This window comes from Streptomyces arenae, assembly GCF_022343545.1.
Taxonomy (GTDB): domain Bacteria; phylum Actinomycetota; class Actinomycetes; order Streptomycetales; family Streptomycetaceae; genus Streptomyces; species Streptomyces humi.
In genome coordinates this window covers 169,628-226,784 of record NZ_JAKQYH010000052.1, presented here as the reverse complement: position 1 = coordinate 226,784, position 57,157 = coordinate 169,628, and the positions used below count along the sequence as shown (strand labels likewise).

The 57,157-nt window shown below is 70.8% G+C and carries 51 protein-coding genes and 2 pseudogenes (2 of these 53 cut by a window edge); 32 read left to right on the top strand and 21 right to left on the bottom strand.

What is annotated here, in order from left to right:
* The 4 genes in view from MB828_RS23505 to MB828_RS23490 are tightly spaced (each overlapping or abutting the next) and all read right to left on the bottom strand, a layout consistent with a single transcriptional unit that may run on beyond the window.
* Window positions 1-160: the 5' end (the start) of a CoA transferase subunit B gene (locus tag MB828_RS23505; RefSeq protein WP_301649957.1), read on the bottom strand. It extends 482 nt beyond the left edge of the window; only the first 160 of its 642 coding nucleotides appear in the window; its start codon is at window positions 158-160; the stop codon falls past the left edge of the window.
* On the bottom strand, window positions 160-942 hold the full coding sequence (locus MB828_RS23500) for a CoA transferase subunit A (protein ID WP_301649956.1): 783 nt from the start codon (window positions 940-942) through the stop codon (window positions 160-162). Before MB828_RS23500 ends, MB828_RS23505 begins: the two co-directional genes overlap by 1 nt.
* Window positions 939-1,541, bottom strand: a complete 603-nt coding sequence (locus MB828_RS23495) for a carboxymuconolactone decarboxylase family protein (protein WP_301649955.1) — start codon at window positions 1,539-1,541, stop codon at window positions 939-941. Before MB828_RS23495 ends, MB828_RS23500 begins: the two co-directional genes overlap by 4 nt.
* Window positions 1,538-2,902, bottom strand: a complete 1,365-nt coding sequence (locus tag MB828_RS23490) for a hypothetical protein (RefSeq protein ID WP_301649954.1) — start codon at window positions 2,900-2,902, stop codon at window positions 1,538-1,540. The genes MB828_RS23495 and MB828_RS23490 overlap by 4 nt, the downstream gene beginning before the upstream one ends.
* 190 nt (window positions 2,903-3,092) lie before the next feature.
* On the opposite strand from MB828_RS23490, the gene MB828_RS23485 reads away from it, so the two are divergent.
* From MB828_RS23485 to MB828_RS23445, 9 genes are all read left to right on the top strand, one after another.
* Window positions 3,093-3,917 carry an SDR family NAD(P)-dependent oxidoreductase gene (locus MB828_RS23485; RefSeq protein ID WP_301649953.1) on the top strand — a complete coding sequence of 275 codons (825 nt, stop codon included), beginning with the start codon at window positions 3,093-3,095 and terminating at the stop codon, window positions 3,915-3,917.
* Complete coding sequence (locus MB828_RS23480; protein WP_301649952.1) at window positions 3,910-4,860, top strand: amidohydrolase family protein; 951 nt, start codon at window positions 3,910-3,912, stop codon at window positions 4,858-4,860. Before MB828_RS23485 ends, MB828_RS23480 begins: the two co-directional genes overlap by 8 nt.
* Complete coding sequence (locus tag MB828_RS23475; RefSeq protein ID WP_301649951.1) at window positions 4,857-6,230, top strand: FAD-binding oxidoreductase; 1,374 nt, start codon at window positions 4,857-4,859, stop codon at window positions 6,228-6,230. Before MB828_RS23480 ends, MB828_RS23475 begins: the two co-directional genes overlap by 4 nt.
* 133 nt (window positions 6,231-6,363) lie before the next feature.
* A complete protein-coding gene (locus MB828_RS23470; protein WP_301649950.1) occupies window positions 6,364-7,716 on the top strand; it encodes an FAD-binding oxidoreductase in 1,353 nt (450 codons plus the stop codon).
* Between the two features lie 116 nt (window positions 7,717-7,832).
* Window positions 7,833-8,840 carry an ABC transporter substrate-binding protein gene (locus tag MB828_RS23465; RefSeq protein WP_301649949.1) on the top strand — a complete coding sequence of 336 codons (1,008 nt, stop codon included), beginning with the start codon at window positions 7,833-7,835 and terminating at the stop codon, window positions 8,838-8,840.
* 24 nt (window positions 8,841-8,864) lie between these two features.
* On the top strand, window positions 8,865-9,707 hold the full coding sequence (locus MB828_RS23460; RefSeq protein ID WP_301649948.1) for an ABC transporter permease: 843 nt from the start codon (window positions 8,865-8,867) through the stop codon (window positions 9,705-9,707).
* 16 nt (window positions 9,708-9,723) lie between these two features.
* The gene (locus MB828_RS23455; RefSeq protein ID WP_301649947.1) at window positions 9,724-10,548 is read left to right on the top strand and encodes an ABC transporter permease; all 825 of its coding nucleotides are present in this window, start codon (window positions 9,724-9,726) and stop codon (window positions 10,546-10,548) included.
* The gene (locus tag MB828_RS23450; protein ID WP_301649946.1) at window positions 10,545-11,408 is read left to right on the top strand and encodes an ABC transporter ATP-binding protein; all 864 of its coding nucleotides are present in this window, start codon (window positions 10,545-10,547) and stop codon (window positions 11,406-11,408) included. The genes MB828_RS23455 and MB828_RS23450 overlap by 4 nt, the downstream gene beginning before the upstream one ends.
* A 3-nt stretch (window positions 11,409-11,411) precedes the next feature.
* Entirely contained in the window at window positions 11,412-11,816 is a 405-nt protein-coding gene (locus MB828_RS23445; RefSeq protein WP_301649945.1) for a VOC family protein, read from the top strand.
* A gap of 80 nt (window positions 11,817-11,896) precedes the next feature.
* Here MB828_RS23445 and MB828_RS23440 read toward each other — a convergent pair whose 3' ends face one another.
* On the bottom strand, window positions 11,897-12,676 hold the full coding sequence (locus tag MB828_RS23440) for an SDR family NAD(P)-dependent oxidoreductase (protein WP_301649944.1): 780 nt from the start codon (window positions 12,674-12,676) through the stop codon (window positions 11,897-11,899).
* 123 nt (window positions 12,677-12,799) lie between these two features.
* Complete coding sequence (locus tag MB828_RS23435; protein WP_301649943.1) at window positions 12,800-13,561, bottom strand: SDR family NAD(P)-dependent oxidoreductase; 762 nt, start codon at window positions 13,559-13,561, stop codon at window positions 12,800-12,802.
* A gap of 123 nt (window positions 13,562-13,684) precedes the next feature.
* Between MB828_RS23435 and MB828_RS23430 the strand changes: the two genes are divergently transcribed.
* Genes MB828_RS23430 through MB828_RS23410 form a run of 5 tightly spaced genes read left to right on the top strand, consistent with a single transcriptional unit; the run spans window position 13,685 to window position 18,586 of the window.
* Window positions 13,685-14,557, top strand: coding sequence for a fumarylacetoacetate hydrolase family protein (locus MB828_RS23430; protein WP_301649942.1), 873 nt, complete (start codon window positions 13,685-13,687; stop codon window positions 14,555-14,557).
* Between the two features lie 4 nt (window positions 14,558-14,561).
* Window positions 14,562-15,395, top strand: coding sequence for a fumarylacetoacetate hydrolase family protein (locus tag MB828_RS23425; protein ID WP_301649941.1), 834 nt, complete (start codon window positions 14,562-14,564; stop codon window positions 15,393-15,395).
* The gene (locus MB828_RS23420) at window positions 15,392-16,615 is read left to right on the top strand and encodes an amidohydrolase family protein (protein ID WP_301649940.1); all 1,224 of its coding nucleotides are present in this window, start codon (window positions 15,392-15,394) and stop codon (window positions 16,613-16,615) included. The genes MB828_RS23425 and MB828_RS23420 overlap by 4 nt, the downstream gene beginning before the upstream one ends.
* A complete protein-coding gene (locus MB828_RS23415; protein ID WP_301649939.1) occupies window positions 16,612-18,024 on the top strand; it encodes a carboxylesterase/lipase family protein in 1,413 nt (470 codons plus the stop codon). The genes MB828_RS23420 and MB828_RS23415 overlap by 4 nt, the downstream gene beginning before the upstream one ends.
* 34 nt (window positions 18,025-18,058) lie before the next feature.
* Window positions 18,059-18,586, top strand: a complete 528-nt coding sequence (locus MB828_RS23410; protein WP_301649938.1) for a carboxymuconolactone decarboxylase family protein — start codon at window positions 18,059-18,061, stop codon at window positions 18,584-18,586.
* A gap of 11 nt (window positions 18,587-18,597) precedes the next feature.
* On the opposite strand, the gene MB828_RS23405 is transcribed toward MB828_RS23410, so the two are convergent.
* Window positions 18,598-19,761, bottom strand: a complete 1,164-nt coding sequence (locus MB828_RS23405) for an FG-GAP repeat domain-containing protein (RefSeq protein ID WP_301649937.1) — start codon at window positions 19,759-19,761, stop codon at window positions 18,598-18,600.
* A gap of 205 nt (window positions 19,762-19,966) precedes the next feature.
* Here MB828_RS23405 and MB828_RS23400 point away from each other — a divergent pair, with 205 nt between their 5' ends.
* Entirely contained in the window at window positions 19,967-20,779 is an 813-nt protein-coding gene (locus tag MB828_RS23400) for an SDR family NAD(P)-dependent oxidoreductase (RefSeq protein ID WP_301649936.1), read from the top strand.
* 18 nt (window positions 20,780-20,797) lie between these two features.
* Here the strand turns inward: MB828_RS23400 and MB828_RS23395 are convergent, their stop codons facing one another.
* Window positions 20,798-21,538: a GntR family transcriptional regulator gene (locus tag MB828_RS23395; RefSeq protein WP_301649935.1), complete on the bottom strand. Its 741-nt coding sequence runs from the start codon at window positions 21,536-21,538 to the stop codon at window positions 20,798-20,800.
* A 230-nt stretch (window positions 21,539-21,768) separates the two neighbouring features.
* Between MB828_RS23395 and MB828_RS23390 the strand changes: the two genes are divergently transcribed.
* Window positions 21,769-22,725 carry an alpha/beta fold hydrolase gene (locus MB828_RS23390; protein ID WP_301649934.1) on the top strand — a complete coding sequence of 319 codons (957 nt, stop codon included), beginning with the start codon at window positions 21,769-21,771 and terminating at the stop codon, window positions 22,723-22,725.
* A gap of 80 nt (window positions 22,726-22,805) precedes the next feature.
* Here MB828_RS23390 and MB828_RS23385 read toward each other — a convergent pair whose 3' ends face one another.
* Window positions 22,806-24,827: a hypothetical protein gene (locus tag MB828_RS23385; RefSeq protein WP_301649933.1), complete on the bottom strand. Its 2,022-nt coding sequence runs from the start codon at window positions 24,825-24,827 to the stop codon at window positions 22,806-22,808.
* Between the two features lie 841 nt (window positions 24,828-25,668).
* Here MB828_RS23385 and MB828_RS23380 point away from each other — a divergent pair.
* Complete coding sequence (locus MB828_RS23380) at window positions 25,669-26,196, top strand: nuclear transport factor 2 family protein (RefSeq protein ID WP_301649932.1); 528 nt, start codon at window positions 25,669-25,671, stop codon at window positions 26,194-26,196.
* Window positions 26,197-26,422: 226 nt separating this feature from the next.
* Here the strand turns inward: MB828_RS23380 and MB828_RS23375 are convergent, their stop codons facing one another.
* Together MB828_RS23375 and MB828_RS23370 are read right to left on the bottom strand one after the other, a co-directional pair.
* Window positions 26,423-26,776: a hypothetical protein gene (locus MB828_RS23375; RefSeq protein WP_301649931.1), complete on the bottom strand. Its 354-nt coding sequence runs from the start codon at window positions 26,774-26,776 to the stop codon at window positions 26,423-26,425.
* 290 nt (window positions 26,777-27,066) lie between these two features.
* On the bottom strand, window positions 27,067-28,599 hold the full coding sequence (locus MB828_RS23370) for a hypothetical protein (RefSeq protein WP_301649930.1): 1,533 nt from the start codon (window positions 28,597-28,599) through the stop codon (window positions 27,067-27,069).
* A gap of 513 nt (window positions 28,600-29,112) precedes the next feature.
* Here MB828_RS23370 and MB828_RS23365 point away from each other — a divergent pair.
* The 6 genes from MB828_RS23365 to MB828_RS23340 all read left to right on the top strand — a co-directional run bounded on the left by MB828_RS23365 (window position 29,113) and on the right by MB828_RS23340 (window position 35,571).
* Window positions 29,113-30,177 carry a sugar ABC transporter substrate-binding protein gene (locus MB828_RS23365; RefSeq protein WP_301649929.1) on the top strand — a complete coding sequence of 355 codons (1,065 nt, stop codon included), beginning with the start codon at window positions 29,113-29,115 and terminating at the stop codon, window positions 30,175-30,177.
* Window positions 30,178-30,224: 47 nt separating this feature from the next.
* Window positions 30,225-31,790, top strand: a complete 1,566-nt coding sequence (locus MB828_RS23360; protein ID WP_301649928.1) for a sugar ABC transporter ATP-binding protein — start codon at window positions 30,225-30,227, stop codon at window positions 31,788-31,790.
* Window positions 31,783-32,823, top strand: coding sequence for an ABC transporter permease (locus MB828_RS23355; RefSeq protein WP_301649927.1), 1,041 nt, complete (start codon window positions 31,783-31,785; stop codon window positions 32,821-32,823). Before MB828_RS23360 ends, MB828_RS23355 begins: the two co-directional genes overlap by 8 nt.
* Before the next feature lie 92 nt (window positions 32,824-32,915).
* Window positions 32,916-34,241: an L-fuconate dehydratase gene (locus MB828_RS23350; protein ID WP_301649926.1), complete on the top strand. Its 1,326-nt coding sequence runs from the start codon at window positions 32,916-32,918 to the stop codon at window positions 34,239-34,241.
* Window positions 34,234-35,121: an amidohydrolase family protein gene (locus MB828_RS23345; protein ID WP_301649925.1), complete on the top strand. Its 888-nt coding sequence runs from the start codon at window positions 34,234-34,236 to the stop codon at window positions 35,119-35,121. Before MB828_RS23350 ends, MB828_RS23345 begins: the two co-directional genes overlap by 8 nt.
* 12 nt (window positions 35,122-35,133) lie before the next feature.
* Window positions 35,134-35,571 carry an RbsD/FucU family protein gene (locus MB828_RS23340; RefSeq protein WP_301649924.1) on the top strand — a complete coding sequence of 146 codons (438 nt, stop codon included), beginning with the start codon at window positions 35,134-35,136 and terminating at the stop codon, window positions 35,569-35,571.
* A gap of 13 nt (window positions 35,572-35,584) precedes the next feature.
* On the opposite strand, the gene MB828_RS23335 is transcribed toward MB828_RS23340, so the two are convergent.
* Window positions 35,585-36,796, bottom strand: coding sequence for an RNA-guided endonuclease InsQ/TnpB family protein (locus MB828_RS23335; protein WP_301649923.1), 1,212 nt, complete (start codon window positions 36,794-36,796; stop codon window positions 35,585-35,587).
* Window positions 36,797-36,958: 162 nt separating this feature from the next.
* Between MB828_RS23335 and MB828_RS23330 the strand changes: the two genes are divergently transcribed.
* Genes MB828_RS23330 through MB828_RS23305 form a run of 6 tightly spaced genes read left to right on the top strand, consistent with a single transcriptional unit; the run spans window position 36,959 to window position 42,164 of the window.
* Window positions 36,959-38,002: a zinc-dependent alcohol dehydrogenase gene (locus MB828_RS23330; RefSeq protein ID WP_301649922.1), complete on the top strand. Its 1,044-nt coding sequence runs from the start codon at window positions 36,959-36,961 to the stop codon at window positions 38,000-38,002.
* Complete coding sequence (locus MB828_RS23325) at window positions 37,999-38,760, top strand: SDR family oxidoreductase (protein WP_301649921.1); 762 nt, start codon at window positions 37,999-38,001, stop codon at window positions 38,758-38,760. Before MB828_RS23330 ends, MB828_RS23325 begins: the two co-directional genes overlap by 4 nt.
* The gene (locus MB828_RS23320) at window positions 38,757-39,386 is read left to right on the top strand and encodes a bifunctional 4-hydroxy-2-oxoglutarate aldolase/2-dehydro-3-deoxy-phosphogluconate aldolase (protein WP_301649920.1); all 630 of its coding nucleotides are present in this window, start codon (window positions 38,757-38,759) and stop codon (window positions 39,384-39,386) included. Before MB828_RS23325 ends, MB828_RS23320 begins: the two co-directional genes overlap by 4 nt.
* Window positions 39,383-40,420 (top strand): sugar kinase, encoded by a 1,038-nt coding sequence (locus MB828_RS23315; protein ID WP_301649919.1) that lies wholly within the window; start codon window positions 39,383-39,385, stop codon window positions 40,418-40,420. The genes MB828_RS23320 and MB828_RS23315 overlap by 4 nt, the downstream gene beginning before the upstream one ends.
* 23 nt (window positions 40,421-40,443) lie before the next feature.
* Window positions 40,444-41,454, top strand: a complete 1,011-nt coding sequence (locus MB828_RS23310) for an aldo/keto reductase (RefSeq protein ID WP_301649918.1) — start codon at window positions 40,444-40,446, stop codon at window positions 41,452-41,454.
* Complete coding sequence (locus tag MB828_RS23305; RefSeq protein WP_301649917.1) at window positions 41,445-42,164, top strand: FadR/GntR family transcriptional regulator; 720 nt, start codon at window positions 41,445-41,447, stop codon at window positions 42,162-42,164. The genes MB828_RS23310 and MB828_RS23305 overlap by 10 nt, the downstream gene beginning before the upstream one ends.
* Window positions 42,165-42,260: 96 nt before the next feature.
* Here the strand turns inward: MB828_RS23305 and MB828_RS23300 are convergent, their stop codons facing one another.
* Window positions 42,261-44,492 (bottom strand): alpha-L-fucosidase, encoded by a 2,232-nt coding sequence (locus MB828_RS23300; protein WP_301649916.1) that lies wholly within the window; start codon window positions 44,490-44,492, stop codon window positions 42,261-42,263.
* Window positions 44,493-44,871: 379 nt separating this feature from the next.
* On the opposite strand from MB828_RS23300, the gene MB828_RS23295 reads away from it, so the two are divergent.
* Window positions 44,872-45,573 (top strand): FadR/GntR family transcriptional regulator, encoded by a 702-nt coding sequence (locus MB828_RS23295; protein WP_133024434.1) that lies wholly within the window; start codon window positions 44,872-44,874, stop codon window positions 45,571-45,573.
* A gap of 88 nt (window positions 45,574-45,661) precedes the next feature.
* On the opposite strand, the pseudogene MB828_RS23290 reads toward MB828_RS23295, so the two are convergent.
* From MB828_RS23290 to MB828_RS23255, 8 genes and pseudogenes are all read right to left on the bottom strand, one after another.
* Window positions 45,662-46,591: pseudogene (locus MB828_RS23290) on the bottom strand (alpha/beta hydrolase family esterase); the annotation flags it as partial.
* Window positions 46,592-46,701: 110 nt separating this feature from the next.
* On the bottom strand, window positions 46,702-48,333 hold the full coding sequence (locus MB828_RS23285; protein ID WP_301649915.1) for a glycoside hydrolase family 27 protein: 1,632 nt from the start codon (window positions 48,331-48,333) through the stop codon (window positions 46,702-46,704).
* Between the two features lie 43 nt (window positions 48,334-48,376).
* Window positions 48,377-49,351 (bottom strand): annotated as a pseudogene (locus MB828_RS23280) (arabinofuranosidase catalytic domain-containing protein); the annotation flags it as partial.
* Between the two features lie 569 nt (window positions 49,352-49,920).
* Complete coding sequence (locus MB828_RS23275; protein ID WP_301649963.1) at window positions 49,921-51,321, bottom strand: arabinofuranosidase catalytic domain-containing protein; 1,401 nt, start codon at window positions 51,319-51,321, stop codon at window positions 49,921-49,923.
* A gap of 1,074 nt (window positions 51,322-52,395) precedes the next feature.
* A complete protein-coding gene (locus MB828_RS23270; RefSeq protein ID WP_301649913.1) occupies window positions 52,396-52,731 on the bottom strand; it encodes a TraR/DksA family transcriptional regulator in 336 nt (111 codons plus the stop codon).
* A gap of 109 nt (window positions 52,732-52,840) precedes the next feature.
* Window positions 52,841-53,911, bottom strand: a complete 1,071-nt coding sequence (locus MB828_RS23265) for an NADH:flavin oxidoreductase/NADH oxidase (RefSeq protein WP_301649912.1) — start codon at window positions 53,909-53,911, stop codon at window positions 52,841-52,843.
* Window positions 53,912-54,261: 350 nt separating this feature from the next.
* Window positions 54,262-54,555 (bottom strand): hypothetical protein, encoded by a 294-nt coding sequence (locus tag MB828_RS23260; RefSeq protein WP_301649911.1) that lies wholly within the window; start codon window positions 54,553-54,555, stop codon window positions 54,262-54,264.
* Window positions 54,556-54,648: 93 nt separating this feature from the next.
* Entirely contained in the window at window positions 54,649-55,416 is a 768-nt protein-coding gene (locus MB828_RS23255; RefSeq protein ID WP_301649910.1) for an SDR family NAD(P)-dependent oxidoreductase, read from the bottom strand.
* A 957-nt stretch (window positions 55,417-56,373) separates the two neighbouring features.
* On the opposite strand from MB828_RS23255, the gene MB828_RS23250 reads away from it, so the two are divergent.
* Window positions 56,374-56,616: a hypothetical protein gene (locus tag MB828_RS23250; RefSeq protein WP_301649909.1), complete on the top strand. Its 243-nt coding sequence runs from the start codon at window positions 56,374-56,376 to the stop codon at window positions 56,614-56,616.
* A gap of 161 nt (window positions 56,617-56,777) precedes the next feature.
* Window positions 56,778-57,157, top strand: partial view of a hypothetical protein gene (locus MB828_RS23245; RefSeq protein ID WP_301649908.1) — the 5' portion only. It continues 163 nt past the right edge of the window; only the first 380 of its 543 coding nucleotides appear in the window; its start codon is at window positions 56,778-56,780; its stop codon lies beyond the right edge, outside the window.

Below are 57,157 nucleotides of genomic sequence, written 5' to 3'. Positions count from 1 at the left end.
CGGTGCCGAGGATGCCGTTCTCGGAGTGCAGGGTGACGTGCACGTCCGGCGGCAGGTGGCCGGGAATCGTGGTGGGCAGGCCGATGCCCAGGTTGACGTAGGAGCCGTCGGTCAGCTCCAGCGCGGCACGGGCCGCCATCTGGTCACGGTTCCAGGCCATCAGTGTCGTACCGTCCCTTGTGTCGAAGACGCGGAGATAGTGCGGCGTTCGATCTTCTTGGCGGCCGCCTGCTCGGGGGTGAGGACGACGATCCGTTGCACGAACACGCCGGGCAGATGGACCTGGTCCGGTCCGAGGGCGCCGGGCTCGACCAGCTCCTCCACCTCGGCGATCGTGATCCGGCCGGCCATCGCTGCCAGCGGGTTGAAGTTGGCGGCGGCCTTGCGGAAGACCAGGTTGCCGTGGCGGTCCCCGCGCCAGGCGCGGACTAGTGCGAAATCGGTGGTGATGCCGTGCTCCAGGACGTACGTCCGGTCCGCGAAGGTCCGGCTCTCCTTCACCGGGGAGGCGACGGCGACCGAGCCGTCGGGGCCGTACCGCCAGGGCAGCCCGCCGTCGGCTACCTGGGTACCGACCCCGGCGGGGGTGTAGAACGCCGGTATGCCGCACCCTCCGGCGCGCAGCCGCTCCGCCAGGGTGCCCTGGGGGGTCAGCTCGACCTCCAGTTCCCCGGACAGGTACTGCCGGGCGAACTCCTTGTTCTCACCGACGTACGAGCCCGTCACCCGGGCGATGCGGCGGGCGGCGAGCAGGACGCCGAGTCCGGCGCCGTCCACACCGCAGTTGTTGGACACCACCGACAGCGCGGTGGCGCCCTGTTCGTACAGCGCGCCGATCACGACCTCCGGCACTCCGCTGAGGCCGAACCCACCGACGGCCAGTGACGACCCGTCGGTGATGTCGTGGACCGCCTCGACGGCGGTCGCGCAGACCTTGTTCACGGCTGGGGCTCCTTGTTCGGTGCGGGGACGCCGAAGAGGCGCAGCTGGAGGGCGAGGGTGGCGTAGTAGCCGACGAGTGTGGACAGTTCGAACAGCACGGCCTCGCCGAGGGCCGCGCGCGCCTCGGCGTACCAGGCGTCGTCCAGGTGTTCCGGACGTGCGGCGAGCATGCGTGCGGCCGACCAGGCGGCACGTTCGAAGGGATCGGCGAAACCGGGGTCGGTGTCCTCGCGCAGCGCGCTCAGCTCGGCCTCGGTCAGTCCGGCGGCCCTGCCGACGGCTTCGTGGGCGTACCGTTCGAAGTCGCTGTCCCACACGGTGGCCACCACCAGGATGGCGGTCTCGCGCACCCGGGGCGGCAGATCCGTGGCGAAGCGGATCGCCGCGCCGAGGGCCTGCAACGCGCCGCCCAGCCGGGGACTGGACAGCATGGCGTTGAAAGGGCCGTTGAGGTGTCCCCGGTCGTCGGTGAGGGCGAAGAGCCGGGGGCCGGCGGCGCGCGGGCCGCCGGTGATCTCCTCGTACAGGGCCCGTTGTGCGGGCGAGAGCCGGTCGGGGCGGAACAGGGGAAGGCGGCCGGTGCGGGGCCCGGATGTCATCGCGGGGTGTCCGTCCGGTCGTGCCGCGCGGCCCCGGCCGCCACGTCGCGCGCCAGCGACGCCAGGTCCGCGTCGGTGAGCAGGCGGCCCTCGCGGGTCATCACCGCGCGGGCCCGCAGCAGCACCTCGTCGACCTGGCCGGTGGTGATCTCGACACCCAGCGCGGCCAGTTTGTCGGCGAGGGTGTAGGGGCCGCTGTCGGGGGTGAAGGGCACCGTGCGGGCGTTCCCGACGAGGGTGGGCTCCAAGCAGTTGTGCAGCAGCGGATCGACCGCGGTCTCCTGGGTGATGAGGTCCATGCCTCCCCAGGAGAAGGCGCTGGTGCCGGTCACCGGGTGGTTCCAGGCGAGGTGATAGCCGGTCAGCGCCTCGCCGGCGCGGGCCAGCCCCGTCAGCCGCTCGGTCTCGATCCCGGTGCTCACCCCGTACAGCGTCTCGAACGCCATGGCGGTGGCGGCGAGATCGGCGTTGCCGGGGCCGCCGCAGTAGCCGTTGACGGACAGCTCGACGACGTCGGCGCCGGCCCGGACCGCGGCGACCGCGCAGCCGACCGCCAGTCCGAAGGTGTTGTGCGGATGCAGGCCCACCTGCACGCCGGGGGCGAGTTCCCTGGTGCGGGCGACCAGATGGCCGTATGCCTCGGGGCTCATGGCGCCGGGACCGTCGAAGAGGGTGAGTTCGGTGGCGCCCGCCTCCGTGAGCACGGCGACCGACTCCTGAAGCACCTCCTCGGTGAGGTAGGACACCATCAGCATCGGGACGACCGCGTCCAGGCCTCGGGACCGGGCGTGCCGGATGAGGGGCACCGCCCGGGCGAGCACGTCGGCCCGGCCGCGCGGGGTGTCCGGGCTGCGCCACTCCTCGCCCCGCCATGCCTTCTGGTAGATCGCCGGGTTGTAGATGAGGGACGCCTCGCCGAGGCCCTGCACCCAGATCTGCACGGCGTCGTAGCCCGCGTCGGCGGCGCGGTCGATGTCCTGCGTGGTGCGCAGCAGCGGCAGCACGGCCCGGCAGTCGGTGTTCTCGCCCTTGATGACCTCGATCTCGGCGCGCAACGCCTTGTCGTCGCGCCCGGCGAGCCCGGCCGTGACGACCTCGCGGACACCCGCGCCGACGAGCCGGCGCAGATACGCCTCCTTCGCCTCGGTGGAGGCGACGACGCCCGGCAGGGTCTCCACCGACCGCAAGGTGGCGTCGCGCAGCCGTACCGAGCCGGGCATCGGCCCGCGCACCTCCGGCCGGCGGTTGAGCGGGCTCACCGACCAGCGGCCCGGCTCGTACGCGCCCGGCGTGCGTTTGGCCGCCAGTTCCGCGCGGAAGGAGGCGATCTCCTCGTCGGTGAATACGGGCGGCTTCTCCATGGGCCCTCCGGGCGGCTCTCCAAGGCGGTCTGTGCCGTGTCATTCAAGCATCGCCGCCGACTCGCTGTCGACACTAAGGCGTAACAAGTGGCGTTGAGCGGCGGTTCCTCGCTTGGATGTTTACTTTCTGTCGACACTAAGTGAAACTCTCGACAGTTGGAACGCCACACTCGACCCGAGGGAGACAACCGTGACCCAAGACGTGCCCCCCGTCCGGCCCGGCCGTCTGGCCGGACGGACCGCCGTCATCAGCGGCGCCGGCAGCGTCGGTCCCGGCTGGGGCAACGGCCGCGCCACCGCCGTGATCTTCGCCCGCGAGGGCGCCACCGTGTACCTGACCGACCGCGACAAGGACGCGCTGGAGGTCACCGCCCGGCAGATCCGTCAGGAGGGCGGGCTGGCGCACACCGAACTGCTGGACGTGACCGAACCGGAGGCCGTGGCGGCCTACTTCGAGCAGGTGGAACGCGAGGCCGGCCGGATTCACATCCTGGTCAACAACGTCGGCGGATCCCGCGCCGGCGGAGCGGCCGAGCTCTCCCTGGAGGACTGGGACAGCCAACTGCGCACCAACCTCACCAGTGCCTTCCTGGCGTGCAAACAGGTCGTGCCGATCATGCGGCGCGGCGGCGGGGGCGCGATCGTCAACACCGCCTCGGCGTCCGGGCTGCGCTGGACCGGCGCCGCGCAGGTGGGGTACGCGGCGGCCAAGGCCGCGGTCATCCAGATGTCCCGGGTCACGGCCGTCCAGTACGCGCCCGACGGGATCCGGGTGAACACGGTCGTCCCGGGCCAGCTGCACACCCCGATGGTCGAGGCCCGGCTCGCCGGGCAGCGCGCGGGCGGCGACGTGGCGAAGCTGCTGGCCCAGCGGCAGGCCCGGATCCCGCTGGGGTTCATGGGCGACGGCCGGGACACGGCGTACGCGGCGCTCTTCCTGGCGTCCGACGAGGCCCGCTTCGTCACCGGCACCGAGATCGTGGTCGACGGCGGAATGACGGCCCGCTGTGACTGAACCGGCCCTGCACGAAGCGGCGCCCACCCCGGGCTGCCCGCCTCCGCACCCGGCGCCGCGCAGCCCCTCCCTCGTGCTGCCGCCGGACAGCTGCGACGCGCACTGCCACATCCTCGGGCCGGCCACGGTGTTCCCGTACGCGCCCGAGCGCACCTTCACCCCGGTCGACGCCCCCAAGGAGCAGGTCGCGGCCCTCCACGCCCACCTGGGCCTGTCCCGCGCCGTGGTCGTCCAGTCGTCGTGCAACGGCCATGACCACAGGGTGCTGCTCGACGCACTCGCCGCCGGGGGCGGCCGGCTGCGCGGAGTCGCACTGATCGGCGAGACGACCACCCGGGAGCAGATCGAGGAACTGCACCGTGCGGGCGTCCGGGGCTTCCGGCTCAACTTCCTGCCGCACCTGCGCAGCGCGCCGACCCGCGAGGAGATCGACTCCGTACTGGAGCGCGTGGACGGCCTCGGCTGGGTCACCGAGATCCATGTCAAGGGACAGGAGGTGGCCCGGTACGAGCCCCTCATCCGTTCCCTGCCCGGCCGCGTGGTCATCGACCACCTCGCGCGGGTGGACCTGGCGGACGGTGCCCGCAACCCCGCCCTGCGCAGTCTGCGCGCCCTGCTGGACTCCGGCGACGTCTGGCTCAAGGTGAGCGGCGTGGACCGGATCTCCCGCCAGGGCCCGCCCTACGCGGACGCCGTCGCACTGGCCGGCTCCTTCGTGGCGCACGCACCTGAGCGGGTGGTGTGGGGCACCGACTACCCGCACGTGAACATCGAGGGCGCCGCCCCCGACGACGGCCTGTTGGTCGACCTGCTCGCCGACATCGCCCCCGACCCCGGCCTGCTGCGCCGCCTCATGGTCGACAACCCGGCCGCGCTCTTCGACTTCCCGTCCGGTCCGTCCGTAGCGGACGGTCCGTCCGACCCGCGCCTGGAGCAGACATGAACGACTTCGACGGCACCTTCCTCGTCCGGGGCGCCACCGGCTACGAAGAGGCCCGGCTCGGCGCCGTCTGGAACGAGCGCAAACCCGACCGCCACCCCGACGCCATCCTCCTGGCCGCCACCGACCGGGACGTCCAGGAGGGGGTGCGCTGGGCGGCCGCCCGTGACACCCGGGTCAGCGTCCGGTCCGGTGGACACAGCTGGATCGGCACCGGGGTGCGCGACGGCGGCCTGCTGATCGACCTCTCCGCCCTGGACGAGGTGGTCATCGACGCCCCGAACCGCCGGGCGACCGTCCGCCCCGCGGTCCAGGGCACCCGCTTCAACGCCCTGCTCGCCGCCGAGGGCCTGGTCTTCCCCAGCGGTCACTGCCCGTCGGTGGGAGTGGGCGGATTCCTGATCGGCGGCGGCTACGGCTGGAACTCCCGGGCCCTGGGGCCGGCCTGCTTCAGCGTGGAGGCGGTCGACGCCGTGCTGGCCGACGGGACCCTGGTGCACGCCACCGACGACACTCATCCCGACCTGATGTGGGCGGTACGCGGTTCAGGGCCCGGCCTCTTCGCGGTCGTCACCCGCTTCCACCTGCGGGTGTATCCGGCGTACGAACAGATCCTGCGCAGCGCGTACGTCTTCCCGTACGAGATGCGCGACGAGGTGCTCGCGTGGAGCCACGAGACCGTGCCGGACATCTCCGACTCGCTGGAGATGTCGGCCAAGGTGGCCTTCACGCCGGGCCTGGACCGCCCGACCACGATGATCACCGCGGCGGCCTTCTGCACCCCGGACGAGGGGCCCGCGATGCTGGAGCCGCTGGAGAAGGCACCGTTCCTCCGGCACGCCCTGCGCACCGCGGAGCGGCTGCCGTCCAGCCTGGACGACCTGTACGCGCTCTCCGACGCGCTCACCCCCAAGGGCCGGCGGTACGCGGTCGACGGGGTGTGGACCGACGCCCCGGTGGAGCGGGTGCTGGACGCCGGGCGGGGGGTACTGGACGGGCTGCCCAACCGGGACAGCTTCCTGCTCTGGATGCTCTGGGGCGGTCAGCCCACCCGCGAGAACGCCTGCTGGTCCACGCAGGCACGGCTGTACTTCTCACCGAACGCCCTCTGGCACGACCGCGCCGACGACCTGCGCAACGAGACCTGGGCCCATGACTCCCTGCGGGCTCTGGCCCCGCTCGCGCACGGCACCCAGTTCGCCGACGCCAACCCGGCCGACCGGCCCGACCGCGGGCTGGAGGCGGAGCAGGCCGCACGGCTGGAGCTGCTGCGGCACCGGTACGACCCCCAGGGACTGTTCCGCACCTATCTGTCCCCCAAGGAGTCCACCACGGCGCTCGCCCTGCGTCGGCGCATCAAAGAAATCGCCTAGTGTCGACAGATAGGCGAAATCGTGGCGAGCAAGACCCTTGACCGCCATTTTGTGTCGACAGTAACGTCGGAATGTCTGCACCACCCAAGGAGCCCAGTTGTCCAGGTCGTCCGATCCGAACCCTGCCCGGTCCATGCGCGGAACTGTCATCCGTCGTGGTGATGCCAGCTATGAGAACGCCCGTCTCGGCGCCGTGTGGAACGAGCGCAAGCCGGACCGGTTCCCCGACGTCATCGTCATCGCCGAGGACGAGCAGGACGTCGTCCTGGCCGTGCGCCTCGCCCGGGCGGAGGCACTGCGCGTCTCCATCCGCTCCGGCGGACACAGCTGGGTCGGCAACGGGGTGCGCGACGGAGGTCTGCTGATCGACCTCTCCCGGCTTCAGGAGATCGACGTCGACCCCCGAAGCCGCACCGCCCGCGTCCAGCCGGCCGCCAAAGGCCCGGCCATCCAGCAGGCCCTCGCCGAGCACGGTCTGTTCTTCCCCACCGGTCACGCCCCGACCGTCGGCATCGGCGGCTTCATCCTGGGCGGCGGCTACGGCTGGAACTCCCGTCACCTCGGACCGGCCTGCCTGAGCATCCGCGCCATCGACGTGGTCCTCGCCGACGGAACGCTCGTGCACGCCACCGACGAGACCCACCCCGACCTGCTCTGGGCGGCACGGGGCAGCGGCCCCGGGTTCTTCGGCATCGTCACCCGCTTCCACCTGGACGTGTACGAACGCCCGACGAAGATCGTCCGGACCGTGCACAGCTACCCGCTCGCCCTCCGCGACGAGGTGCTGGCCTGGTCCTACGACACCCTGGGGACCCTGCCCACCACCGTGGAGTTCTCCGCGAAGGTCGGCTTCACCCCCGGGCTCGACACCGGGACCGTCTCCCTGACCGCCACCGCCTTCTGCACCCCTGAACACGGCCCGGAAGCCCTGGCGCCCCTGGAACAGGCTCCCTTCCGTGACCAGGCGGTACGTGCCCTGGTCGGCCAGGAGACCACCATCGGGGAACTGTACGACATCGCGGACCGACTCAACCCGGAAGGCCTGCGCTGGGCCGTGGACGGCGTATGGGCCGAGGGGCCCGTCGAGGAGATCCTGACCGCCGCCGCGCCCGTCCTTGACGGCATCCCGAGCGGCACCAGCTTCGTGCTGTGGATGCTGTGGGGCCACTATCCGCCGCGCCCCGACGCCTGCTGGTCCGCCCAGGCGAAGGCCTACCTCTCGCCCAACGCCGGCTGGAGCGACCCGGCCGAGGACCTGGTCCACGAGAACTGGGTCCACGGGTCCCTGGCGGCAGTACAGCACCTGTCAAAGGGCCTGCAGTTCTCCGACAACAACCTGGCCGACCGCTTCGACCTCGGCCTCAGCCCCGAGAACGCCGAACGGCTGGAGAAGATCCGCGGTGTCCACGACCCCGACGGGTTCTTCCGGACGTACATGGCACCGGCCGAGTCCACCACCGCCTACGCCGTCGCGGCGCGCTCGTAGCGCCGCGGCCCCCGTCTCCCCGCAACCGCGGGCCCCCACAGCATCAGTACAGAGCCGCATTCGCTCGTAGGCGCGCGTCCACGAGCCGTCGTAACCGTGCAAAGGAGCACATGTCCATGTCGAAGCTCACGAGACACCCGCTGGGCCGCCGTCTCTCCCTCGCCCTCGTGACGCTCGCCGTCACCGCTCCGCTCGCCGCCTGCGGCTCGGACTCCTCCGGCGCGAAGTCGGACGACGGCACCGCGAAGATCACCGTGCTGCGTTCCAACGGCGCCATCTTCGAGCCGCTCTACATAGCCGAGCAGCAGGGCTACTTCAAGGACGCGGGCCTCGACGTCACCATCAAGGCAGGCGCCCAGGACACCTCGCAGAACGCGCCGTCCGTCCTCAACGGCGAGGCCCAGTTCGCCATGACGGACAGTTCGGGCTTCCTCAAGGGCGCCGCGAAGAACATGCCGATCCGGATCGCCACCGGTCTTCAGTCCGCCACCACCAGGACCGACCCCACCGACGGCCTGCTGGTCAAGAAGGGCAGCCCCATCACGTCCTTCAAGGACCTGGAGGGCAAGACCGTCGGCCTCGCGGCGCTCGGCGGCACCATCCAGTTCATCGTCGAGTACCTGGTCGAGAAGGACGGCGGTGACCCGGGCAAGGTCAAGTTCGTCGCCCTGCCGACGCCCTCCCTGACCGACGCGGCCAAGACCGGCAAGACCGACGCCGTCTACTCCTTCGGCGCCTTCTACTCGGCCGCCAAGTCGGCCGGGCTGCAATCCATCGGCAACGGCATGAACGACCTGCCGGGCATTCCCCAGGGTGTCCTCTTCTCCACCCAGAAGTACCTGTCCGCGAACGCCGCCACGGCGAAGAAGTTCACCGCCGCCGTCGCCAAGGCGATCACCTACGCCAACGCGCACCCCGAGGCGGTCAAGGCGATCCAGGCGAAGTACACCACGCTGTCCGCCGACTTCATCAAGGACGAGCAGGTCTCGTACTACGACAAGACCGTCAACAAGACCGTGATGCGGACCGTCATCACGAAGATGCACCAGTACGGCCTGCTCAGCAGCTCCCCCAAGGACAGCGCCATCTACTGGGACCAGGCTCCGACCACCACCGGCGGCTGACCGACAGCAGAGGTACACCACACCATGGCCATCTCCACCGAGGGCCGGCGTCCGGCCCCCGGCCGGGCGCGCACCACCGTGCGCGCCCGGCCGGGGGGCCCCGGGCGGTCCGGGCTCCTCCTGCTCCAGCTTTCCGCCGTTGCGGCGGTCCTCCTGACCTGGGCGGCCGTCGCGGCGGCCGGTCTCGTGAGCTCCACGGCCCTGCCCGGCCCGGCATCGGTGTTCGGGAAGTTTCCGGGCCTGTTCAGCAGCGGCGCCTATTGGCAGGCAGTCGGGGACACCCTGGACGGGGCCCTGACGGGCTTCGCCGTCGCCATCGTGATCGGGGTCCCGCTGGGGCTGGTGACCGGGACGTACGCGGCGGCCGAGCAGTCCTCGCGGCTGCTCGTGGACGTGCTGCGCTCGTTCCCCGTCATCGCGCTGCTGCCGGTGTTCCTGCTGGTGCTGGGATCGACACCGACGATGAAGGCCACGGTCGTCTTCCTTGCCTGCGTCTTCCCCATCTTCCTCCAGGCCCAGTACGGCGCCCGGTCCGTGACCCCGATGATCGCGGAGACCGTGCACAGCTACCGGGTGCCGAAACTGCTGCGCTTTCGCAAGGTGGTCCTGCCCAGCGCCACGCCCTCGATCATGACCGGTCTGCGGCTCGCGGCGACCACCTCCGTCCTCGTGGCGATCGGCGTCGAGGTGCTCACCACCCTGCCCGGCATCGGCCACGAGGTCGTGAACGCGCAGCAGGGCGGCGCGTCGGCCCAGGCCTACGCGTACATCATCACGGCGGGCGCGATCGGCTACCTGATCAATCTGCTGTCCCAGTCCGCCGAAGCCCGGCTGCTGCGCTGGCGCCCGCCGGCGGCCACCGAATGAGGCGGGGAGAGACACCATGTCCCTGAAACCCCCGGGCGCCTTCTGGACGTCCGCGCTCAAGCAGCTGTGGCTGCCGGTCCTGTGCGTCGCCGTGCTGCTGGTCGGCACGGCGGGCAACACCAGCTTCTACTTCCCGCCGGCGACGGAGGTGCTCACCACCCTGTGGCGGGAGCTCGTGCACGACGGGCTGGTGGACGATCTGTGGTTCTCCCTGCGCAACATCGTCGCCGGGCTGGCCGCCGCCACCGTCGTCGGAGTCGGCGCGGGACTCGTCATCGGCGAGAGCAGGCTGCTGCGGCAGGCCACCGCCCCGCTGCTGGACTTCGCCCGCGCGACCCCGACCGTGGCGTTCGTCCCCGTCATCATCCTCACCCTCGGCATCGGCTCGGGCCCCAAGATCTTCCTGATCGCCCTGGGCTCCCTCTGGCCGATCCTGCTCAACACCATCAGCGGTGTGCACGGCATCAACCCGGCCGTGCACGAGACCGCGCACAGCTACCGCATCCCGCTCAGGCTGCGCCTGCTGAAGGTCGTCCTGCCCGGGGCCCTGCCACAGATCTTCGCCGGCATCCGGGTCGCCCTGTCGATCTCGGTGGTCCTCATGGTCGTCAGCGAGATCTACGGTTCGCCCGTGGGCCTGGGCAACTTCATCCTGCAGAGCGGCTCCAGCTTCGCCGTCCCGGAGACCTGGGCCGGCACCGTGCTCATCGGCATCCTCGGTTACGGCCTGAGCGTGCTGCTCCTCGCGGCCGAGTACGCGCTGCTCGGCTGGTACCACCAGCGTCCGCCCCGCACCCGGCGGACCAAGCCCCAGTCCCGGAACGAGGTCACCACATCATGAAGCGAGATCTGAAAGCCGGCGGATCCAGCCTCATCGTGGAGGACGTCTGCAAGACGTTCGGCCACGGCGCCGACGAGCACCGGGTGATCGAGGGCCTGTCGCTGCGGGTCGAACCGGGCGAGTTCGTCTGCGTCGTCGGCCCGTCAGGCGCCGGCAAGACCACCCTGCTGCGCTGTCTGTCCGGCCTGACCAAGCCGACCTCGGGTACGGTCCGCTACGGCGAGAAGCCGGTCGTCAAGCCGCTCGCCGACATCGCGGTGGTCTTCCAGGACTACCGCGGCTCGCTGCTGCCGTGGATGCGGGTGCGGGACAACGTGGCCTTCCCGCTGGAGGGCATGGGCGTCAAGCGCGCCGCACGCAACGAGCGGGCCGACGAGTGCCTGGCCGCCGTCGGACTGGCAGGCGTCGGCGACAAGTACCCCTGGCAGCTCTCGGGCGGCATGCAGCAGCGGGTCGCCATCGCCCGCGGCCTCGCCTACAACTCGCCCGTGCTGCTGATGGACGAGCCCTTCGGATCGGTCGACGCCCAGTCCCGCTTCGACCTGGAGGACCTGACGCTGAAGCTGCGCGCGCAGCTCGGCATCACCGTCATCGTCGTCACCCACGACATCGACGAAGCCGTCTACCTCGGTGACCGCGTCGTCGTGCTCGGCGGCAGGCCCACCACCGTCGTGGACAACCTCACCGTCGACCTCGGCGCCGACCGCGACCAGATCACCACCCGGGCCGACGCCCGCTTCACCGATCTGCGCACCCGTGTGCTGACCCAGATCCGCGGCACCCGGGCGGCTGCCGAGCCGGAGCCGGCCGCGGCCACCGAGCCCGCCGGCCTGGAGAGCGCCAAAGGGGCGGTGCACTGACGGATGACACGCTTCGACCACGTGGGCATCTCGGTGCCGGACCTGGAGGCCGCCACCGCCTGGTACACCGCGGCGCTCGACCTCACGGCAGCCCCGGCGTTCGCCGTCCCGGGCACCGATCTGCGCGGGGTGATGCTGCTGCACGCCAGCGGTTACCGGCTGGAGCTGCTGCACCGTCCCTCCGCCCGGCCGCTCCCAGCGGTGGACACCGCCCTGGAGGCGGCCGGGCGGCACGGATTCGGGCACATGTGCCTGTGCGTCGGCGATGTGGACGCCGAGTACGCCCGGCTCCTCGCGGCCGGCGCGAAGCCCAGCATGCCGCCCTGCCCGTCCCCGCGCCCCGGCTCCCGGATGGCTTTCGTGGCGGACCCGTACGGCAACCTGATCGAACTGCTGGACCGCGACTGAGTCACGCCGTGCGCGCGCGAAAGCCCCGGGCCCGGTACGCGCAGGCGTACCGGGCCCGGGGCTTCGGAGCCGCTGAGGGGTCAGGCCCCGATCATGTTGTAGCCGCCGTCGGCGATCAGGAAGCCGCCGGTGATGTGGTGGGCGTCCTCGGTGGCCAGGAAGAGCGCGGCGCCGGCCAGCTCCTGCGGGCCCGGGATGCGGCCCATGGGGGTCATCTTGCGCAGATGGTCGCCGCGCCCGCTCTTCCAGTCCTCGCGTCCGAGCGTCGCCGTCGTCTCGATGAACCCGGGGGCGAAGACGTTGACGCGCACGGCCGGGGCGAAGGCGTGCGCGTACGACTTGGTGAGCCCGATGATGCCGTACTTGGCGGCCGCGTACTGCGGCGCCCGCGCGCTGCCCCGCGCCACCACGGTGGAGCCGATGTTGACGATGGCGCCGCCGCCCTCCTGCTCCAGCATCCGCGCGCCGAACTCGTGCGTGCACAGCAGGGTTCCCTTCACGTCGACCGCCAGCACGTGGTCGATGGACTCCTCCGAGATGTCCCGCCAGGACATCTGCTCGCGGGCCACGTCACCGACGTTGTTGACCGCCACGTCGAGCCGGCCGAAGTGGCTCCAGACCTCGTCGGCCATGCGCTTGATCTGCTCGTGCTCAGCGATGTCGGCCTGGACGACCAGGGCCTTGCGGCCGAGCGCCGTGATCCGCTCGGCCGTCGCCTCGGCGCCCGCGCCGGAACTGCGGTAGTGGACCGCGACGTCGGCGCCCTCCTGGGCGGCGCGCACCGCTATCTCGGCACCGAAGCCGGTACCGGCGCCGGTGACCAGCACCGTCCGGCCGGTGAATCGCTGGGAGTTGGTCATGACGACTCCGTTCGAAAGTTCGCAAGTTCGCAAGTTCGCAAGGTCGGAAGGTCGGAAGGTCGGAAGGTCGGAAGGTCGGAAGGTCGGGGAAGGAGCTCTCGAGAAGGCGGGAGGACGGGCTGGTCAGACGAGAGTGCGGCCGCCGTCGGCGTACAGCACCTGCCCGGTGACGAAACCGGCCTCGGCGGAGGAGAGGAAGAGCGCGGGGCCGACCAGGTCGTCCGGGCGGCCGAGGCGCCCGGCCGGGACCAGCGCCTCCATGCCGGCGCGCATCCCGGGCTTGGCGAGGTAGGCGCGGGTGAGGTCGGTCTCGGTGTAGCCGGGGGCCACCGCGTTGACGGTGATGCCGTGCGGTGCCCACTCGCGGGCCATCACGCGCATGAGCTGGTTGATGCCGCCCTTGGTGGCCGCGTACGGGGCGTGGTCCCGGTGCGCGAGCAGGCCCGACACGGAGGAGAGGTAGACGATGCGGCCGTAACCGTTCGGCACCATCAGGGCGCCCACCGCCCGGCCGAGCCAGAAACCGCTGCTGAGGTTGACCGCGACGATCCGCTCCCAGACCTCGTCGGGTGTCTCCAGGACCGGCCTGCGGTCGTTGACACCGACGGCGTGCACGAACACGTCGATCCCGCCGAGGCGTTCCGCGGCCCCGGCGACGGCCTTACGGCAGGCGTCGGCGGAGGTGAGGTCGGCGCTCAGGCCCTCGACGGCGCCGAATCCCTCGGCCGTGCGGGTACGGGACAGCTTGGCCAGTTGCCCGGCGTCACGGTCCAGTACGACCACGTCCGCCCCGGCGTCGGCCAGCGCCTGGGTCACGGCGGCTCCGATTCCTCCGGCGCCGGCGACGAGGGCGCGCGTGGCGGCGAAGTTCCACATCGTCTTCATGTTCTGGACCGTAGTTCACGCCCCGACAAGGTGTCCACACTTCATGCCCTGTTGACGTGAAAATCGGAATGATGCACGCTGAGTGTCGACAGTTTATGGTGACGCCGTGACACGGAGGCCTTGATGAAACTGGTGACGTTCGACGCGGGGCTCGTGGGGCGCCTGGACGGTGACACAGTGGTCGAACTCGACGTCCCGTCGACCCGGGAGTTCTTCGAGCGCGACGGCCAGGTCGGTGAGACGGGGCGCACCTTCGCGCTCGCAGACGTCCGGCTGCGCGCTCCCATCGTGCCCAAGAAGTTCTTCCACACGGCCGGCAACTTCCGCGAGCACCATGAGGACCTGGAGCGCGTGGACTGGTCCCACCCGGTCAACAAGGGCATCGTGTTCTTCCAGAACGTGGACGCGATCATCGGCCCCGACGACGACATCGTGTACCCCGCCAACCTGACCCGGGAGCTGGACTACGAGCTCGAACTCGCCGTGATCATCGGCAAGCCGGGCAGGTTCTTCGGCGCCGAGCAGGCTGCCGAGCACATCGCCGGCTACCTCGTCTTCAACGACATCACCGCGCGCGACATCCAGCGCAAGGAGATGGAGTCCGGGGTGTTCTCCTTCTCCAAGGCGATCGAGACCTTCTGCCCCATCGGCCCGTACATCGTCACCGCCGACGAGATCGACGACCCGCACGACCTCGACATGGAACTGCGAGTCAACGGCGACGTCAGGCAGAAGTCGAACACCTCCCGCATGTCGGTGTCGATCCCGCAGCTGGTCGCCTACCACTCCCCGCAGACCTACAGCGCGGGCGACATCATCACCACCGGCACCATCGCCGGCGTCGCCGCGAGCACCGAGGACCCGTTCGCCAACTACCTCAAGCCCGGCGACGTCGTCGAGGCCGAGATCGAGGGGCTGGGCGTGCTCCGCAACAAGGTCGTCTCCTGGCAGGACGCGCACGGCACCCCCGAGCCGCCCGCCGGCCAGTGGGCGTGAGGGCATGCGCATCGCCAACCTCGCGGGCCGGCTGGCCCTGCTGACCGAAGACGGCGCCGTGGACGTGGCGGCCGGCGGTTTCGACACCGACCCGGCCGCGCTCTTCGCCCAGTGGGACGGCCTGCTGCGCTGGTCCGCCGGCGTCGACCCGGCCACTGCCGTGCCGTACCGGGAGTCCGACCTCCTCGCTCCCGTCCCCGAGCCGCGGCAGATCTTCGCCGTCGCCCTCAACTACCGCCCCCACACCGCCGAGGCGGGCTACGAGGAACCGGCCGAGCCGCTGGTCTTCACCAAGTTCCCCAGCTGCCTCACCGGTCCGTACGCCACCGTCGACCTGCCAGAGGGCCATGTCGACTGGGAACTGGAGATGGTCGCCGTCATCGGCCGCGACGCCTACCGGGTCCCCGAGGAGAACGGCTGGGACCCGGTCGCCGCGGTGACCGTGGGGCAGGACCTGTCCGAGCGGATCGTCCAGCTCACCGGCCGCCCGGCCCAGTTCTCGCTGGGCAAGTCCTTCCCCGGCTTCGGCCCGGTGGGTCCCGCCCTGGTCAGCGTCGACGAACTGGCCGACCGCGACGACCTGGAGCTGACCTGCGCACTCAACGGGGAGGTCGTCCAGCACGACCGCACCTCGAACATGATCTTCCCGGTGCCCCGGCTGGTCGCCCACCTCAGCGCGATCTGCCCGCTGCGCCCCGGCGACCTGATCTTCACCGGAACTCCCGCCGGGGTCGGCAACCGCCGTACCCCGCAACGCTTCATAGGTCCCCGTGACACCCTGATCAGCCGGATCGAGGGACTGGGCGAGATGCGGCACACCTTCAGGAGCGCACCATGAACGACACGACCGTCTTCACCGGCGTCCAGGTCTTCGACGGCACCGGCGCGGACCCCTTCGCGGCCGAGGTCCTCGTCGAAGGCAACCGCATCACGGCCGTCGCCCCCCGGATCCCCGCCGCCCGCCGGGCCGGCGCCCGGGTGGTGGACGGGGGCGGCGGCACCCTCATCCCGGGCCTGGTCGACGCCCACACCCACCTCGGCTTCGGCTCCACCGTCGAGCACCGCTCGCGGCGCCGTGACGAGCCCGACGAGGAGAAGGCCCTGCTGGTGGCGCACGCCGGCCGGGTCCTCCTTGACCACGGCATCACCAGCGCCTACTCGGGCGGAAACCGGCTGCCCCGCACGGAGACCGCCGCCCGCAAGGCGTTCGCCGAGGGCTGGATGCCAGGACCGCGCTTCAAGGCCGCCTCCTGGGAGGGCACCGCCGGCATGGTCGAGCCGGGCGTCTACGACTTCCCCGGTGTCGACGGCCGTGCCTCCGACCCGGAGTCGGTCGCCCGGTTCGTCGGGGAGATGGCCGACCTGGGCGTCGACATCGTCAAGCTGTCACTGTCGGGCGAGAGCGCGGTCGTCCAGGGCACCTCGCGGATCGTGCAGTTCACCGACGAGGAGGTCGCCGCCGCGGCCGCCGTGGCCCGCGAGCGCGGGGTGTGGCTGACTGCCCACGCGCACGCCGCCGAGTCGATCAAGATGGCGGTACGGCACGGCATCCGCGCTGTCTACCACTGCACCTTCGCCGACGAGGAGGCCTTCGACCTGCTGGAGGAGGCCCGCGACCGGCTGTTCGTCGCCCCGACCCCGGGCATCATCCACGCCAACCTGCACGAGGCCGACAGCGAGCCCGAGCCCGGCATGGAGGTCGAGGTCACCGAGAAGGCCGTCAAGCAGGTCGTCCCCGAACTCGTCCGGCGCGGCATCCGCGTCGTCCCGGGCGGCGACTACGGCTTCGCCTGGAACCCGGTCGGCCGTAACACCCGCGACCTGGAGCTGTTCGTCGACTGGTTCGGCTTCACCCCCGCCGAGGCGCTGCGCGCCGCCACTCAGTACGGCGGCCAGGTGATGGGCATGGGCGACGAACTCGGCCTGATCCGGGAGGGCTTTCTCGCGGACCTCGTGCTCGTCGACGGCGACCCGCTGGACGACATCCGCATCCTCCAGGACCGCGACCGGCTGGGAGCGATCATGAAGGACGGCCGGCTGTACAAGGCCCCGGCGTGAGTGCCTCCCCGCAGAGCCTCGGCGCTCCCCGGGGACGGGTGCGCGCCGGCGGTGCGGACGCCCCGCGCGCCCGCACCGCCACCGGACGGCTGCTGGGAGAGTGGGACAGGGGTGCCGCCGTGTTCCGCGGCATCCCCTTCGCCGCGCCCCCGGTCGGCGACCTGCGCTGGCGGCCGCCCCGGCCCGCCGCGTCCTGGGACGGGGAGCGGCGCGCGTACGACTTCGCTCCCGCGCCCCTGCAGCCGCAGCCGCCGGCCGACTCCGTCATGTACCGGACCAACTTCGCCGACCGGCGGCCCCTGGTGATGAGCGAGGACTGCCTCTACCTCAACGTGTGGACACCCGATCCCGCACCGGGCACCGGGCTGCCGGTCATGGTCTGGATCCACGGCGGCGGCAACCGCTACGGATACGGTCACCAGGACATCCACGACGGGTGTGCCCTGGCCGGCCGGGGCCTGGTTGTGGTCACCCTCAACCACCGGCTGGGCGCCCTCGGCTTCCTCGCCCACCCCGAACTGGCCGCCGAGGACGACCTGGGCGCCTCCGGCAACTACGGGCTGCTCGACATCGTCGCCGCCCTCACCTGGGTGCGCGAGAACATCGCGGCCTTCGGCGGTGACCCCGACCGGGTCGCTCTGGTGGGCAACTCCGCCGGAGCGGCCCACATCTGCCATCTGATGGCCGCCACGGCGAGCCGGCCGCTCTTCGGCGCGGCCCTCGGCCAGAGCGCCTCCGGCGTGGGCCGGGCGGACGGCCCGCTGCCGAGCCAGGCGGACGCGCAGATCCAGGGCCTGGCGTACGCGGACGGCTTCGGCGGCCGTGACATCGCGGCGCTGCGCCGTACCTCGGGCGTCGAGCTGATCGTACGCGGCCACTTGGGACCGGTCGTCGACGGCCGGGTGCTGACCGAGCCGACCGACGACGTCTTCGCCGCCGGCCGCCAGCACGCCGTGCCGCTGCTGGTCGGGACCAACGAGGACGAGGGCACCGTGTACGCCCGTCCCGGCGAGGACGCCGGGGCCGTCGGCGACGCCCGGTTCGTGGGCCCCGTATGGCACTGGGCGCGCACCCACCGCGCCACGTCCCGCGCGCCCGTGCGGATGTACCGCTTCGCGCGCAGGCCCCCGCTCCCGTCCGGCCTGCCCGACCTCGGGGTGTACCACACCGCCGAACTCCCCTACGTACTGGACAACCTGGCGCAGCGCCCCGAGTGGCCCTGGCAGGACACCGACCGGAGCCTGGCGTCCGCCATGGCCGACGCCTGGGCGCGCTTCGTCGCGACGGGAAACCCAGCCGGCGGCTCGCTGCCGCCGTGGCCGGAGTTCACCGGGCCGGACGAGACCCCCGCCCTGGTCTTCGGCGACACGGTGCGCACGCGGACCCTGCGCCGTCCCGGCGACCGCTGAAGACGGTCTCGGAACCCAGAGAAAGGACACGCCCGTGGCACGACTGCCGGGTACCGACGGCATCGGGGACACAGCGGACCGCATCCGCACCAGACGCGGGGGCGACCTGCGGCCCCTGGACCGGATGCTGCTGCACAGCCCGCAGCTCGCGGACGGCTGGAACAGCCTGCTGGGCGCCATCCGCCAGCGCCTCTCCCTGCCCGCCGACATCCGCGAACTGGTGATCCTGCGGATCGCCGTGCTCAACCGGGCCGCCTACGAGTGGGCCGCCCACGAGGCGGACGCCCGCGCCGCCGGACTCGGCGACGCCCAGTTCGACGCGCTGCGCGCCGAGGACACCGACGCGCATCCGGCCCTGGACGAGCGGCAGCGCCGGGTCCTCGCCTACACCGACGCCATGACCCGCGACGTACACGTCCCCGCCGCTGTCTTCGACGCGTTGCGCGGCGACTTCACCACCCCGGAACTGGTCGAACTGACCGCGACGGTGGCCGCGTACAGCATGGTGTCCCGCTTCCTGGTGGCGCTGGACGTGGAGCTGCCGGTGGCCCGGGCCCGGTGACGAGCGGCCGGTCAGGCGCCGCAGTGGCCCTTGAAGACGTCCACCTGGCCGACCGTGCTGTTCGCCACCGCGATGTCCGGCAGGCCGTCGCCGTCCAGGTCGGCTGCCGCGGCGTCGTAGGCGCCCGTCGCCGCGAGCTCGGCCGACTGGCTGAGGGTGCCGTCGGCCGAGCCCCGGAAAACGGTGACCGAGTTGCCCTTCAGCGAGGACACCATGAGGTCGGTGTTGCCGTCGCGGTCCAGGTCAGCGGACCCGACCGCGACCGGCAGGCCGGGCGTGGTGTAGGCGGTGGCCTCCTGGAAGGTGCCGTCGCCGTTGCCGAGCAGCACGTCGAGGGTGTCGGTGTCGTTGCTGACAGTGGCCAGGTCGAGGGTGCCGTCGCCGTTGAAGTCGCCCTTGGCCAGGGAGTACAACCGGGCGGCGGCCGGGTAGGCGACCGCGGTGCCGAGCGCTCCGGTGCCGTCACCGAGCAGGACGCTCACCCCGTTGGTGCCGGCGCTCGCGGTGGCCACGTCCGCCGCGCCGTCGCCGTCGAAGTCGGCGACCACCACCCCGTGGGGTGAACTGACGGACGCGACGTCGCCCCGGTCCTCGAAGGTGCCGTCACCGTTGCCCAGCAGCACGCGCACGGCGTTCGGTCCCTGTTCGCCGACGACGAGATCGGCGCGGCCGTCGCCGTCGAGGTCGCCGGTGGCCAGGGCCCGCGGAGCGGTGCCGACGTCCAGCGCGGTGGCCGCGCCGAACGTGCCGTCGCCGTTGTTCAGCAGGATGCTGACCTGAGCGCCGCCGAAGTCGGTGACCGCCAGGTCAGGGTGGTGGTCGCCGTCGAAGTCGGCGACGACGGTCTGGTACGGGTGGGAGCCGACGGCGTAGGTGCTGCCCGGCGCGAACGTCCCGGCGCCCCGCCCGAGCAGCACCGTCACCGAGTCGCCTTCCAGGTTGGCGGCCACGACGTCCTTGCGGCCGTCGCCGTCGAGGTCGGCGAAGACCACGTGCCGGGGGTTGGTGGAGGTCGTCGCGGAGGTGCCGAGCTGCGTGTACGACACGGTTCCAGGGCAGCGGGGGGTGTGGTGGGGCCGGCCGGGGCGGGCGGCGGCCGCGCCGGTGGAAGCCGCCGCGAGCGTGAGGCCGACGGCCGCGGCCACGGCGACGCGGTACCTGCGGTGGTGCGTCATACGGTTCCCTTCCAGGGCGGGGTGCGGGGCGTGTTCACCGCGAGAGCATGCCCCATCCGTCGACATCTGTCGACAGTTTGAGCACTTTCTGCGCTCGGAACGCTTGACCCGGCCGTACTGTCGACACTAGGAAGGGTGGGAGAGGAAAGGTCCGGGAGCAGCGGACCGCGCCCGGCACCCAGCTCACCGCTCTCAGGAGGACAACGTGACGACCGAAACCCGCCCCGGGGCCACCGCGACACCCGGTACCGGCCGGCTCTCCGGCAAGGTCGCCCTCGTCACCGGCGCCGGCGCCGGTATCGGCCAGGGGTGCGCGCTGCTCTTCGCCGAGCAGGGTGCGACCGTGGTCGGCTGCGACATCGACGCGGCCGCGGCCGAGCGGACCCGCAAGCTCGCCGCCGACCGCGGGCTGGCCCTGGACGTGGTCGCGCCGCTGGACATGACCGACCCGGCCGACGCCCGGCGCTTCGCGGACGAAGCGTTCGCGCGCCACGGGCGGATCGACGCCCTGGTCACCGCGGGCGCCATCGCCCCGCACATGGCCAGCGCCGCCGAGATGGACTACGACGCGCAGTGGACCCCCACCATGCGCGGCGAGGTCGACGTGGTCTTCCTGCCCGTACAGGCCGCCTGGCCGCACCTGGAGGCGTCCGGCGGCGGCTCGATCGTCAACTTCGCCTCGGTCAACGCCTTCCGGGGCAGCGGCAACTTCGGCATGGTCGCGCACTGCGCGGGCAAGGCCGCCGTGCTCGGACTCACCCGGCAGCTCGCCGTGGAGGGCGGCCCGGCCGGGATCCGGGCCAACACCATCTCGCCCGGGATGGTGCGCACGCCCGCCACCGAGACGGCTGGCGCCCACGAGGGTGCCAAACGCGAGGCGCTGCTGGCCCGCATCCCGCTCGGCCGGGTCGGCAGGCCCGAGGACATCGCCTGGTGCGCGGTCTACCTGGTGTCCGACGAGGCGGCCTGGGTGACGGGCGGGAACTTCCCGGTGGACGGCGGAGTCCTCGCCAAGTAGCGCCCCGGGGCGTGCCGTTCAGGCGACGGAGCGGCGCTTGCGTGCGGGCCTGCGGCTGCTCGCGGTGTCCAGTTCGATCTGCTCCTCCACCGCGCGCAGCGCCCGTACCGTCGCCCCGGCGATCAGCGCGGAGGCGAGTTCCCCGTCGCGCTCCTCGCAGGCCTGGATCAGTCGCTCCTGGTCGTCGACGCTGTAGGCGAGCCGGCCGGGGCGGGTCAGGCTCAGGTGCCGCAGCATCAGGGTCCGCAGGGCGAGCGAGTCCAGGATCTGCTTCAGGGTGGCGTTGCCCGCGATCTCGGTCATCCGCTCCTGGAGCTGGACATGGCTCCAGAAGTACGCGTCCACGTCCCCGGCGTCGGCCAGTTCCCGCATCTTCTCGACCCTGCCGCGCAGTTCGGCCAGCTCGGTGTCGTCGGCCCGCTCGACCAGCAGCCCCGCCAGCATCGACAGCAGATGCCGCCGTACCTGGTAGATGTCGCGGATGTCGGCGAGCGAGGGGGCGGCGACCCGGGGCCGGCGCCGGGCCTTCATCTCGACCAGCCCCTCCTGCTCCAGGAGCATCAGCGCCTCACGGACCGGGGTCCGGCTGGTGTCGAAGCGTCGGGACAGCTCGACGCTGTTGAGGTCTTGGCCCGGCTCCAGCCGCCCTTCGATGATGCCCGCACCGACCCACTCGGCGATCTGCGCGACCAGCGGTTCCCGGCGGTCCCGCAGCCGCAGCAGACGCTGGAGCACCAGATGTGTGTCCTGATCCGACATGCGCCGCGTCCCTCTGTGTGGTCCGGAACTACTTCACGGTAGTGACAATAATGTCGACACTAGCGCATGATTGCATCACGCACTGCCGCGGTCCGGGCTCATCTGTCGACACAGAGCGGGAGCGCCGCTAAGCGTCGCCGGCACGTCCAGGCGGCTCCTTCAGCCCCGCAAGCCCTAGTAGTACCGCATTTTCCGGCCCCACGTTCCCCTCTCGTTTCTTTGGAGGCAGAGTGCACGAGAACGGCAGCACCAAGCGCACCCCCAGCAGACGGGCCGTCGTCGGCGGCGCCGCCCTGGCCGCGCTGGCGACGACGACCGCCGCCGTGGGCACCGCCCGGGCCTCGTCCGGTTCCGATGCCGTCTGGGAGCCGGTGCCGGTCCCCGAACAGGTGCCGGTCACGGAGTACCGGGTACCGGTCGCCGGTGGCGGCAGCCTGTGGTGCTGGGACACCGGCGGTGACGGCGAACCGGTCGTGCTGCTGCACCCCGGATCGGGCAGCGGGGAGAGCTGGCCGTACCAGCAGCCCGTACTGGCCGCGGCGGGCTACCGCGTCATCGGCTACTCGCGGCGCGGCGCCTACGGCTCCGTGGCGGGCACCAGGTCCGAGGCCGACACTCTCTCCGGCGATCTCCACACGCTCGCCGGGCACCTGGGCCTGGGCCGCTTCCACCTGTCCGGCTCGGCCGCCGGCGGCCCGGTCGCCCTCGACTACGCCCTCGGGCACGAGGCACACCTGCTCAGCCTGACCGTCTCCGGCAGCGTCATGGGCGTGCAGGACGCCGAGTACCTGGCACTGACCGCGGCACTCCAGCCGGAGCCGTTCGGCGACCTCCCGGTGGCCGTCAAGGAACTCGGACCCTCCTACCGGGCCGGCGACCAGAACGGCGTGGCCGCCTGGCTGGCCGTCAACGCGCGTGCGCGGACATCGGACGCCTTCGCTCAGGCACTGGCGCACACGATCACCTGGGCCGCCCTGGAAACGCTGACCCTTCCGGTCCAGCTGGTCACCGGCGACGCCGACCTCTACAGCCCGCCGTCGGTCATGCGCCTGCACGCCCGGCATCTGCGGGACGTACGGACCCACGTCGTCGCTGAGGCGGGACACAACCCGCACTGGGAGCAGCCGGCCGCCTGGAACCGACTGCTGCTCTCCTTCCTCGGGCGCCACAGCGCCCACCGGAAGTAACCCGCCGCCGGTGCGGGGCCGGCGGACATGACGCGGCCCCCGGGATGCGGTGACATCCCGGGGGCCGCGTCAGTTCCGGATCACGCCACGGTCAGCGTGACCGCACCGGTGTAGGCGCTGCCCGCCTTGATCTCGGTGGCCGTGCCGTCGACCGTCAGGGTCACCTTCTTGCCCCGGGGGGCCTTGACGGCGGCGTCGGAGGCCAGGGTCAGGGAGCTCAGGTACGAAGTCCCGGTGACCGTCCAGGTGGAGCCGCTGCCCAGAGTCACGATGACGCCGTTGTTGACGACCGCCGAAGGGGTGTTATTGACGACGCCGAGCTGGTCGAAGTTCGCCTTGTTGATCGTGCTCACGTTGTGGACCGCCGTGCTGGCCGAGATGACGCCCTCGACCGTGCTGCGCGTGAAGTCCAGCACGAGGTTCTTGCCCTGCAGCGAACCGACCCCGCCGCCGAGCACCCCGTTGTAGAAGTCGCCCTTGAGGGAGATGTCGGTGAACGTGCCCTTCGCGTCGGCGGACTGCGCCGTCGTCGGGTCGAAGCTCGTCGACTTCACCGCGGCGGCGGTCGGCTGGGTGTACGACGCCGTGTAGTTGGCTGTCCACGGGTAGCCGCTCACGACAACCTTGCCGGCGTTGTCGTTGTCCATCAGCTGGTAGAGCACGCCGTTGGCCGGCGTGAGACGGGCTCCCTTCGAGCCGTCCACGGTGACCGAGGAGGCCGCCGCCTTGGACAGGAACACGGTCTCCTTCGTGGTGACCTGGGTTCCGCCGTCGATGACCAGGGGACCGGTGGACTGCCACATGAACCCGAAGCGCTTGGAGTTGATGCGCGTCCGGCGGGTGCGGACGGAGGCGATGTCCCGGGCGCTCAGCCCCAGTGACGCCGAGTCGTTGAGGGCCTTGACCGCGGCCGGGCTGCTGTCGCCGTAGTGGATCAGAGCGGCGCCCCAGAGGATCGAGGCGTAGGTCGCGACGTCCCAGTCGTTGCCGAGCAGGTGCTCGGTGGTGTTGCCGATGGCGTAGGTGCCGTATCCGGAGGTACCGGTGTGCTTGAGGTCGCAGTTGACCGCGGTGAGCGTGCAGTTCTTCCCCGAGTCGACCGAGAGCAGGCCCCAGTTCTCGTTGGTGATGGACGTGTTGAGGTAGGTGGCCTTGGTGTCGGTACCGAGCAGGTTGGTCGCCCGGACCGTGCCGTAGACCCCCAGCAGCCAGGGGCAGGTCATCATGAACGAGGTGTCGCCGGTGTCCTGGTAGTCCGAGGGCAGCTCGCCGTCCGCGACCTTGATGGTCGAGTTCTTCACCACCACGGTGGCGGTGGCGTCAGCGATCACGGCGGTGCGGACGACGCCCCGGTTGTCGATGTGCGCGTCGTCGATGACGAGCGTGGTGCCCTCACCGGTGCCGACGACGGACGCCCCGTAGCCGATGAAGTCGCAGCGCCCGTTGCCGTCGAACTTGATCCGCGGGGAGTTCAGCTCGTACGAGCCGCCGGCCACGTACACACCGTTGAACGACTCGCCCTTCGAGACCAGTTGCAGCCCGGTCGCCGAGGTGTCGCGCACGCGGCCGCCGAGGACGGCCGAGAGCACGGACTTGTCCCTGTCGATGCCGTCCGCGTCGACGTACACCGCCTGCCGGATGGGCCAGCTCCGGCTGTTGTAGGTGATGGTGTTGGCCGCCGCGACGTCGATCACCACGTCACCGCGGTAGGTGCCGGCCGCGATGTGGGTCACGATGCCGTCGTTGTCGTAGAGGTCGTCCAGCTTCGAGCCCGTCTCGACGCCGTTGACGGTGAGGGTGAGGCTGTAGCCGTCCGGGGCGGCGATGGCACCGCCGTCCGCGATGGTGAGCTCGCTGACCGTGGTCGTCTCGGTGAGCTCAAGGGTCTGCCCGGACTTCACGGTGAGGGTCTTGCCGCTCGTGCCGTTCTCCGCGCCCTTTCGCGCGGAGTTCGCCGTGGCCGGGGTGACCAGCGCCGGGGTCATGGCGAGACCGGCGACCGCCACCAGGAGCGCGCGGTTGCGGGCCCGGTACGTGACGTTTCGGTCCATCAAGGACGCGTCGGCCTGACCGTCGGCGTCCTTGCTGTTTGTGCGTACCACTATGAACTCCCTTGTCTTCCAGTGTGTTTCGGGCGTGGCCGACCGGAACCGCGGGCCGGTCGGACGGTGGGTGACGACGGGTGGACCCATGGGCGCGTGCCCGCGCGGTGCGTCCGGATCAGGGCACGTCGGGCAGATGGTTGATGTCCGGCACGATCGCGGCTCCGACGCGCGCCGGAGCCGCGTGCGGCGCACGCCTCGACGCCGCGCCGCAGAGGATCGCCCTGAGGCACGCATGCATGAACGTTCTCCTCACGCGAGGTTCGATGGGGACAGTACTGTCGACACTTCGCACCCTCAAGGGGCGCGGCAAGGAAAATTATTGGTCGACTGACGACACTAGGTGGCCGACGGGGGTGCGGATGCCGAAAACCCGCAACGCCCGAAGGGGCGCATCGAGTTCGAAGTTCGGTCCGTCATCGCCGAGCGGAGTCGACGGCGCCGCACGGCGCGTACCGCCGGACCCCTCTGCCGGCCGGGCGTGTCGGCGGCGTCTGTGAACTGCTTTCCGCGGCCCCGCGCCGGTGACGGCGTCCGCCTGGACGGATGCGGCGGATCCGCGGCGGCGTTTGCGAGGGCGCCGCGTCGGCCGACCGATCACGCTCTGAGTGATCCGGTTGCGCGCCGGATCCTGTAGTGTCGACACTGATGGCGTCAATCAACGCCTTAGGCATCGATTGAGTCCCGTCTGTCGACAGGTCGTGGGCAGGGTAGAGCGAGGCGGAACGGGAGGTCCGCCCCCCCACGATGAGCTGTGCGGATCGCACCGTCGTTGACGGTTGTCCACCCCTCCAGCAATCCACTTCGCCCGTCTCGTCCGCTGCCGCGCAGGAGGTAAGTCATGCCGTCGTCACCGCCCCAGGCCTGGGCGCACCGTCAGGGCCGCGTCGCGATGCGGCCGCTGGAACCCGCCGACTTCGGCCCTGAGGCTCTGTCCGCCCGCGCCCGGATCGCCGATGCCTTCCACCGCTTCGCTGTCTCCCATGACGAGGCGCAGTTCGACCAGTTGGCCAGTTGCTTCACCGAAGACGCGGTGTTCGAGGTGGCGGAGGGCTCCGCCGAGCCGTTCGAGCGCTTCGACGGCCGCATCCGGATCCGGCGGCGACTGTCCGAGGTCATCACCAAACAGGCCGACCAGCGCAGGCACTTGATGGGCAACATCCTCGTCGAGGACCTCGACCTGACGGCCGGCACGGCCACCGCGATCGCGTTCGGTCTGGTGTCCGTGGCCGACGGCACCGTCCGCTGGGGGGCCAGCGTCGTCTATCACGCGCGTGTGCGCCGCGAGGAGGACGGCTGCTGGCGGTTCTGCGCCTTCTTCATCGGCATGGACGCCTACGTCGGCGACAAGCCGGCGTCCGGTGCGTAGAGGGCCGGATACGGACATCCAGGAAGGACACCGGGCCGCCCCCGAAGGTGATCCCGCAGACCGGCCAAGTCGAGGCAGCCGACCGCCGGGCCGGTCCCGCAACCAACGGCGCGTCCCGGAGTACGGCGGGTCTGATGCGGGTCCGCGGCGAGGTAATCGCGTTGCACGCTCTTTTGTGGCCGGACGCAAGCCGTGACGCTGATCGAGACCATGACCCGCGACGACCTCACTGGCCCCGAGTCCGCCGACCGCCAAGGCGCTGCACGCGGCGACCGAGGCCGAACAGAAGGACCGTTAGCCCCCGGCGCCGGAAGCCCCGCCAGGGCAGTTGATGGCCTGTCCAGAAGGGCAGACCCCGCAGGTCCACACTGATGGTGGGATGAGGCAGGCCGACCAGGTCGTCGGTCATGGCGGTCACTGGCAAGGTCCGAGTGCCGTCGGGCTGGCGGAAGGCGACGGGCACGGAGACCCTGGGCCATCCCAGCTGCGTGTAGAACGGGACCACGTCCGGGCGGCAGAGCAACACCATCGTCTCGGCGCCTGGACCGACCAGATCGAGATCTTCTTCTCGATCGTCCAACGCAAGGTCGTCTCACCCAACGACTTCACGGACCTGGCCAGGTCACCACCGACCTGGACGATCTGCTGGCCCGACTCGACCGGCACACCCTCGCCGACCGACAAGAAGAATCCTCCGTCGCCCTGGCTGCCTGATCAACCCCCCGAAGGACTTCGAGAGCCGACCACTAAGGTACGTAAGACCGGTCTCGTCACACAGACCGTCAGCCGCGAGCGAGTTGCCCTCAGTACCCGTTCTTCGTCCCGAATGAGATCTGACCGCCTCGTCGGACGCCACATCACCCGTCTGAACTAGCTCCGCTCGACCGGCCGGAGATGGCTCTCGGCGAAGCTGCGCAGTTCGTCGCGGGTTCGTGCGGGGTCGGTCGCGGCCTCGGTGGCACGGCCTCTGGGGAGGTAGCGGACGCCGTCGATCTCGCAGATCAGCGGCCCCGCGCCGGTGTCGAGCACCAGGGCCTCGCCGACCGGAGCGGGGCCGCCGACGGTGCGGCGCTCACTGCCGCGGCATCGGGAGATCGGCTGGAGGAACAGCGGCGCTGTCACCTCGCCGCCCTCCGGTCGGAACAAGACCAGCGCCATCTCGCCGGGATCCCGGCACAGACGGACGTAGCGCATGGGCTGCCATGTGCCCTTCCCGGCTTCCGACCGCGCGGCACGCAGTACCGGACCGCACAGGGCGGAGCGGTCGGCCGCGAACCAGCCGATCCGGGCGAGGGATGCGATGCCGACCGTGCCGAACACGAGGAAGCGCCAGTGCCCCAGGTGGAAGTGGTCCTCGAGGATGGCGGCGGAGGAGAACCCCAGGGAGTACCAGGCGTTGGTGCCGAGAAGGGTGGTCAGCACCCAGACGCGCGGCGACATGGACGTGCGGCCGAAGCCGCGGCGCGGCGGGGTCACCCGGGGGCCCGGGCGATGGCGGTCGCCGTGCCGGGCCGCGGCGGCGAGGCTCGCGTAGCTCAGGTGGTCATCGAGGGCGGGCCACCTGTCCTCGCCCTCCTCACCGCCCGCGGCCGCCCGCGGGGGGATCGCCGGCCGGGCCCGGCGCGCCAGCCGGACGCGTCGGGCGCAGGCCAGCGGGTTGACCATCAACGCACCGCCCAGGCCGAGAAGGCCGAGGCCGCCTCCGAGCACGGCTGCCGCACTCAGGCCGGTTCGCGTGTTCACGGCCTCACCCAGGAAGGGCCAGGGCAGGGCGGTGATCCGGATGCGGTCGCCGGAGCGGACGTCTGTCGTGTCGCAGTCCACAGCCGCCTGCTGTGCGCCGCCGTCCCAGCGGACGGTGCAGCTGTCGTCGTCCCGGTCCACACGGACGACCTCGGCGGCGGTGTGCTTGCCGAGCAGCGCGACGTCCGCGGTGGCCAGGCCCACGAGCAGTGACGCCGCGAAGGCGAGTACCGCCCATGGCGGTGCGGCCGGCAGAAGCAGCCGTCGGGCGGGCGCGGAAACCGGGCGGTCCCGTTCGCCCAGCCAGGCGCCGAGGGTCCGCGCATCGTGCGTGGCCAAGCGCAGCCGCAGCACCTGGCCTTCGGGTGTCCGGTAGCGCAGGTTGACCTTCTCGAAGGGGGGCCGGCCGTTGGTGGAGACTGTCGCGTCCAGGGCCTCGCCACCGCGTGGGAGGGCGGTGACGTTCCCGGAGCGGTCCAGAAAGACGGGCCCGTCGAGGCGTGGGTCGGCCAGCAGTCGGCCCTTGTGGCCGTCGAGTCGGCAGCGGAAGTGCACGGCCCGGCCCGCCGCAAGGCCGCGCCGCCTCCTTGCCGCCGCCCACCGGGCCACCCCGGCTATGACCATGGGGATCACCACGAGCCCCACAAAGCTGGCGATCATCGGCTCCGTCGTCTCCTCCGCTGTGAGTGATCGGAGAAGCGTACGAGGGCTGCCAGAGGCCCTGGCCCGGGGGTGCCCTCGGGCTTGCCTGAACGAAAACGTCGAAAAGTCGAACGAAAGGGCCCCGCGGCGGTGACCCCGGGGCCCTTCTCAACTCACTTGGGGAGAGCCGAGTTCCGTTGGCCGAGTCCGCTCACGCCCGGGGCCCACGGACGTGCTCTGGCGGGGTCGCAGCCGCCCGCCGCCGGCGCGCACCGGCCCGGCCGTCGAGCGGTCCAGGCGCGAGAGACATCCCCTCACGGGTTCACAACATTGATGGGATGGATCGGTCGTCGACATCCCATGACACAGGCCTCCCGTCGCGCGTCGTGGCGTAACTACCCCGTATCTTGCCCCGACCTCTAGACAACACCCTCGAGCCCACCCTATAAACATCCCATCTCTCTGTGAGCGACACCCAACCGTCGCATCGGCGTAACAACCCCGCTACGGGACCAGCGCGAGGAAGTACCCATGAGAATCAGAACCGCACTCAGCTCCACCGCGTCCGTCGTCTGTGCGCTGACGCTGCTCAGCGCGTGCAGCAGCGGCTCCGGCACCTCCGCCTCGTCGAGCGACAAGCCGCTCGTGGGCGTCGACTACCCACGGTCCGACACCGACTTCTGGAACTCCTACATCAAGTACACGCCCGACTCCGCGAAGCAGCTCGGCCTGTCCCTGAAGACCACGAACTCCCAGAACGACGTCGCCAAGCTCACCGCCAACGCGCAGACGTTCATCAGCCAGGGCGTCAAGGGCATCGCGATGGCGCCGCAGGACACCGCCGCCATCGCGCCGACCCTGGCCCAGCTGGAGGCGAAGAAGATCCCCGTCGTCACCGTCGACACCCGCCCCGACACCGGCAAGGTGTACATGGTGGTGCGGGCCGACAACCGCGCCTACGGCGAGAAGGCCTGCCAGTTCCTCGGCACGAAGCTCGGCGGCAAGGGCAAGGTCGTCATGCTGGAGGGCGGCCTCGACTCGATCAACGGCCGTGACCGCACCGAGGCGTTCAACGACTGCATGAAGAAGAACTACCCCGGCATCAAGGTGTTCGGCGAGGCCACGAACTGGGACGGCGCGGTCGCCGCGCAGAAGCTGCAGACGGACCTCACCGCCAACCCGGACATCAAGGGCGTCTACATGGAGTCCAGCTTCGGCCTGTCCGGCACGCTGCAGGTGCTCAAGCAGAAGGGCCTGCTGGTGGATCCGAAGGACAAGAAGCACGTCTTCATCGTGTCCAACGACGGCATCCCCGAGGAGCTCAAGGACATCGCCGCGGGCAAGATCGACGCCACCGTCTCCCAGCCCGCCGACCTGTACGCCAAGTACGCCCTGTACTACCTCAAGGCCGCGATCGACGGGAAGACGTTCAAGCCGGGCAAGACGGACCACGACAGCACGATCATCCAGGTCCGTGACGGTCTGCTGGAGGACCAGCTCTCCGCTCCCCTGGTCACCGCTGACGGCGGCACCTACGGCGGCGTTCCCAGCGTCAAGAGCGACGACACGTCGCTGTGGGGCAACCACCTCGGCTGACCTGCCCGGTCAGTAACCCAACGGCTACCCAGAACAAGGCGGTTGAGATGAGCGACGGGGAGCATACTGTCACCCCCGCGCCCGCCCCGGCGGACGACGGGCGGGCCCCCGCGGCCCCGCCCGTCGTCGAGGCGACGGGCATAGTCAAACGATTCGGCCCCACGGTGGCCCTGAACGGCGCCCGGATCACCGTCCGGCCCGGCGAGACCCACGCACTCGTCGGCCGCAACGGAGCCGGCAAGTCGACCCTCGTGTCCGTCCTGACGGGCCTGCACGCCCCCGACGAGGGGACGGTCACCTTCGGCGGCGACCCCGCACCGCGGCTCAGTGACCGCGACGCCTGGCGCCGGCGCGTCGCCTGCGTCTACCAGAAGTCGACGATCATCCCCACGCTGACCGTCGCCGAGAACCTCTTCCTGAACCGGCACCACCACGGCCCCCACCGGCTCATCAGCTGGACCGGCGTACGCCGCCGGGCCCAGGAGCTGCTGTCGGCCTGGTCGGTGGACGTCGACCCGCAGTCCCCGGCCGGCGATCTCAGCGTCGAGCAGCGGCAGTTCGTCGAGATCGCCCGGGCACTGTCCTTCGGGGCCCGGTTCATCATCCTCGACGAGCCCACCGCGCAGCTCGACGCGGCGGCCATCAACCGGCTCTTCGACCGCATCCGCGACCTGCAACGCCAGGGCGTGACCTTCCTGTTCATCAGTCACCACCTTCAGGAGGTCTACGAGATCTGCGACATGGTGACGGTGTTCCGCGACGCGGCGCACATCGTGACCGCGCCGGTCGCGGAACTGCCCCGCACCGAGCTGGTCGCCGCCATGACCGGTGAGGCTGCGGCGGACCGGCGCCAGGAGCACGTCGGCAGCCTGGACGAGAGCACCGCACCCGCGCTGTCCGTGGACGGCCTGAGCAGCGACGACACGTACAGCGACGTCACCTTCCAGGTGGGCGCCGGGGAGATCGTCGGCCTCGCGGGCGCCGCCGCCAGCGGACGTACGGAGGTCGCCGAGACCGTCGTAGGACTGCGGGCCCCGGCGACCGGTGAGTTGGAGATCGCCGGGCGCCGGCCCCGGCCGGGCAGCGTGCCCGCCGCGCTCGCGGCCGGCGCCGGGTTCGTGCCGCAGGACCGGCACCACCAGGGTTTCGTGCCGGACATGTCGATCGCCGACAACGCGACCCTGTCCGTGCCCAGGCGGCTCGGGAAGAACGGCTTCCTCAGCCGCGGCCGCCGGGACCGGCTCGCCGAGGGCATGATCGAGAACCTGGCCATCAAGACCCCCGGACCGGAGCTGCCCGTCTCCGCCCTGTCCGGCGGCAACCAGCAGAAGGTCGTCATGGCGCGCGCCCTGGCCGACGACCCCCGGCTGCTGGTCCTGATCAACCCGACCGCCGGTGTGGACGTGCGCTCCAAGGAGTTCCTCCTCGGCAAGGTCGAGGAGACCGCCGGGTCCGGCACCGGAGTGCTCATCGCCTCCGACGAGCTGGACGACCTGCGCATGTGCGACCGGATCCTGGTGATGTTCCAGGGCCGGGTCACGACCGAGATAGCCCGCGGCTGGCACGACCACGACCTCGTGGCCGCGATGGAAGGAGTGGACCTCGATGCCTGAAACCGTCCTCGCCGAGGGCGCCGCCCAGGCCGCGGAACCCGAGCAGAAGCGCACCGCGCTGCTCGGCGGCCGGATCCCCCTGGCCCGGCTGCGCGATCTGGCGCTCGTCCCCGCGATCGTCGTCATCGCGATCGTGGGCCAGATCGTCAACCCGGTCTTCCTGCAGGCCGACAACCTCATCAACGTCCTGCAGACCATGTCCGAGATGGCTCTGCTGGTCCTCGCCCAGACGATGATCCTGATCGTCAAGAAGATGGACCTCTCCCTGGAGTCCACCATGGGTCTGGCGCCGGGCGTCGCGGCCTGGCTGGTCGTCCCGGCCGGGGCCGGACACGGACTCGGTCTGCTCCCGGGCGCCTGGGCGGTCCCCCTCACCCTCGCCGTGGGCGCGCTCGTGGGTGTGATCAACTCGCTGCTGATCATCCGCTTCGGCCTCAACGGCTTCATCGTCACGCTCGGCATGCTGATCGTGCTGCGCGGCATCCTCACCGGCATCTCCGGCGGTCAGACCTTCTTCCAGCTGCCGCAGTCCATGCTCTACACCGGCACCGCCGAATGGTTCGGCATGCCCGCCTCGATCTGGATCTGCCTGGCCCTGTTCGCCGTCGCGATCGTGGTGCTCGGCTGGACCAGCTTCGGCCGCTCCCTGTACGCCATCGGCGGCAACGTCGACGCGGCGAAGGCGGCCGGCATCCGCACCGACCGGGTGCTGTGGATCGTCATCGTCACCGGCAGCGTGCTCGCCGCCCTCGCCGGGCTGATGCTCTCCGGACGCCTGGCCTCGGTCGCCTCCGCGCAGGGCAACGGCTACATCTTCACCGTCTTCGCCGCCGCCGTCATCGGGGGCATCAGCCTCAACGGCGGCAGGGGCACCATGTTCGGCGCTTTCTGCGGCATCCTGCTGCTCTTCATGATCCAGAACGTGCTGACGCTGGCCGGTGTCCCCGCCCAGTGGATCGGCGCCCTCAACGGCCTGATCATCCTGGTCGCCCTCGCCATCTCCCGTATCACCGGCGGCAAGGTCCAGGAGTGACCCGGGCGGCCCGCCGGCCGCCCTGCCTCCACCGCGTTCACGTCTCGTAGCAGGGGGAACCGTCTCCCCTGCCCCTCACAGGAGTTGCCGCCATGTCCTCCCCCGTGCCCTCAGCCGCCCGCATCATCGCCCTGGACGTCCTGGACGTGCGGTTCCCGACCTCCGAACACCTCGACGGCTCGGACGCCATGAACCCCGAGCCCGACTACTCCGCCGCCTACGTGGTCCTGCGCACCGACGCGGGCGACGGGCTGGAGGGCCACGCCCTGGCCTTCACCACCGGACGCGGCAACGACGCACAGGCCGCCGCCATCGCCACCCTCGCCCCGCACGTGGTCGGCCTGTCCGTGGAACAGGTCTGCTCCGACCTCGGCGCCTTCTCCCGCTCCCTGGTCCACGACCCCCAACTGCGCTGGCTGGGGCCGGAGAAGGGCGCCATCCACATGGCGACCGGCGCGGTCGTCAACGCCGCCTGGGACCTCGCCGCCAAGCGGGCGGGCAAGCCCGTGTGGCGTCTGCTGGCCGAGATGTCGCCGGAAGAGCTCGTCGCCCAGGTGGACTTCCGCTGGCTGTCCGACGCCCTCACACCCGAGGAGGCGCTCGACATCCTGCGCGGGGCCGAGCCCGGCCGTGAGCTGCGCATCGCCCGCCTCCTCGACCAGGGCTACCCCGCCTACACCACCACCCCCGGCTGGCTCGGCTACTCCGACGAGAAGCTGGCCCGTCTCGCCCGCGAGGCCGTCGCGGACGGCTTCACCCAGATCAAGCTGAAGGTGGGCGCCGACCTGCAGGACGACATACGGCGCCTGCGCACCGCCCGCGAGACCGTCGGCCCGGACATCCGCATCGCCGTCGACGCCAACCAGCGATGGGACGTCCAGCCCGCCATCGACTGGATGCGGGCCCTGGCCCCCTACGACCCCTACTGGATCGAGGAGCCCACCTCCCCCGACGACATCCTCGGCCACGCCGCCGTCCGCAGGGCGCTGAGCCCCATCAAGGTCGCCACCGGCGAACACATCGCCAACCGTGTCGTGTTCAAGCAGCTGTTGCAGGCCGGCGCGGTCGACATCGTCCAGATCGACTCCGCCCGCGTCGGCGGCGTCAACGAGAACATCGCCATCCTGCTGCTGGCCGCGAAGTTCGGTGTGCCGGTCTGCCCGCACGCCGGCGGCGTCGGTCTGTGCGAGATGGTGCAGCACCTGTCGATGTTCGACTACGTCGCCGTCTCCGGCACCGCCGAGGACCGGGTCATCGAGTACGTCGACCACCTGCACGAGCACTTCGTCGACCCGGTCCGCATCGTCGGCGGACACTACGTCGCGCCGACGCTGCCCGGACTGAGCGCACAGATGCATCCGGCCTCCCTCAAGGAGTACAGCTACCCCGACGGCCCGGTCTGGTCCGCCCGTGTCTGAACCGCTGCCCCTGGTCGACGCCCACCACCACGTGTGGGACCTGGACCGCCGGCCCCAGCCCTGGCTCGACGAACCGGGCCACGAGCCGATCCGCCGCAGCCACGGCATCGAGGACCTGCGACAGGCCGCCGACCGGCCCCTGGCGGGACGCCGGCTGACGAGCACGGTGGTCGTGCAGTGCGTCACCTCCGTGGCGGAGACGGCGGAGCTGCTCGACCTCGCCGCCCAGGACCCGCTGGTCGGCGCGGTGGTCGGCTGGGCGGACCTGACCTCCTCCGCGGTCGGCGACGTACTCGACGAACTGCGCTCCGGGTCCGGGGGCGGGTATCTGCGGGCCCTGCGCCACCTCGTGCAGGGCGAGTCGGACCCGCAGTGGCTGCAACAGCCGTCCGTCGAGCGGGGTTTGCGCGCCGTACAGCACCGGGGCCTCGGCTACGACGTGCTCATCCGGGGCCACCAGTTCGACCAGGCGATCCGCCTCGCCCAGCGCTTCCCGGACCTCCCGCTGGTGCTGGACCACGCGGGCAAACCGCCCGTCGGACAGCCCTCGTTGCCCGACTGGGCGCGCGATGTGCGCGCGCTGGCCCGCTACCCGCAGGTGCGGTGCAAGGTCTCGGGGCTGATCACCGAGGCCGACCAGTACACATGGACCCTCGACGACATCCGCCCCGTCTGGGACACGCTCCTGGCCGCCTTCGGTCCCGAGCGGCTGATGTTCGGCTCCGACTGGCCCGTCTGCGTGCTCGCCGGAGGCTGGTCCCGCTGGGCGGACACCGTCGAGCGCCTGCTGGACGACTGCTCGCCGCGCGAGCGGCACGCGGTGCTCTGCGAGACGGCCACCGCCTTCTACCGCCTGTCCGACCACGAGAACCAGAAGTAAGGAGAGGACTGCGTGCTGCTGACCGAACTGCTGCACCCCGGCATCCTCGAAGCACTGGCCGGAGCCGGGCACGGCGCCCGTGTCCTGCTCGCCGACGGCCACTACCCCGCCAGCACCGCCGTCGGCGAACGAGCCAGGACCGTCCACCTCAACCTGGCACCCGGCACCCTCGACGTCACCACCGTCCTGGACGTGCTGCTGCGCGCCCTGCCCGTGGAGTCGGCGCAGGTGATGGTGCCCCCCGAGGGCGAGCCGGAGCCGGCGGCCATCGCCGAGTACCGCTCCCGACTGGCACCGGTTCCCGTCGACGCCCTCGACCGCTTCGCGTTCTACGACGCCGCCCGCTCCCCCGACCTGGCCCTCGCCGTCGTCACCGGCGACACCCGTACCTACGCCAACCTGCTGCTGACCATCGGCGTCCGCGCGGAAGGGACCCTGACCCCACGTTGACTTCCTCCCCCGCCTAAAGGCGGGGGATTCCAGCGGTCGCCCGCTGGGGTTCCTGCTTCACCGACGACCGCCCCGTCCGGGAGGACTCCCGTTGAGGTCTTACACCGTCTCCACAGGCAGAGGCCGCCAGCCCGGCGGCCAGGATGTTGCGTGCCGCGTTCACGTCGCGGTCATGCACCGTGCCGCAGTCGTCGCACGTCCACTCGCGGACGGTGAGCGGCATCTTCGCCGCGACCGTGCCGCAGGCCCCGCACAGCTTCGAGCTGGGGAACCACCGGTCGATCACGACGAGTTCGCGCCCGTACCAGGCGCACTTGTACTCCAGCATGGAGCGAAGGTCCGTCCAGGCCGCATCCGAGATGGCGCGCGCCAGGCGCCCGTTCTTCAGCAGGTTGCGGACGGTGAGGTCCTCGATCACGACCGTTTGGTTCTCACGGACGAGACGAGTCGACAGCTTGTGCAGGAAGTCCCGGCGCCGGTCGGCGATCCGCGCATGGACCTTGGCCGCCTTACGTCGGGCCTTCTCCCGGTTCGCCGAGCCCTTCGACTTGCGCGACACCTCCCGCTGCGCCTTGGCGAGACGGGCGCGGTCACGGCGCTCGTGCCGGGGGTTGGCGATCTTCTCCCCGGTGGACAAGGTCACCAGCGACGTGATCCCGGCGTCGACGCCGACCGCCGCCGTGGTCGCGGGGGCCTGGGCGACGGCGTCCTCGCACAGCAGGGACACGAACCAGCGTCCCGCCGCGTCGCGGGACACGGTCACCGTGGTCGGTACCGAGCCGTGCGGGAGCGGACGCGACCAGCGGATGTCCAGGGGCTCCGCCATCTTCGCCAGAGTCAGTCGCCCCTCGCGCCACGTGAAGGCGCTGCGGGTGTACTCGGCCGACGACCGGGACTTCTTCCGGCTCTTGAACCGCGGGTACTTCGCCCGCTTGGCGAAGAAGTTGGCGAACGCCGTCTGAAGATGGCGCAGCGCCTGCTGGAGCGGGACGGAGGACACCTCCGCCAGGAACGCCAGTTCCTCGGTCTTCTTCCACTGCGTCAGCGCGGCGGAGGACTGCACATAGGAGACACGGCGCTGCTCGCCGTACCAGACCCGCGTCCGCTCCTCCAGCGCCTTGTTGTACACCAGGCGGACACAGCCGAACGTGCGCGACAGCTCAGCTGCCTGCTCGTCCGTGGGATAGAAGCGGTACTTGAACGCCCGCTTGACCTGCCGCATCACACCTCACATGTTATCAGCTCCCGTGTGAGCCACGGGTGTTGGTCGGCAGCCGGTGAACGCCGGTCCGCCCCGGCGGCGAACCGGCTCTCCCTGCCCCTGCTCCGCAGCAGCTTCGCTTCCTCCCCCGGCCGAAGCCGGGGGTATCCACGAAGGAGAGACCCGATGACCCTCGCCGTCCGATACACCTCGGCCCGCACCCTGGACACCGCGCCGGCCGCCGCCTTCGAGCCCGGCCCCGGCGAAGTGGAACTCGCCCCCGCCTACGTCGGCATCTGCGGAACCGACCTGCACATCTTCCACGGCGACATGGATGCCCGGGTCGCCGCGCCCGCCGTACTGGGACACGAGATGGCGGGCAGGATCGTCCGCGTCGGGCGCGGCGTCGAGGGCTGGCGGCCCGGAGACGCCGTGACCGTGATGCCCCTGCGCTGGGACGGCACCTGTCCCGCCTGCCGCGCCGGTCACCAGCACGTCTGCCAGCACCTGGACTTCATCGGCATCGACTCACCCGGCGCCATGCAGCAGCGCTGGACGGTACCCGTCTCCACTCTCATACGACTGCCCGCCACCCTCCCCCTGGACCAGGCCGCGCTCGTCGAGCCGACCGCGGTCGCGGTGCACGACGTGGGCCGGGCGGCGGTGAAGGACGGTGAGAAGGTCGTCGTGGTCGGTGGCGGCCCCGTCGGCATGCTGATCGCCCTGGTCGCCGGTGCCGCCGGCGCCGACGTGCGCGTGGTCGAACTCAACGCCCACCGCAGACTGCTGGCCGAGGAGTTGGGCCTGAGCACGTGGGACCCGGCCGCCGCCGACATCACCGAGCTCGTCCAGCGGTGGACGGGCGGGGCGGGAGCGGACGTCGCCTTCGAGGTCTCCGGCGCGGCGGGCGGGGTGGACACCGCCGTCGACGTCCTCGGCGTGCGCGGCCGGCTGTGCCTGGTCGCCATCCACCCACGGCCCCGCGAGATCAACCTGCACCGCTTCTTCTGGCGTGAACTCACCCTCGTCGGGGCCCGGTTGTACGACCGCGGCGACTTCGAGCGGGCCGTCACCCTGGTCGCCGAGGGCACCATCCCCGCCCAGCGCCTCATCACCAAGGTCGTGCCGCTGACCGAGGCACCGGCCGCCTTCGAGGCGCTGGAGAGCGGCGGAGACGTGATGAAGATCCTCGTGGACTGCACCGACGACACCCGGGGAGCCGCCGTATGAGCGCCTTCGACCTCACCGGGAAGCTCGCCGTCGTCACCGGCGCCCGCCGCGGCATCGGGCAGGCGATGGCCCGCGCCCTCGCTCAGGCCGGCGCCGACATCATCGGTGTCAGCGCCCACCTGGAGGAGTCCGGCAGCCAGGTCGAGAAGGAGGTGCTGGCCGCCGGGCGCTCGTTCGAGGCGATCCGCACCGACTTCGCCGACCCCGCCGCCGTACGCGCGCTGGGCGACGACCTCGCCGGGCGCGAGCGCCCGGTGGACATCCTCATCAACAACGCGGGCACCATCCGCCGCACGCCGGCCGCCCAGCACAGCGACGCGGACTGGGAGTTGGTGCTGCAGGTCAACCTCACCGCGCAGTTCGCGCTCACCCGGGCCGTGGGCGCCACCATGGTGGCCCGCGGACACGGCAAGGTCGTCTTCACCGCCTCCCTGCTCAGCTACCAGGGCGGCATCACCGTCCCCGGCTACACCGCCGCCAAGCACGGCATCGCCGGACTGACCAAGGCACTGGCCAACGAGTGGGCGCCGCACGGCGTCAACGTCAACGCCATCGCCCCCGGCTACATCGCCACCGACAACACCCGGGCCCTCCAGGACGATCCGGCCCGCAGCAGGGCCATCCTGGAGCGCATCCCCGCCGGACGCTGGGGCACGGCCGACGACCTCGCCGGTGCCGCCGTCTTCCTCGCCTCCCCCGCCTCCGACTACGTCCACGGCACCACCCTGCCCGTCGACGGCGGATGGCTCGGGCGATGACCGCCGACCTGGCCGCCGTGCTTGCCGGGGCACGTCTGCTGCCCGTGCTGACCGTACCGTCCGTCGCGAGTGCCGGCCCCTTGGCCGACGCGCTCGCGGCGGGCGGCGCCCGCTGCGCGGAGGTCACCTTCCGTACTCCCGACGCCGAACAGGTCGTCAAGGTGATGGCGGCGCACGGCGCTCTGACCGTCGGTGCCGGGACCGTGCTCACCGCGGAGCAGGCGGAACGGGCCGTGGCGGCCGGGGCCCGTTTCCTCGTCTCGCCGGGACTCGACGACGAAGTCGTCGCCAAAGCAGGCGAGTTGGGGGTACCGGTCGTGCCGGGCGTGGCGACGGCGACGGAGTTGATGCGCGCGTTGAAGGCGGGCCTCGACACGGTCAAGCTGTTCCCCGCCGAACCGCTCGGCGGCACCCGGATGCTCCGCGCGCTCGCGGCGCCGTTCCCGCAGGCGCGCTTCGTGCCGACCGGTGGCATCGGACCCGACCAGCTGCCCGGCTATCTCGCCCACCCGTCGGTCCTCGCCGTGGGCGGCAGCTGGATCGCCACCCCCGGTCACCTCGAACACTGCGCGTACGACGAGATCCGCCGGCTGACCGCCGAAGCGGTGGAGGGGACGGCACCGTGACCGACGTGATCGCCCTGGGCGAGGTCATGCTGCGCCTCGACCCCGGCGAGGGCAGGATCCGCACCACCCGCAGCTTCCAGGTCTGGGAGGGCGGCGGCGAGTACAACGTCGTACGCGGACTGCGCCGCTGCTTCGGCCTGCGCACCGCCGTCGTCACCGCCCTCGCCGACAACGCGGTCGGCCGGCTCGTGGAGGACCTGATCCTCCAGGGCGGCGTCGACACGTCGCACATCCGCTGGGTCGCGGCGGACGGCATGGGACGCACGGCCCGCAACGGCCTGAACTTCGTCGAGCGCGGCTTCGGCATCCGCGGGGCGCTGGGCGTCAGCGACCGCGCGAACACGGCCGTCTCCCAGCTACGCAAGGGGGATGTCGACTGGGACGCGGTGTTCTCGGCCGGGGTGCGCTGGTTCCACACCGGCGGGATCTTCGCCGGGCTGTCCGACACCACCGTCGACGTCGCCGACGAGGCCATGGCGGCCGCCCGTCGGCACGGCGTCTCCGTCTCCTACGACCCCAACTACCGGCCCAGCCTCTGGGAGGGCCGGGGTGGCGCCGACCGGGCCCGCGAGACCGACCTGCGCCTGGCCCGGCACGCCGACGTCGTCGTGGGTGCCCTGGGACTCGCGGGCCCGCATCCGGGCGCCGTGCGGCTGACCGACGACGAGGTGCCCGAGGCGCTCGCCTCGGTCGCGTCCCTGCTGCCGCAGGCGAGAGTGCTGGCGACGACTCTGCGCGCGGTGCCCTCGGCCGGGGTCAACGACTGGACCTCGCTGGCCTGGTCACGGGAGACCGGGCTGGTGAGCGGCCCCCGTATGCCCGGTCTGCACGTCCTGGACCGGATCGGCTCCGGCGACGGATTCGCCGCGGGACTCGTCTACGGCCTGCTCACCGGTGCCGGCCTGGAGCGCGCCCTCGCCTACGGCACCGCCCACGGCGCCCTCACCATGACCACGCCCGGTGACGTCTCCATGGCCACCCTCGCCGAGGTCGAGGCTCTCCTCGCGGGCGCCACGGCACACGTCCGACGCTGAACCACCCCTCCTGGGAGCACCCCTTGCGCCGCCGTACGATCCCCACCACCGCCGTCCAGGTCACCGAGCTCGGCTTCGGCGCCTCCGTCATCGGCAACCTCTACCGGACCACCAGCGCCAAGAACGCCGCGGCCGCCGTCGCCACCGCCTGGGACGCGGGCATCCGCTACTACGACACCGCACCGCACTACGGCCTCGGCCTCTCCGAGCACCGCCTGGGCGCCGCCCTGCGTGACCGGCCCCGCGATCAGTACGTCATCTCCTCCAAGGTCGGCCGTCTCCTCGTCCCAAACGAACAGCCGAGAGGTGTCGACACCGAAGGTTTCGTCGTCCGCGACGACCTGCGCCGCCAGTGGGACTTCAGCCGCGACGGCGTGCTGCGCTCCGTCGAGGAGACGCTGGAGCGCACCGGCCTGGACCGCCTAGACATCGTCTACCTCCATGACCCCGACGACCACTGGCGACAAGCGGCCGATCAGGCCATGCCGGCCCTCGCCGAACTGCGCGACCAAGGCGTCGTCGGCGCGATCGGCGCCGGCATGAACCAGTCCGCCATGCTCTCCCGCTTCCTGCGCGAGACCGCTGCCGACGTGGTGATGCTGGCCGGCCGCTACACCCTCCTCGACCAGTCGGCCCTGGACGACGTCCTGCCCGCCGCTCAGGAACGCGGCAAGGCCGTCGTCGCGGTCGGCGTCTTCAACTCCGGCCTGCTCTCGCGAGACCGGCCCGCGGAAGGCATGAAGTACGACTACCAGGCCGCCCCGCCGGAACTCGTCGACCGCGCCCGTGCCGTCGCCGACGTCTGCCAGGCCCACGGCACCACCCTGCCCGCCGCCGCCATCGCCTTCCCCCTCACTCATCCCAGCGTCATCAACGTCACGGTCGGCATGCGCGACCCCGGACAGGTCCGGCGCAACGCGCGGCTGCACCGACAGCGCATCCCCCAGGGGTTGTGGCACGACCTGCGCGACCAAGGGCTCCTCCGCGCCGAGACCCCCTTCGCGCCCGACGAGAGGAGTCAGCCGTGTCCCTGACCGACAAGGCGATCACCCAGATCCGCCAACTCATCGCCTCCGGGGTTCTGCCGCCGGGCGCGAAACTGCCTCCCGAGCCCGAGCTGGCCGCCCAGCTCGGGCTCTCCCGCAACCTCGCACGCGAGGCGGTCAAGGCGCTGTCCGTGGCACGCGTGCTGGAGATCAGACGGGGCGACGGCACGTACGTCACCAGCCTGCAGCCGAGCCTGCTGCTCGAGGGCCTCGGTGGCGCCGTCGAACTGCTCCAGGGCGACCCCGGTGCCGTACTGGACCTCATGGAAGTGCGGCGGCTGCTCGAACCCGCCGCCACCGCCCTGGCCGTCGCCCGGCTTTCGGACGAAAGCCTGGCGGAGGTGAAGCGGCACTTGGACGCCATGCGCGAGGCCCGCGACGACGTCGAGCGGCTCAACGCGCACGATGTGGCGTTCCACCGCACCATCGTGGACGTCACCGGCAACGAAACGCTGATCACCCTGCTGGAGGGCATCTCGGGCCGCACCCTGCGGGCCCGGATCTGGCGTGGTCTGGTGGACACCCGGGTGGCGGCCCGTACGCTGGCGGAACACGAGGCGATCTACGCGGCCCTGGCCGCGCGTGACGCCGTGCTGTGCCACGCCGCGGCCCTGGTGCACGTCAACAACACCGAGCAGTGGCTGCGGAAGCACCTGGAGTCCACGGAGGTCTTGCCGGTCACGGGATCCCTTGGCTGAGGCCGAGGCGTCCGCGTCGCCGCAACGGTGAGAGGCGGACTGCCCGGACGGTTCTCCGTCCGGGCAGTCCCTCGGTTCGCCGCCTTCACGCTCGTGTCACTGGGCGGTGAAGGTCCACAGCAGGTTGGTGCTGCTGCCATAGCCCCACTGCTTCGTGACGGAGCCGGAGGCCACGTTCCCGCCGCCGTCCAGGACGAGGCCGGTGGCCCGGTTGGCGATGGTGCACATGCCCTCGCCCCGGTGGGTCACCGTCCACTGCTGGTTGTTGCTGCCGTTCCACGCCGCCTGCTGGGCCGGGGAGCCGTCGGACGTGGCGCCCCAGCCGTCGGCGACCATGCCGTTGGTGCGGTTGACCAGCTTGTAGTAGCCGCCACCGACGTCCACGAGCTGCCACTGGAGGTTGGGGCTGCCGTCCCAGGTGTACTGCTTGAGGTTGGATCCCGACGCGACGTTCCCGCCGCTGTCCAGGGCCAGGCCGTCGGTGACGTTGGTGATGCGGAAGTAGGCGGCCGGATTGAACTGCACCTTCAGGGAGGTGATCTGGTCGTTCTGGCCGGTGACCCTGAGGTCGGGGTTGTCGGCGGTGAAGGTCCAGGAGGTGCCGGTGAAGTTGTCACCGCTGTAGGCGACGATCTGGTTCCCGCCCGCCAGCCTCAGGGAGGAGATGCTCTGGGCGTCCACCCCGGCCAGCTGCAGCTGCTCTGCCGTGTAGGTGCCGGGGTCGAGCACCGCGTAGTTCCCGGAGTAGTTGACGTCCTGGTGGACCACGGCACCGACCGCCGGCCGCAGCGGGGGGATCTGGCCGGAGAAGGTGAGCTTGAGGACGTAGGCGCCCGCGGTGTACGGCGCCGAGGAGGGCAGCGTCACGGTCAGCCCGGAGGAGTCCTGCGTCGGCGCGGCGAGGTTGACGTAGGTGCCGGCGGTCGAGTCGAGCAGTTTCACCGAGGTGAGCGAGGAGACGTTGATGCGGTCCGAGCTCAGGGTCTTGATCTTCAGTGAACTGCCCGGCCAGCCCAGCACGGTGGCGTACAGCACCGTGTTGCCCTTGCTGCGGGTGAAGCGGATGTCCTGTGCGGTGCCGACGAGCGGGGCGGTGAACGCGCCCCCGCCCATCCGGGTCGGGCCCTCGCCGTACTGCGTCCAGGCGCGGGTCGCGTACATCGACTCCCCGAAGCGTTTCAGGTAGTCGCCGATGCCGAGCAGCACGTCCTTCTGGCCCTGGGGGATCGTGCCGTCGGCCATCGGCGCTATGTTCAGAAGCATGTTGCCGTTCTTGCTGACCCGGTCGATCAGGGAGTGCAGCATCTGCTGGGTGCTGTAGTAGCCGATGCCCTGGGTGTAACACCAGCTGGAGCTGGAGATGCTGTCGTCGGTGAGCCAGTAGGGCGCGGTCCGGTCGGCCGGGCCGCCGCGCTCGTAGTCGAAGACCTCGCCGTGGCCGTTGAAGCCGTCCTTGTAGGTGGCGACGACCTCTTTGCCCCAGGAGTTGGCCTGGTTGTAGTAGTACGACAGGAAGTTCAGGCGCTGCGTCTCGTCGACCTTGGTCAGGTCGAAGTCCTCCCAGAGGATGTCCGGTTGGGCGCGGTCGATGACTTCCTTGAGCTTGTCGTACCAGAGCTGGTTCTCGGCGGTGGAGCCCAGTTGCCCGTAGAGCTTCTTGAGGCTGGGGTCGGTCTGGGCGGGCACGTGGTCGTAGTAGCCGTTGAAGTTGTAGGCGTGGTGCATCGCCACCAGCAGCTTCAGGTTCTTGGCGCGGATCGCCGTGGTGAACAGCTTCAGCAGGTCGAGCTTGGGGCCCTTGGCGACCGAGTTCCACTCGTTGACCTGCGAGTCCCACATGGAGAACCCGTCGTGGTGCTCCGCGACGGGTCCCGCGAACTTCGCTCCGGCGTCGACGAAGAGCTGGGCCCACTCGTCGGGGTCGAAGTTCCCTCCGGCGGACTTGAGTCTGGGTGCGAACTGGGTGAAGTGGCCCGCCTTGTCGTTCGCTCCGTTGATGAAGTTGTGGTAGGGCCACGCAGAGGGGTCGCCGTAGGTCGCGATGTGGTGCGTGTTGGCGTTGCTCCCGCTGATGTACATGTTGCGGGGATACCACTCACTGTCGTAGGCGGGGACGCTGAAGACGCCCCAGTGGAAGTAGATGCCGAACTTGGCGTCCTGGAACCACTCCGGGGCGGGCGGGTGCTGGTTCACCGAACCCCACGAGGGGGTGTAGGTGCTGGGAGCGGCCTGCGCGGTGCCGGCGCCGAACACTCCCCCCGCGACGGCCGCCGCGGCCACGCAGGTGGCGCCGGCGAGGAACTGACGTCTGTTGATCGAACTGGGCATGGGGGCATCCCTGTGTCGGACGGAGGCAGACGGAAGAGGCGGGACCGGCGCGACAGTCACCACGCGCGCGCCGGTTGTTACGGAAGAAGGTCCGCCATATGTCGCCGCCATGTCAACGGGCGTGCAGGGATGAAAACAGGTTCTCACCTGGGATTTTGTACCGATATATCTCATCTGCTGCTATTTATCCAGCGGCAAACATACAATGTTTCGCGGTCGGAAAGGGCTCCCCGCCGTCCGGCCACGCACCATGGGGCGGCGGCACACACCGACGGCGGACCCTCCACGGCCTCCCCGGTATCATCGGCGCCACACTCGCCGCGCCGCCCCGGTCACCCGCGCACCGGACCACACCGCGCACTCACGGAAGGAGCTCACGTTGTCCCTGACAGACAGGGCCATCGGGCAGATCCGTGAGCTCATCCGCTCCGGCGCGCTGCCGCCGGGCGCGAAGCTGCCCCCGGAGCCGGAGCTCGCCGCGCAGCTGGGCCTCTCCCGCAACCTCGCCCGCGAGGCGGTCAAGGCGCTGGCCGTGGCCCGGGTGCTCGAGGTACGGCGAGGCGACGGCACGTACGTGACCAGTCTCCAGCCCAGCCTGCTGCTGGAGGGCCTCGGTGGCGCCGTGGAGCTCCTCCAGAGCGACACGGGCGCCCTGCTGGATCTCATGGAGGTCCGGCGGCTGCTCGAACCGCTTGCCACCGGACTGGCCGCCGCCAGGATCACCGACGACCAACTGGCCGAGGTCAAGGGCCATTTGGATGCGATGCGGGAGGCGAGCGACGACGTGGAGCGGCTCAACGTCCATGACGCGGCCTTCCACCGCTCGGTCGTGGCGGCCACCGGCAACGAGAGCCTGCTCACCCTGCTCGAGGGCATCTCGGGCCGTACCCTGCGCGCCCGGATCTGGCGGGGCCAGCTGGACGACCAGTCCGCCGGGCGGACCCTCGCCGAGCACGAGGCGATCTACAACGCCCTCCGCACCCGTGACGTCGCGGTGAGCCAGGCCGCGGCCCTGCTGCACGTCAGCAACACCGAGCACTGGCTCCGCGAGCACCTGCGGTCGAACACCGCACAGGCGTAGCGAACGGGGGCCGGACCCCGGCCAGGCCCGGCGCCGAGCCTGGCCGCGCCCGTCAGTTCATCAGGCGCCATGGCGGATTGGAGCCGCCGTTGCTGGAGCCGAACTGGGTGAAGAACTGCCACACCGCGGCCGACGTCCAGGTGCGCCAGCCGTCACCGGTGGAACCGTCTATGGGGCCGGGGTCGTGGCCCGCTCCGTCGAACGCCGCCCACACGACGGGGTAGCCGGAGCGGCATCCGGAGTAGGTGGTGATGATGTGGGTCAGGCTCCCGTAGGCCGGTTCGGGCGGATTCTGCGGGGTGCAGCCGTTCGTCCGCACGAAGGTGTCGCGCAGGTCCCGTCCCGACTGGATGGGCAGCACGTTGTCCCTGAGGCCGTGCAGTCCCATGTAGGCGATGGGCTGGTTGCCGCCGTTGCAGCCACTGAGGTTCGCGCCGGAGTAGACCGCGACGGCGCGGAAGACGGTCGCCCGGGAGCAGGCGAGGGCGTACGACATGGCACCGCCGTAGCTGAAGCCCGCGGAGAACAACTGGGTGGTGTCGACGCACAGGCCCGCTTCGATCTGGCTGACCATGGCGTCGACGAAGGCCACGTCCTGACCGCCGGAGTTGGCCCAGCCGTTGCCGATGCCCTGCGGGGCGACGAAGATCGTGCCGTTGTTCGCGCTGTCTGCCAGGCGCCGTAGGCCGTAGTAGGACCAGTTGTAGCCGTCCGTTCCGCCCGAGTCGACGTCGGCCGCCGTGCCACCGCGCCAGTGGAAGCCGAAGATCAGCCGGTAGGGGTGGTTGTTGTCGTAGCCCGCGGGGATCCGCAGGGTGTAGCTGCGGCTCTGCCCGCCGCTCTGGATGGTGTGGTTGCCGCTCGTCAGTGCCGGGGCCTTGCCGCAGCCGGCCGTCGACCCGGCGGCCGCGGTGACCGGCGGGGGTGCGGCGGCGCTTCTGCCGAACGACGTGCCGGCGGCTGACAGGACGAGAAGCATCGCCGCCACGACGGGCAGTAAGAGCGGTTTGTGTTTCATGCACTCCTTCTTCCAGTCTCGAGGGGGGAGTGGGGCGTCACGCAGGGCGTGCCGCCCGCGGCATATATAAGGAGTCCTCCTCCGTGGCGGTGCCGGGGGGCAGGTAGGAGTCAGCCCAGCGTCCACTGCTGGCCGCTGCTTCCGTTGCAGGTCCACAGCTCGGTGAGGGTGCCGTCGGCCGTGGCCGCGCCGGTGACGTCCAGGCACAGGCCGGACTGGACGCCGGTGATCGTGCCGTTGGAGTTCAGCGTCCACTGCTGGTTGCTCTGGCCGTTGCACGGCCAGATCTCCACCTTCGTCCCGGGCGTGGTCTGGTTGTCGTAGGCGTCCAGGCACGTCTGGGCGTTGCCCGAGTAGACGGTGAGCTGGCCGGATGCGGTGTGCGTCCAGGTCTGGTTGGCGCCGCCGTTGCAGGTCCAGATCTCCACCTGGGTGCCCGCGGTGGTGGTGGAGTTGGGTACGTCCAGGCACTTGCCGGCGCCGACCGCGTGCAGTTCCCCTGTCGCGCCGGTGCCCCCGCCGCTGCTGGTGCCGCCCGCGACCCGGTACATGACCGTGCCGTGGGCCGGTACCGAGGCGCTGATGGTGCCGGAGGTGGTCGAGGACGCACCCGACCACAGGTCGGTGAGGGTGTAGGCGGACGCCCCGGTCTTCCCGATGGCGGCCGCGGTGGTGGTGATGGTCGCCGTGGAGCCCGTCTCGTTGAACAGCGCGACCGACACGTCCCCGTTCGCGAGCGGCTTGGCCAGCACGTCCAGGCCGCCGGCGGACGACACCATGGTTCCCTGCTTGCCGAGGGGGTCCTGGTCGACCGCGATCACCCGGGAGTTGGTCAGCGTGGAAAGGGTGGAGGCGCTCGCCTGGGGGATGTTGGTGCCGGCGATGAGCGGCGCGGCCATCTCCGCCCAGAGGCTGAACTCGCTGCGGTTCTCGGTGGCCGTCATCGAGCCGTTGCCGACCTCCAGCATGTCCGGGTCGTTCCAGTGGCCTGGTCCGGCGTAGGAGGCCAGCCCCACGTTGCTGTGGAAGATCGACAGCATGCTGGAGTAGGTCGGGCTGATGTCTCCGGTGGTGCGCCAGCTGTTGCCCACGTCGGCGCCCCAGGTCCACACGTTCTCCTGGCCCCAGTTGCACAGGCTGTACAGGATCGGTCGGCCGGTGGCCGCGAGCGCGTCCCGCATGGCGGTGTAGCGGGTCCGTGCCGGCACGCCGGTGTTGTTGCAGTTGTCGTACTTCAGGTAGTCCACGCCCCACGACGCGAACGACTGCGCGTCCGTGCTCTCGTGGCCGAGGCTGCCCGGGTATCCCGCGCAGGTGGCGGTGCCCGCGTCCTCGTAGATCCCCAGCTTCAGGCCCAACGAGTGGACGTAGTCGGCGGTGCCCTTGATGCCGTCGGGGAACTTCGCCGGGTCCGGCACCAGGTGACCGCCCGAGTCGCGGCTGTGGGTCATCCAGCAGTCGTCGATGTTGACGTACGAATAGCCCGCCGCCTGCATGCCGTTGGTGTGCATCGCCTGGGCGGTGGACTTGATCAGCGCCTCGGAGACGTCGCAGCCATAGGCGTTCCAGTCGTTGAAGCCCATCTGCGGAGTCGGTGCGAGTCCGTTGCCGAGGGCGGCGGCGGGCGATGCGGTACCGAGGGCGATCAGGGGTGCGGCCACGGCAAGCAGCACGGTGGAGAGGGTGAGCGCCAGGGTTCTGCGCAGGGACAGCCGTGGGGCCAGCGGAGTGGTCGTGGGCATGGGGCATCTACTCCTGAACCGGGTTGGAAAAACTGACGGGCGTTCAGCGATAACCGGCGGCGGTGACGTTGGCCTGCACCGCGTTGTCGGTCGCGTCGGAGGGATAGCCTGCGACGACGGCTCCCTCGTAGAAGGTGCCGGCGCTCAGATTGGCGCCGCCGCCGGGCTTGCAGCAGTCGCCGCCGCTGCCGAGGACGATGGCCCCCTGCTTCTTCATGGGGCTGTATCCGCCGGGCAGCGCGCCGTCCCACAGGGTGGTCAGGCCGCCCGACTGTGCGTTGCCGCCCTTGAGCGCGAACCTGGACGTGCCGTTGTTCTTCAGCATCGCGGTGACGAACTTGGCAGCGAACGCCCGCTGGTTGGGGTTCCAGGACTTGCTGCCGCCCGGGTACAGCCCCCATTCGAGATCGGCCTGCACCCAGGGACCGCTTCCCGAACAGCCGCCGAACCAGCACTCGGTGCCGAAGTTGATCGCGTCCATCGCCCCGGCCGCGTCGGCTTTCCTGGTCGTCTCGCTGTTGCCGTAGTCGAAGCAGCAGCCGCCGTTGACGTGGGCGCCGCTGGTCACCATGTACGCGCCCTCGGGTGCCGCACCGGTCGGCACGCCCGTCAGGTGGCCGTCCCGCCAGTAGCTGTTCCCGGGGTTGATGTACAGCGAGTACGCCTTGGTGCCCCCGGCGGTCAGCGACTCGGACGTCGCCTTCGCGGGGCTGCTCTGACTCGATCCCGGGACCTGGGCCGAGCCCTGGTACCACAGGTCGTTGCCGTGTCCTGACTGGTCGCGGACGACCGTGATCACGCAGCTGGTGCCCGCGCAGAAGGCGTCCTGGGCCGATGCGTCGGCGAAGCCGCCGGGTGCCAGCAGGCCGATGTCCCGGGTCGCGCTGTCCGACGCTCGCCTGACCTGGTACAGGGGGCCGTTGTACGAGCGGTAGAGGGCGCGCACCGTGCTGTGCGCGGCGACGCACGGGGTACCTCCCCCGGCGTAGATGTCGCACGGGCCGGACCCCTGGGGCGCCGAGCTCACCGGAGGTGCCGCCGACGCCGGCGCGGACCATGTCGGCCCGGTCGCCAGCAGCATGGCCAGCAGTCCCATCACGATCACGGCGGCCGCCGCGGACAGGCGCGGCGCACGAGTGGTGGGGCGACAGGGCGGAGCGGATGGAGGCTGCATTCTGTGTCCTCGCATGGGCGGGGGGGAAGGGGACGGAGAGTGCCGTGCCTGTCCGAGAAGGTGCGCGAGGGGTGTCGACCGCTCCCGTCAGAGTGCCCGAGAGCACGCACAGGAAACGCTTATACATCCCACGTCGCACAGTGATCCCACAGGCTCAACGCCCTGTCAATAGACGGCTCTTGGCAATTCCCGCTCGATACATCCCATGTCTGGCTCGTGATGGGACCGCCTGAGGGCATGCCTGAACCCGCGCCCGGCGACCGCCGCCGTACCGAGCGCGGGTCTTCGCTTTCCGGCCCTACCTCGCGCCGATCACCTCACCCGAGATTCCAGTGCCGAGCGCGCCGGCGTCCATCCGGTGACGAGTGATCCGGGGACGGTGGTGGGCCGGCCGCGGACCGGCGCCCTACAGGTCAGCTGAGGCTCCACCGCTGGTTGGATCCGCCGTTGCACGGCCAGAGTTCCGCCAGGGCGCCGTTGGCCGTGGAAGCGCCGGTGACGTCGAGGCACAGCCCGGACTGGACGCCGGTGACCGTGCCGTCCGCGTTCACCTGCCACTGCTGGTTGGCACCCCCGTTGCACGGCCAGGTCACCACCTTGGTGCCGGCGGACGTCTGGTTGTCGTACGCGTCCAGGCACATCTGGCCGCTGCCGCTGTAGACGGTCAGCTGTCCCGAAGAGGTGCGCGTCCACGTCTGGTTGGCGCCGCCGCCGCAGTCCCAGATCTGCAGTTGTGTGCCGGCCGTGGTGGAGGAGCTCGGCACGTCCAGGCACTTGCCCGCGCCCACCGCGTGCAGCGCGCCGGTACTCGTCCCGCCCCCCGCGGAACTGCCGTACCCGACAGCGGTGATGTTGGCCTGGACGGAGTTCTCCGTGGCGTCCGACGGATAGCCGGACGTCATCACGCCCTCGTAGAAGGTGCCTTGGGCACCCTTGCTGTTGTCGCCGCCGGTGCCCAGGATGATGGCGCCCTGCTTGCGCATCGGGTTGTATCCCGAGACGTTGGGGCGCACTCCGTCGTAGAACGTGGAAAGGCCGCCGGACTGCGCGTTGCCACCACGGATCGCCCAGTGGTTCGGGCCACCCTTGATGATGGCGGTCGTGTAGCGGTAGTTGATGGTCGGGTCGTTGGCGTTGTAATGCTGGTTTACCCCGGAGAAGAGACCGTTCTCCAGGTCGGCCATGATCCAGGGACCGTTGCCCGAACCGTAGCCCCACACCTTGATGTTGCCGAAGTAGATGGCCTCCATCGTGCCGTTGCCGTCGTCGTTGCTGTCCGTCTCGGCGTTGCCGTAGTCGAAGCAGCAGCCGCCGTTGTAGTGCGTGCCGTCGAAGATCGCGTACATGCCCTCGGCGTTGTCCCCGGTGGCGATGCCGTTCGTGTGGTTGTTCCGGTAGCCCGTACCGGGTGCCACGAAGACGCCATAGGCCTTGTGTCCGCCCACCGTCGTGGGCGCGGCGGTCGCGTTCGCGAGGTTGTCGGGGCCGCCCGCCGCACCGCCGCCGGGGGCCTGGGTGAGGTTGTTGTTGCGGCCGGACTGGTCGTAGATGACCGTGATCAGGCAGGACGTCCCCGAGCAGAACGAGTCCTGGGCGGCGGCGTCGGCATACCCGCCCGCGCTCAGTACCCCGATGTCACGGGTGGAGTTGTCGGAGGCGCGCCTGACCTGGTAGAGCGGCCCGTTGTACGAGGCGTACAGCGCTCGTGTGGTGCTGTGCGCCGCCACGCAGGGCGTGCCGCCTGCCGCGTAGATGTCACAGGGCCCGGACGTGGCGGCCCGGGCTGTGCCGGCCGTGGCCGTGGCGCCGGCCAGAGCGCCGGCGACGAGCGCGGCTGCGGCCCCCGCCCGGGCGAACGTCTTCCACCGGGAACGGGCCGTGCCCGCCGACGTAGGAAGATGTGTCCCAGACGACGCGTTTCGTGGCGGGCGACGGTGGTGTACCGCCGCGAGTAACCGCTCGACGCTGTCGCGCCCGGGCAGCAGACGGCGTCTCGTACGTGTGGTTCCCATCTGGACTCCCTACCGTGCCGGTGCAACCCGGTCGGGTCGCGGTGGTGGCGGTGACACATGCCGAAGCGTCTGAACGTGCCGTGGTGCAGTGGGATTGCCGAGAGACATCGGGAATGGCGGTGTTGCCGGTCTCGCAGGGTGCCAAGGGTCGGGAGGCCCCTCCTGCGGGGCTTGCTGCGGAATCGATTCGACTGCTGATCGCCGCGGTTCGCAAGCTCTCGGGAAACACGAAAAGTTGCGATGGAACGGGCCCGGACCGCGGCCCGACCCACTGCCGCGACGGTGCCGGGGGCCGCGCGAGTGTCGCCGACGGCCGGCCACCGAACCTACGGATGCCCCTTCATCAGGTCACTGAACAGGAATGTCTCCGAGTGGACCCCGATCACGCGGCAACGGAGCGAAGGCCACTCGCCGAAGCAGACGCCCCTGCACGGAGATTGACGCCGTTTGCGCTTCGCACTACGCGACTGGCCTGCGCAACGCCGGACATGAAATCTTGTCGAACCGCTTGCGTCGAACCGGTTCGCCCCGACCTCGTAACGTCGTGAGACGGGCCCGCAGCCCCACCCCGATGACGAGAAGATCACACTTCCTGCCGCTGTCCGAAACCGTGCGCCTTCTCAGTCACAGGTTGCTGGGCCGCCAGACACCTCGACGCTCAACCACCGTCCGGTGTACGGCGGGGGACGTGCGCGACCGGCGTGTCCGTGGGGCGGACCTCACTGACGGCCCGCTCGCGGAGCTCGTCCGGGTATGTGCGTGGTGCCGGCACTGCTCGTGGTTCTCCGATCAATCACACCGGAAGGTACGTCCTCCCGGCGTCGATCCACAGGTCTTGAGCATTGCTCTCCGTCTCGCCCCGCACCTGTGCACCCATCAACGCGCTACGGACGCGCAGCGCACGCAGGTTTTCGCCGCCGGGCGCACTTCGAGGCGCTCCATCGGTATCGGCTCACCGCATTGCTCGCAGCGCCCCCAGTCGCCTTTCTCCAACCGTTCCAGGGCGCGATCGAGATCGTTCAGATGCTCGCGCGCCTGGGACAGCAGGGCGGCGACGTGTGCCCGCTCGAAGGCCGTGCTCGCCCCCTCCGGGTCGTGCTCGTCGTCGATGGCCACCAGTGCGTTCGCCTCGACGATCCCTTCGTACTCACGGCTCAGGGCGGATATCTGCTGCAGCGTGTCGACACGGTCGGCCGCGAGCAGCGCCCGCATCCACTCACACCGGGATGCGGAAAGTGCAGCATTTGGGCATTGATCGCTCATATGAGAACAAACGTCATCGGCTCGTGCCGAATTCCCGGGTGCTCGGGCGGCGACGGCCTCAACGATGGCGTGGGCGGCCACGCTGGTACTGCTTCGGCCACGGGACGTCGTCACCGAGCACGTGGGCCGCACGGAGCGGCCAGGTCGGGTTGCGCAGCAGTTCACGCGCGAGCATGATCGCGTCGGCCGAACGGTCCACGAGGATCTGGTCGGCCTGCTCCGGTGCGGTGATCAGGCCGACCGCGGAGACGGGCAGGGCAGCACCCTCGCGGACGGTTCGGGCGAAGGGCACCTGGTAGCCGGGCTCCACTTCGATACGGGCGTTGTGGACGAGCCCGCCGCTGGTGATGTCCACCAGATCGACACCGTGGGCCACCAGGTGCCGCGACAGCTCGACCGTCTCCTCCGGGGTCCAGCCGCCGTCGGCCCAGTCCGTGGCCGAGAAGCGTACGAACAGGGGGCGGTCCTCCGGCCACTGTGCCCGGACGGCGTCGGTGACCTGGACCAGGAAACGGCTGCGCCCGTCGAGGTCGCCTCCGTACTCGTCGCTGCGGTGGTTGGACAGCGGTGACAGGAACTGGTGCAGCAGATAGCCGTGCGCGGCGTGGATCTCCAGGACCTCGAAACCGGCGGACAGCGCCCGCGCGGCGGCCTCGCCGAAGGCCCGGACCAGAGCGCGGATGTCGTCCGCGCCCAGCTGCCGCGGGGCCGGCCAGTCGCCGAACGGCAGCGGTGACGGTGCGACCGTCTGCCATCCTCCGGCCTCCGGTTCGACGTACGCGTCGCCCTCCCAGGGCGGTGCCGTCGACGCCTTGCGGCCGGCATGGGAGATCTGGATGCCGGCAATGGCTCCCTGCGTGTGGACGAAGTCGGTGATCCGCTTGTACGCGGCGGCCTGCCCGTCATCCCAGATGCCGGCGTCGGAAGGGGTGATCCGGCCCTCAGGTTCCACTGCCGTGGCCTCCTGCATGACCAGGCCGGACCCGCCGCGGGCCAGGGAGCCGAGATGGACCAGATGCCAGTCCTGCGGGTAGCCGTCGACCGAGCTGTACTGGCACATGGGGGCCACCCAGGCCCGGTTCCGGAAGGTAGTGCCGCGGAGGGTGAGCGGCGAGAAGAGACGGCTCATCGGAGGCCTCGCAGGTGGGATGTGGGGGGGCCGAGTGCCCCGCAGCCGTCGAGCCGCGGCCCGGGTTCATGCGGGGCGCCCCGCTCAGGGTGGGCCCCCGAGTACCCCAGCCGCTCTCGGGGCACACGCCGCCGGCCAGGCGTGCCACGACGCCGGGCAGTCGAGAGGTCGCTCCCCCGGATGATGCGCCCCGGCCGCCTCGTACGAGACGACGAACGGCTCATCCACCACCCCGAAACACTGATCACCAGGGCCACGGTTGGTGCGGGGTCTGGGCCGGGGTGTACTGAGCGCGGCACGCTCGCGCGCCGGGCCGGTACCGGTGGTGCGCAGCAGCCACTTGTTCCCTTTCAGGCGTAAGCGCGACCCTGGCCGGACGCCTGCCGGTCGGTGCGGCCGATCAGGGAAGGATCACGGCCAAGCCCCATGACGGAGGGGGCACCCGGGCTGTCCTGGCACGCCCTGGCCAGCCACTTCCCCGGCTCCCGCCCCATCTGGGCTGCCGCGAGCACCGCAGGGTGTGCGGGCATGGTCCGGGCGGCGTCCCGGGCGACCGTCAGGGGCAGGGCTCCGATCGAGGCGGGCTGGTCCACGATCAGGGTTCGTGTGGTGCTGGCCAGGGCGTTGGCATCGTATGCGCGCATTAACGTTATACAGACCTGCCGCCCGAAAGCGGCCGGGCATTGCGCCCGGCCGATGGGAAGTACCACCGATCGGCTTCGCTGTCCGAGGCGGTGTCAGACGAGTTCCAGGCCGCCGTCCACGGTGACGACCTGGCCGGTGGCGTGCCGTCCCGCGGGGTCGGCCATCCGCAGGACCCAGTGGGCGATCTCCTCGGTGCCCGCGATGCGGTGGGTGGGGATGCGGTCGCGTTCATAGGCGTACATGTCGTCCGCGGCCTCCGGGGTGAGTCCGGCGTGCAGCATGACGTCGGTGCGGGTGGGACCGGGGGCGACGGCGTTGACGCGGACTCCCTCCTCCGCCAGTTCCAGCGCCCAGCTGCGGGTCAGCTGTTCGACGGCGGCCTTGGTGGCCGCATAGTGCGCGCCGCCCGGCATAGGGCGGTGCCCGTAGGTGCTGGAGAGGTTGATGATGGTGCCGGAGGTCTTGCGCAGGTGTGGCAGGGCGGCGTGGGCGAGGAGACTCGGCGCGACGACGTTCAGGGCGAGCAGGTTCGTGACAGTCTGCTCGTCGGTGTCGGCGAGTGTCATCACCGCTGTGGCACCCGCGTTGTTGACCAGGTGGTCAATGCGTCCCCACCGCCGTACGGCGGTCCTGATCACCTCGGCGGGGGCTCCCTCGGCACGGACGTCGATCGCCAGGACGCCGATGCGGGGATGAAGTGCGGCGGTCTCCTTCAGCGGCGCCTCGCGCCGTCCCACTCCGAGCACCTGCGCGCCCGCTTCGGCGAAGGCGACTGCCGTGGCCCGGCCGATGCCGGAACCGGCTCCGGTCACGACGGCCACGTGGCCCGCGAAAGTCAAGGCGGAATGGTCTGCGGACATCACATGTTCCTTCTGTCTTCACTGGTGTGGACACACCATATGGCGCGCCTCACGCAACGGTAAAACATTGAACAGTGTGACACGGTTGGCGGCTCATCACGCGGCGGGGCAGGCATCTACACCAGGCCGTCCTTGCGCAGCCATGACGACGTACTCCGCTCTCACAACGTATTCGGGGGGCTGCGGTCCGCTCTCGGAACGTCCCGAAAGGTCGCGGACGGCGCCGGACCATTGACTGCGCACCGTGTGCTTTTGTGACGACGGTCCACGCTGCGGTCGCCCGTCCTCGCTGTCACACACTCTGCCCATACATTGTCATGTCGGGCATGCGCACTGTCCTCAGCGGACAGTTGAGCCTCCGACGGGAGTCCGACTCCTACGCGGTCACCGGGGAGTTCTACGACATCTTGCAGGCCGACGCGGACGAAGCCCGGGTCCGCCGGCTCTACGCACGCCGGATCGCCGACGCCCGCACCGGCGTCCTGGACGTCGGGGCCGGTACCGGGCGGTTACCTGTTGCCCCCACCACTCAGGGAAGTTGCCCCGGGCCGCTCTTCGCCCTCGCGTACCGAAGGGAAGCATCATGCGTACTTCGGCATGCGCCGCGGTCGGCGGAGCCTGCCTCACAGGGCTCTCGCCACCACCACGACGGCACCCTGTACGCCTTCGTCAAACAGGGCACGCAGAGCCACTTCGACGCCTCCTGCCCCCTTCTCTCAGGACGCGCCGCCCCTCAGGCTGCGAACTGCCGTGACGCGGCGGCCGCACGGCGGCTGTCACAGCTTCTTCCACCAGCCGGTCAATGCGGTGCCGACGACTCGTGGCGGTCCGTGCCCGGGCCCCGCGGCAACGAAGGAGGAGTATGACAGGGACATTCATCAGTCGCGCCCGGGCGACCGCCGGTCCCCGGGAGCCCGTCCACCGGACTTCCGACGCGGGCCGAGGCGGGACGCGAGGATGACGCGAGACGCCGACCGACGGACCGACCCAGCCGACGTCACCGTCGTGCTCGCCGCGGAGGCCGCCGTCCTGGAGGGACGGCTCGGGGTGCTCCGGGAGGCGATGGACGAGGTGGACGCCCGGATCCACGCGGTGTCCGAGAAGATCAGACAGCTGCCCGCAGCCGGCGACCACGAGGTGCCGCCGGCGGACGAAGGGAGCGCCACGGGGCTCGCTCCGTCCCCGGCCCGCCGTGCCTGACGGCCCGATCAACGGTGTGCTCCGCGTGGGACCGCCCACTCTGGTCTCGGCCGAGGGGGCCGCTGCATATGATGTTCGCCAGCATCCCCCCGGTGCCGCGCCGGGGGGCGGGCCGGGACATCGAGCCGTCCCGCCAGCAGGGTTGAGGACGAGAGGAACCCATGGGCTCCGTGACCCAGACGGCTCGCGCCATCGAGAGCACCGCCGAGAGTCTCCAGGAGGACCTGGCCCGGCTGGAGATCCAGAAGCAGGCGCTGGAGAGGGAACTGGCCGCGGTCACAGCCCATCTCGGTTCCGTGCAGCGGGCGCTCGACGCCCTTCAGGCCCTCATGCCCGGCACCGGCCCGGCGGCCGCCCCGTCCCCGCGGGACCCCGCCCCCGTGAGCGTCCCGCCGCCGACGAAGCCGGAGGCCGCGCGTGCCGCGGCAACCGCCGAAGCCGCCGCGGAGTCCCCGGCCGCGGCAGGCCGGAGCGACGAGGCGGGCGACGGCAGCACGACGTACGGCAAGCTCACGGAGCAGATCCTGGCGTACTTCGCGCA

Excerpts from the sequence above, each read along its gene's own strand:
- MB828_RS23460 (WP_301649948.1), top strand. The coding sequence starts at position 8,865 with ATGGCCATCTCCACCGAGGGCCGGCGTCCGGCCCCCGGCCGGGCGCGC.
- MB828_RS23250 (WP_301649909.1), top strand. The coding sequence starts at position 56,374 with ATGACGCGAGACGCCGACCGACGGACCGACCCAGCCGACGTCACCGTC.
- MB828_RS23495 (WP_301649955.1), bottom strand. The coding sequence starts at position 1,541 with ATGACATCCGGGCCCCGCACCGGCCGCCTTCCCCTGTTCCGCCCCGAC.
- MB828_RS23405 (WP_301649937.1), bottom strand. The coding sequence starts at position 19,761 with ATGACGCACCACCGCAGGTACCGCGTCGCCGTGGCCGCGGCCGTCGGC.
- MB828_RS23435 (WP_301649943.1), bottom strand. The coding sequence starts at position 13,561 with ATGAAGACGATGTGGAACTTCGCCGCCACGCGCGCCCTCGTCGCCGGC.
- MB828_RS23330 (WP_301649922.1), top strand. The coding sequence starts at position 36,959 with ATGACCCTCGCCGTCCGATACACCTCGGCCCGCACCCTGGACACCGCG.
- MB828_RS23300 (WP_301649916.1), bottom strand. The coding sequence starts at position 44,492 with ATGCCCAGTTCGATCAACAGACGTCAGTTCCTCGCCGGCGCCACCTGC.
- MB828_RS23270 (WP_301649913.1), bottom strand. The coding sequence starts at position 52,731 with ATGCGGGCGCTGCTCGCGGCCGACCGTGTCGACACGCTGCAGCAGATA.
- MB828_RS23430 (WP_301649942.1), top strand. The coding sequence starts at position 13,685 with ATGAAACTGGTGACGTTCGACGCGGGGCTCGTGGGGCGCCTGGACGGT.
- MB828_RS23380 (WP_301649932.1), top strand. The coding sequence starts at position 25,669 with ATGCCGTCGTCACCGCCCCAGGCCTGGGCGCACCGTCAGGGCCGCGTC.
- MB828_RS23440 (WP_301649944.1), bottom strand. The coding sequence starts at position 12,676 with ATGACCAACTCCCAGCGATTCACCGGCCGGACGGTGCTGGTCACCGGC.
- MB828_RS23490 (WP_301649954.1), bottom strand. The coding sequence starts at position 2,902 with ATGGAGAAGCCGCCCGTATTCACCGACGAGGAGATCGCCTCCTTCCGC.
- MB828_RS23445 (WP_301649945.1), top strand. The coding sequence starts at position 11,412 with ATGACACGCTTCGACCACGTGGGCATCTCGGTGCCGGACCTGGAGGCC.
- MB828_RS23360 (WP_301649928.1), top strand. The coding sequence starts at position 30,225 with ATGAGCGACGGGGAGCATACTGTCACCCCCGCGCCCGCCCCGGCGGAC.
- MB828_RS23465 (WP_301649949.1), top strand. The coding sequence starts at position 7,833 with ATGTCGAAGCTCACGAGACACCCGCTGGGCCGCCGTCTCTCCCTCGCC.
- MB828_RS23320 (WP_301649920.1), top strand. The coding sequence starts at position 38,757 with ATGACCGCCGACCTGGCCGCCGTGCTTGCCGGGGCACGTCTGCTGCCC.
- MB828_RS23395 (WP_301649935.1), bottom strand. The coding sequence starts at position 21,538 with ATGTCGGATCAGGACACACATCTGGTGCTCCAGCGTCTGCTGCGGCTG.
- MB828_RS23470 (WP_301649950.1), top strand. The coding sequence starts at position 6,364 with ATGCGCGGAACTGTCATCCGTCGTGGTGATGCCAGCTATGAGAACGCC.
- MB828_RS23425 (WP_301649941.1), top strand. The coding sequence starts at position 14,562 with ATGCGCATCGCCAACCTCGCGGGCCGGCTGGCCCTGCTGACCGAAGAC.
- MB828_RS23455 (WP_301649947.1), top strand. The coding sequence starts at position 9,724 with ATGTCCCTGAAACCCCCGGGCGCCTTCTGGACGTCCGCGCTCAAGCAG.
- MB828_RS23370 (WP_301649930.1), bottom strand. The coding sequence starts at position 28,599 with ATGATCGCCAGCTTTGTGGGGCTCGTGGTGATCCCCATGGTCATAGCC.
- MB828_RS23325 (WP_301649921.1), top strand. The coding sequence starts at position 37,999 with ATGAGCGCCTTCGACCTCACCGGGAAGCTCGCCGTCGTCACCGGCGCC.
- MB828_RS23260 (WP_301649911.1), bottom strand. The coding sequence starts at position 54,555 with ATGCGCGCATACGATGCCAACGCCCTGGCCAGCACCACACGAACCCTG.
- MB828_RS23450 (WP_301649946.1), top strand. The coding sequence starts at position 10,545 with ATGAAGCGAGATCTGAAAGCCGGCGGATCCAGCCTCATCGTGGAGGAC.
- MB828_RS23350 (WP_301649926.1), top strand. The coding sequence starts at position 32,916 with ATGTCCTCCCCCGTGCCCTCAGCCGCCCGCATCATCGCCCTGGACGTC.
- MB828_RS23420 (WP_301649940.1), top strand. The coding sequence starts at position 15,392 with ATGAACGACACGACCGTCTTCACCGGCGTCCAGGTCTTCGACGGCACC.
- MB828_RS23255 (WP_301649910.1), bottom strand. The coding sequence starts at position 55,416 with ATGTCCGCAGACCATTCCGCCTTGACTTTCGCGGGCCACGTGGCCGTC.
- MB828_RS23365 (WP_301649929.1), top strand. The coding sequence starts at position 29,113 with ATGAGAATCAGAACCGCACTCAGCTCCACCGCGTCCGTCGTCTGTGCG.
- MB828_RS23355 (WP_301649927.1), top strand. The coding sequence starts at position 31,783 with ATGCCTGAAACCGTCCTCGCCGAGGGCGCCGCCCAGGCCGCGGAACCC.
- MB828_RS23285 (WP_301649915.1), bottom strand. The coding sequence starts at position 48,333 with ATGCCCACGACCACTCCGCTGGCCCCACGGCTGTCCCTGCGCAGAACC.
- MB828_RS23265 (WP_301649912.1), bottom strand. The coding sequence starts at position 53,911 with ATGAGCCGTCTCTTCTCGCCGCTCACCCTCCGCGGCACTACCTTCCGG.
- MB828_RS23475 (WP_301649951.1), top strand. The coding sequence starts at position 4,857 with ATGAACGACTTCGACGGCACCTTCCTCGTCCGGGGCGCCACCGGCTAC.